Origin of the sequence: Erwinia psidii (assembly GCF_003846135.1) — a bacterium.
Classification (GTDB): Bacteria; Pseudomonadota; Gammaproteobacteria; order Enterobacterales; family Enterobacteriaceae; genus Erwinia; species Erwinia psidii.
Genome location: NZ_RHHM01000001.1, coordinates 501,893 through 559,563, shown reverse-complemented (window position 1 = coordinate 559,563; position 57,671 = coordinate 501,893). Strand labels below are relative to the sequence as shown.

Below are 57,671 nucleotides of genomic sequence, written 5' to 3'. Positions count from 1 at the left end.
CGGTGGATAACATTGACGCGATTACGGCGACTGACGGGGTGGACGGGATTTTCGTTGGGCCGGGCGATCTCTCGGCGGCGCTCGGCTACCTGGGCCAGCCGGCACACCCGGAGGTATTGAAAGTGATTCAGTCTGTTTTCGAACGGGCGAAAGCGGCGGGCAAGCCCAGCGGCATCCTTGCCCCGGTTGAAGCCGATGCCCGACGTTATCTGGAATGGGGGGCCAGTTTCGTGGCGGTAGGCAGCGATGTGGGTGTCTTCCGTGCCGCAACCCAGGCTCTGTGCGATCGTTTCAAAAAATAATCCACCCTTCAGGAGAAATAAAATGAAAATTGGCTTTATTGGTCTGGGCATTATGGGGAAACCCATGAGTAAAAATCTGCTGAAAGCGGGTTACAGTCTGGTTGTCCGGGATAACAACCGGGAAAATGAAGCAGAGCTGGTGAGCCTGGGGGCTACGGTTGCCGCATCTGCCAAAGCGGTGGCAGAACAGTGTGAAGTTATCATCACCATGCTGCCCAATTCCCCCCAGGTGAAAGAGGTGGTTCTGGGGGAAGAGAGCATTATCCAGGGCGCTAAAGCGGGCACGGTTATCATTGATATGAGTTCGATTGCGCCGCTGGCCAGCCAGGAGATCCATGCTGAACTGGCAAAGAAAGGTATCGCTTTACTGGATGCGCCGGTCAGCGGTGGTGAGCCAAAAGCGATTGAGGGCACCTTGTCGGTAATGGTGGGTGGCGATAAAGCGCTGTTCAACAAATGCCATGACATTATGAAGGCGATGGCCGGATCGGTAGTGCATACCGGAGATATTGGTGCGGGGAATGTCACCAAGCTGGCTAATCAGGTGATCGTGGCGCTTAACATTGCGGCGATGTCTGAAGCACTGACCCTCGCGACCAAAGCCGGTGTTAATCCGAACCTGGTGTACCAGGCGATTCGCGGTGGGCTGGCTGGCAGTACCGTGCTGGATGCCAAAGCGCCGATGGTCATGGACCGCAATTTTAAACCGGGTTTTCGTATCGATCTGCATATCAAAGATCTGGCCAATGCGCTGGATACGTCGCATGAGGTGGGGGCACAGTTGCCGTTAACCGCGGCGGTGATGGAAATGATGCAGGCGCTGCGGGCGGATGGACTGGGATCTGCCGATCACAGCGCCCTGGCCTGCTACTATGAAAAATTAGCCAAAGTTGAAATAAGCCAATAGCAGTGTGATCCGGCCTGACCGCGGCCGGAATCCGTTCCCGCTTGCCGGGGGTCGTTCAACAGCGCACGGATAACGTATGAAAATAGTAATCGCACCGGATTCATATAAAGAGAGTCTGACCGCCCAACAGGTTGCCACGCAAATTGAGCTGGGATTTCGGGACATTTTTCCCGATGCAGACTACGTTAGAATACCGGTGGCAGACGGCGGAGAAGGCACCGTGCAGGCGATGGTGGCGGCGACCAGTGGTAGTCTGATCCGTCTTCGTGTTACCGGCCCGCTGGGCGAACCGGTAGACGCTTTTTACGGCCTCTCCGGGGATAAACGTTGCGCCTATATTGAGATGGCTGCGGCCAGCGGACTTGAACTGGTTCCAACGGCGCGCCGCGATCCGCTGATCACTACCTCCTGGGGGACCGGAGAGCTAATCCGTGATGCACTTGATAAAGGAGTGGCGCATTTTATTATTGGCATAGGTGGCAGTGCGACTAACGACGGCGGTGCCGGAATGGTGCAGGCGTTGGGGGCTAAACTGCTGGACCAGCAGGGCCAACAGATTGGCTGCGGCGGTGGTCAGCTTGCGCATCTGGCCACCATTGATATGGGTGATTTTGATCCGCGCATTAAAAACTGTCGTTTTGAGATTGCCTGTGATGTGACCAACCCGTTACTGGGAGAGAAGGGCGCATCGGCGGTGTTTGGCCCACAGAAAGGCGCCACGCCGGAGGTGGTTAAACAGCTGGACCGCGCTCTGACACATTATGCGGAGGTGATTCATCGTGAACTGGATATTGATGTATTTTCACTGGTGGGTGGTGGTGCTGCAGGGGGGATGGGGGCGGGATTGTACGCTTTCTGCCACGCACAATTGCGCCGTGGTGTGGAGATTGTGACCGAAGCGCTTGGGCTGGAGCGGCTGGTGAAGGATGCCACGCTGGTGATCACCGGGGAAGGTCGCATAGACAGCCAGACCATTCATGGCAAAGTGCCCATTGGAGTGGCGAAGATTGCCAAGCGCTATAACAAGCCGGTCATCGGGATTGCGGGAAGTTTGACATCTGACGTGTCCGTGGTCCATCAGCATGGGCTGGATGCGGTTTTCAGCGTGATTTACAGGATTTGTACGCTGGAAGATGCGCTGGCAGGCGCGGCAGAAAATGTGCAAAGGGCCGCGCGTAATATTGCAGCTGCCATTGCCATTGGGCAAACTATTAGCACGAAATAATCTGACCGGCGAGCGGGCGCTATTCCGCTCCGGCCGACTGTTTAATCAGCTAATGCCAACCTCTCTTTTGCCAACCTTGCGACATTCTCTGTTTCATCCAGCAGTTCAAGCAACTCCGGCTCGACCGCGTTAATATCGTTGTTTAACCGCAGGTTCTGCTCAAGCTGCTGGCAAAGCTTTTTCAGCCTGGGGACACCGCTGTAGCTGGCACTGCCATGCAGTTTGTGAATAATATTGCGCAGCGCTTCAGGATTGTTTTCTTTCATATAGCGTCCGACCGAACTTTGAACATCCGGTAAAAAATCGACCAGCATTTGTAACAGTTCAAGGGCCAGATCGGGTTTATTTGCCGCCTGACGCAGCGCCAGATGCCAGTCCAGTGAGGCGGGTATATCGGGCACCTTTATCGCTTTGGTTCCCGGCGAGTACCGGGCTAACAAATGGCTCAGTTTGACCTCATCAATGGGTTTGGCCAGGTAATCAATCATGCCGGCCTTAAACAGCGCTTCCTGTTCGCCATTCAACGCGTGGGCGGTGACGGCGACAATCGGGGTGGAAGCGTGTTGCGGCAGTTGGCGGATTAGCTCGCTGGTGCGGATACCGTCAATTTCTGGCATCTGAATATCCATCAGAATAATATCAAGCGCCTGCTTTTGTGCTTCCTTGATGGCGGTGATACCACTCTCACAGAGAACAATATGTTCCACCTGTTCCTCCAGCAGTGCGCCGATCAACTTCAGGTTGGCAGGATTATCATCCACCGCCATTACCGTCAGCGGCAGGCGACGCCTTTCTGGTCGGTATTCTGCTTCGCGCATGTGATGGTCAAGCAAAACCGGCAGCAGACGCGAAAGCGACACAGGTTTAATCAGGCAGGCGCTGACGCCGCGCGCTTTTAAGTCTTCAGCGTAGGTTTGCATCTGGCAGGGGAGCGCCATAATCACGTTATCGGCTCGCTGCAATGCCGGTAACAGCTCATGATTAGCGATCTCGTGCCCATGTTCCCTTGTCACCGACAGCCCAATTAACAGGACGTCATAGTGGCCGTGGGGAAGCCCTTCCAGCGTGGTACTGTAGCTGACTTTCATTCTGGTTGCGGCCAGCAGATCCTGGGTCGCCTGAGCGGCAGCCGCATTAGCCTCAACATAGGCCAGTCGCTTGCCCTGCAAGCACTCTACGGCACGCGGATCGCTCGCGGCATTCGGATTAAGCGCCAGGTTGACATGGAACCAGAAGGTCGATCCCTGATTGAGACGACTGTGAAACGAGATCTCTCCCCCCATTTCGTTGACCAGCTTTTGGGTGATCACCAATCCCAGACCGGTTCCCCCATGACGCCTGGATATACTGGCATCCGCCTGCCGGAACGCCTGAAACAATTGCGACTGCTGCTTCTCGGAAAGGCCAATCCCGGTGTCGTGGATTTGTACCTCCAGATCGACGCGGTTATTAATTATTAAACGTTTTTCCACGCGAATGCTGATGTGACCCTGCTCGGTAAATTTGATGGCGTTGCCCAGCAGATTAACAATGATTTGTTGCAGGCGTAGCGGATCGCCAATGGCATTGTCCGGTACGTCATGTTGGATATTCAGCGTCAGTTCAAGCCCTTTCTCATGGGCGGATTGCGCCAACAGAACCACTACCTCATCCAGCGTTGCCCGTAAGGGAAAAGGAATGTTTTCCAGCACCAGCTTACCGACTTCCAGCTTGGAGAAGTCCAGCACGTCGTTAATGATGCTCAGCAGATTATTGGCGGAGCGCTCAATGGTATGCAGATAGTCGCGTTGGGTGGAGTTCAGCGCGGTTTTTAGCGTCTGACGGGTAAAGCCAATAACCCCGTTCAGCGGCGTTCGCAGCTCATGGGACATATTGGCGAGGAATTCCGATTTGATACGAGCTGCTTCCTGCGCGCGCTTTTTCGCCAGATCCAACTCCACATTCTGGATTTCCATCTGTTCAAGCGTTTCACGCAGATCGGAGGTGGCCTGATCGATATTTTGCAGCATCTCTTCATGGTAAGCCGTCAGCGACATCGCCATAGAGTTAATGCCGTTTTTCAGCATATCCAGCTCACCCAGCATATGTCCTGTCACCCGGCTGTCGAGTTGCCCACGACGGATACGGTCAACGGTGTTGACCATATTACGAATGGGGCCGGTGACATCGCGCATCAGACGGTAGGCAAACAGCATCGCCAGACAGAGACAGAACAGCAGCAGCAGGGTGGAGACAAAAACTTCCTTATATTGCTGTAGCCTGACCGACTGTAAATCCAGTTCAATGGCGACATAACCCAGAGGATTACCGCTGGGTTTGGCATTGTCCTCCGGCGACTCATCCGGGTAATAGCTTTCTGACAGGATTGGCGTGCGTAAGATTATTGAGTTTCCCAGGCGTTGAATGCCAATGTCAGAAGGTAACCTTGTCCCTTCCTGTATCCGCAGTTTTTCAACATTCAGATGATAATTAGAGGTGGCAAACAGTTGATTCTGTGCGTCAAATACGGTGATGACACGAACGATATTTGAATGACGACGGTGCAGCAGGCTAACCAGCTGTCGCACAGAGGTTTTGCTGTGGAAGGTCATGCCGTATTCGCTGGCGGTAGCCAGCGGTTCAATAATATTTGCCCCCGCATCCACCAGCTGATGTTGTAATTCGTTGTAGCGATGCACAATAAAAAAAGTGCTTAACAGAAGCCCTATCATCAGTGTGGGGGCCAAAATCAAAATTATCATACGCGCCCGCAGGCTGTATTTGGTCATAATCATCCTGTGATACGGTGTGGAGAAGGGGGCGGCGCAGGTCGAATTTTTTTGATCGCTGGTGTAGGCTACGCACGCTTTTTCGCTAACAATCTTTCGGATAAAAATCAATAATGGCGCAATTCTACTCTGCAAAACGGCGCGTGACGACCCGTCAGATCATAACAGTGACAGTTAATGAAATGGACGTATCGGGACAGGGCGTGGGGCGAATTGATGGTAAAGCGCTGTTCATCAGCGGTGCATTACCTGGCGAGCGGGCAGAGGTAGAAATAACCCAGCAGAAAAATTCATGGGCACGGGGAAAAACAATCCGCATTCTCTCTGCCAGCCCTGAACGGGTTACGCCACCCTGCCCGCATTTTACTCTCTGTGGTGGATGCCAGTTGCAACATGCCTCACCCGCGCTGCAACAGCAGAGTAAAGCCAGTGCCCTTGCGCGTCTGCTCAGTCAGCAAAATGGCCAGCCGGTCGCGGTGGACAATATTATTTCAGGGGAACCTTATGGCTATCGTCGACGGGCAAGGCTGAGTCTGCATTACGATAAACGCAGTCAGACAGTGCAAATGGGATTTCGTCAGGCTGCCTCCCGTGAACTGGTTGCCATCTCGCAATGTCCTGTTTTGAAGCCCGAGCTTAATGCATTAATCCAGCCGTTGCATCAGATGTTGAACAGTTTACAGGCGGCAAGGCGATTGGGACATATTGAACTGGTGCTGGCGGATAACGGCCCACTGCTGGTTCTGCGGCATCTTGATACCCTGAGTGGGACGGATCGGGAAAAACTGGAACAGTTTTCGCATAATCATCACGTTGCCCTGTTTCTGGCACCCGACAGCGATACACTGGTGCAGGTTAACGGCGCAATGCCTTTTTATCGCATTGATGATCTGACGCTCGCTTTTAGTCCGCGCGATTTTATCCAGATCAATGGTGAACTTAATCAGCAGATGGTTAATCAGGCACTAAACTGGCTGGATCTCCAACCGCAGGATCGGCTGTTGGATCTGTTTTGCGGCATGGGAAATTTTACGTTGCCGGCAGGAAAACAGGTAGAACATGCAACGGGTGTGGAAGGGGTAGCAACATTGGTGGGGCAGGCTGCACGCAATGCTGCACGGAATAATCTGAATAATGTGGATTTCTTCCAACACAATCTGGAAGAGGATGTCGTGAAACAGGCCTGGGCTGCAAAAGGATTTAACAAAGTTCTGTTAGACCCGGCCCGTGCCGGGGCGGCGGCGGTGATGTCTCATATCATTAAACTTGCCCCGCAAAAGGTGGTCTACGTATCCTGTAATCCGACTACACTTGCCCAGGATAGTCAGAATCTTCTGGCATCCGGTTATCAATTGGAAAGGGTTTCGCTGCTTGATATGTTTCCGCATACCGGGCATGTGGAATCCATGGTGTTATTTAGCCGAAAACAGGCTCCCGCGTGGGAGTAAGCCAGGAGAGGTTATGGTTGCGGTAAGAAGTGCACATTTGAATACGGCTGGCGAGTTTGCGCTCGATCAATGGATCACCAGTTTGGGGATTTCCAACCAGCAGTCATGTGAGCGACTGGCCGATACCTGGCGTTATTGTCAGGAAGCAACACAACAGCATACGGATGCTGCGCTTTTGCTCTGGCGTGGCGTGGAGATGGTGGAAATCCTTTCCATGCTCAGTATGGACAGCGAAAGTTTGCGTGCCGCACTCCTGTTTCCTCTGGCGGACGCGGACGTGGTATCCGAGGCGGTGCTGGAAGAAAAGTTTGGCAAAGCGATTGTCTCGCTGGTTCACGGTGTTCGTGATATGGACGCCATCCGCCAGCTTAAGGCGGCCCACAATGACTCAATGGCCCCGGAACAGGTTGATAATGTCCGACGTATGCTGCTGGCAATGGTGGAAGATTTCCGCTGCGTGGTTATCAAGCTTGCCGAACGCGTTGCGCATCTGCGCGAGGTGAAAGACGCGCCGGAAGATGAGCGAGTCCTGGCGGCCAAGGAGTGCACCAATATTTACGCGCCGCTGGCTAACCGTCTGGGTATCGGCCAGCTTAAATGGGAACTGGAAGATTTCTGTTTCCGCTATCTGCACCCGGATGAATATAAGCGTATTGCAAAACTGTTGCATGAGCGACGTATCGATCGTGAACAGTACATTGACACTTTTGTTCAATCGCTGCGCACTGAGATTGTGAAAGAAGGCGTTAAAGCGGAAGTCTACGGCCGACCTAAACATATCTACAGCATCTGGCGAAAAATGCAGAAGAAATCGCTGGCGTTTGATGAACTCTTTGATGTACGGGCGGTGAGAATTGTGGCGGAGCGCCTACAGGATTGCTATGGCGCGCTGGGCATTGTTCACACGCTGTACCGCCATCTGCCCAGTGAGTTCGACGATTATGTCGCTAATCCTAAGCCCAACGGCTATCAGTCAATTCATACCGTTGTTCTGGGGCCGAAAGGCAAAACGGTGGAAATCCAGATCCGTACCCGGCAGATGCATGAAGATGCCGAGCTGGGAGTGGCGGCACACTGGAAATATAAAGAAGGCGGTTCCACGGGCAGCGCCCGCGGTGCTTCCGGTCATGAGGAGCGAATTGCCTGGCTGCGTAAGCTGATCGCCTGGCAGGAAGAGATGTCTGATTCCGGTGAAATGCTGGATGAGGTGCGGAGCCAGGTCTTTGACGATCGCGTTTATGTGTTTACGCCGAAAGGCGATGTGGTGGACTTGCCCGCAGGCTCCACGCCATTAGATTTTGCTTATCATATCCACAGTGATATAGGCCACCGCTGCATTGGTGCCAAAATCAGTGGTCGTATTGTGCCTTTCTCCTACCAGCTACAGATGGGCGATCAGATTGATATCATCACCCAGAAGCAGCCTAATCCAAGTCGTGACTGGCTTAATCCAAATCTTGGCTATATTACCACCAGTCGTGGACGTTCGAAGATCCATGCCTGGTTTCGTAAGCAGGATCGTGACAAGAATATCGTTGCCGGTCGGCAGATCCTTGACAGTGAGTTGGATCATCTGGATATCAGCCTGAAAGAGGCGGAGAAACTGCTGCTGCCGCGTTATAACTTTAATACGCTGGATGAACTGCTGGCGGCCATTGGCGGTGGTGATATTCGCCTGAATCAGATGGCCAATTTCCTGCAATCCAGGCTCAATAAGCCGAGTGCAGAAGAAGAAGATCGTGAGGCGTTGCGCCAGCTGACGCAGAAGTCGACCGCACCGCGTAGCAAAGAGAGCGGCAGGGTGGTGGTTGAGGGCGTTGGTAACCTGATGCACCACATCGCACGTTGCTGTCAGCCGATCCCCGGCGATGAAATCGTGGGCTTTATCACTCAGGGACGGGGTATATCCATTCATCGTGCGGACTGTGACCAGCTGAGTGAACTGATGTCCCACGCGCCTGAGCGTATTGTTGATGCGGTTTGGGGGGAGAGCTACTCAAGCGGCTATTCACTGGTGGTTCGCGTGACCGCCAACGACCGCAGTGGCCTGCTTCGCGATATCACCACCATTTTGGCTAATGAAAAGGTCAATGTGCTTGGTGTTGCCAGCAGAAGTGATACCAAAAAGCAGCTGGCAACCATCGATATGGATATTGAAATTTATAATCAGCAGGTGCTGGGGCGGGTACTGGCAAGGCTTAATCAGGTGCCGGATATTATCGATGCGAAGAGACTACACTGATCTTCAAGGCAGTGGCTGTACTGCCGTTTTTCCTTCGGGCGGTGCTCATTATGGGGCATCTGCTCAGGTGGAGCCTGTACTGGCAAAGCACAACGTGGCTATGTCAGTAACGTCACGATACTCAGCGCCATAAACGCCAACGCCGCTTTATTTCTGATCCTCGCCAGCCTTCTTCAGCCCGTTATAAGGGGGAATTTATTCGCCCTGTGACATACAATCTCTTTTTGTCTTCATCACACTATGGAAAAGATTATGACTGCACTCGATCGCCTGCTGGGCATAATGAAAACCTTGCGCGATCCCCAACAAGGCTGTCCCTGGGACCGTGAACAGACTTATGCCACCATCGCGCCGTACACCCTCGAAGAGACCTATGAACTGCTTGATGCCATAAGCCGTGAAAATTTCGACGATCTGAAAAGCGAACTGGGCGATTTGCTGTTTCAGGTGGTGTTTTATGCCCGTATAGCTGATGAAGAGGGGCGTTTTAATTTCGATGATATCTGTAACGCCATCAGCGATAAACTGCAGCGCCGCCATCCGCACATTTTTGGCCAGACGGCGGTCAGCGACAGTCAAGACGTACTTTCCAACTGGGAACGAATCAAAAGCGTTGAGCGCGCCGAAAAGGAACAACACTCGGCACTGGATGATATTCCACGCACGCTGCCCGCCCTCATGCGTGCATATAAGATCCAGAAACGTTGCAGTAACGTCGGTTTTGACTGGCACACTCTGGCTCCGGTGCTGGATAAAGTGTATGAAGAAATTGACGAAGTGATGCATGAAGTGCGGCAACCCGAAGTGGATCAACAGAAGCTGGAAGAAGAGATAGGCGACCTGCTGTTTGCCACCGTTAACTTTTCCCGTCATCTTGGCAGCAAAGCGGAAATGGTGTTACAGAAAGCCAATGATAAGTTTGAGCGCCGGTTCCGCCAGGTAGAAGAAATTATCACCGCGCAAGGAATGCAGATGCAGGATGCCTCGCTGGAACAAATGGAAGCAGCATGGCAACAGGTTAAAGCGAGAGAATAGCTTCCCGGATGCCGCCTTGAGGAATAATCAGCTGACTCGATTCAACAAAAATGTGACCTGAATCAACCTCTGGTGCGGCATGATCGGGTAATCTCCTGCCAGTCTGTGCGATGGTTTGCTGATAACCAAAAACGATCAATTGTGGCAACGCGGTGATTCCGGTATACTGCTTTCCCGTCCTGGTTATTCCATCGTCTTTAAACCTACTTTCTCAGGTTCAGCATGACAACGAACTATATTTTTGTGACCGGCGGGGTCGTTTCCTCTCTGGGTAAAGGCATTGCCGCAGCCTCCCTGGCCGCCATTCTTGAAGCGCGTGGTCTTAATGTGACCATCATGAAGCTGGACCCCTATATTAACGTGGATCCCGGTACCATGAGTCCTACTCAACACGGCGAAGTGTTCGTCACCGATGACGGCGCCGAAACCGATTTGGATCTGGGCCATTATGAGCGCTTTATCCGTACCAAAATGAGCCGCCGTAACAACTTCACCACTGGCCGTATTTACTCAGAAGTCCTGCGCAAAGAGCGTCGTGGCGACTATCTGGGCGCGACCATTCAGGTGATCCCCCATATTACCAATGCCATCAAAGAGCGCATTATTGAAGGTGGTGAAGGCCACGATGTTGTGCTGGTAGAGATTGGCGGCACGGTAGGGGATATCGAATCTCTGCCTTTCCTCGAAGCTATCCGTCAGATGGCGGTGGATGTGGGTCGTGAACACACCATGTATATGCACCTGACGCTGGTGCCCTATATGGCCGCTGCCGGTGAAGTGAAAACCAAACCTACCCAGCATTCCGTCAAGGAATTACTCTCTATCGGTATTCAGCCTGACGTGCTGATATGCCGTTCGGATCGTGCCGTACCGGCTAATGAACGTGCCAAAATTGCGCTGTTCTGTAACGTGCCGGAAAAGGCAGTGATATCTCTGAAAGACGTTGATTCCATATACAAAATTCCCGGCATGTTGAAATCACAGGGGCTGGATGATTATATTTGCAAACGCTTCAGCCTGAATGCACCGGAAGCGAACCTGGCGGAATGGGAACAGGTGATTTACGAAGAAGCCAATCCGGGCGCTGAAGTGACTATCGGCATGGTCGGCAAGTACGTTGAACTGCCCGACGCCTATAAGTCAGTGATTGAAGCACTGAAGCACGGTGGTCTGAAAAACCGTGTCACGGTAAATATCAGGCTGATTGACTCACAGGATGTCGAGAGCCGTGGCGTTGAATTGCTAAAAAATCTGGACGCTATTCTGATCCCCGGTGGCTTCGGCTATCGTGGTGTCGAAGGTAAGCTGATGACAGCGCGATATGCGCGTGAAAACAACGTTCCTTACCTTGGCATTTGTCTGGGAATGCAGGTTGCGCTGATGGAGTTTGCCCGCAACGTAGCTGGTATGGAAGGCGCAAACTCAACCGAGTTTGTACCAGACTGCAAGTATCCGGTCGTGGCATTGATTACCGAATGGCGTGATGAAGAAGGCAATGTGGAAGTGCGCAGCGAACAGAGCGATCTGGGTGGCACCATGCGTTTGGGCAGCCAGCAATGCCAGGTGACGAAAGATAGCCTGGTGCACCAGCTGTACGGTTCTGACACCATCGTTGAGCGCCATCGTCATCGTTATGAAGTTAACAATCTGCTGTTGAAGCCAATTGAGGCGGCCGGATTACGTGTGGCTGGCCGGTCCGGGGATGACCAGTTGGTGGAAATCATCGAAATTCCCGGACATCCGTGGTTTGTTGCGTGTCAGTTCCACCCTGAATTTACCTCGACACCCCGTGATGGCCACCCACTGTTTGCTGGTTTCGTGAAAGCGGCCAGTGAGTATCAGAAGCGTTTGGCAAAATAAGTATTTTCATAACAACGCGGGAATAACACCCCGCGTTGTTTGTCTGAGTTTAAGTTAACTTGTACTGAGGAAAAACTAATGTCCAAAATCGTTAAAGTCATCGGTCGCGAAATCATCGACTCTCGTGGTAACCCGACCGTTGAAGCAGAAGTGCATCTGGAAGGCGGTTTCGTCGGTATGGCTGCCGCGCCATCAGGCGCGTCTACAGGTTCACGTGAGGCACTGGAACTGCGTGATGGCGATAAATCCCGTTTCCTGGGCAAAGGGGTAACCAAAGCCGTTGCCGCCGTTAATGGCCTAATTGCAGACGCGGTAACCGGTAAAGATGCAAAAGATCAGGCTAACATCGATAAAATCATGATCGAGCTTGATGGCACTGAGAACAAATCCAGGTTCGGCGCCAACGCCATCCTGGCGGTTTCTCTGGCTGCGGCTAAAGCCGCTGCTGCTGCGAAAGGCATGCCGCTGTATGAGCACATCGCTGAACTGAACGGTACCCCGGGCAAATTCTCTATGCCGCTGCCAATGATGAACATCATCAACGGTGGTGAGCACGCCGACAACAACGTCGACATCCAGGAGTTCATGATCCAGCCAGTGGGCGCAAAAACCCTGAAAGAAGCCATCCGTATGGGTTCTGAAGTGTTCCATACCCTGGCAAAAGTGCTGAAGTCTAAAGGCATGGGCACTGCAGTGGGTGATGAAGGTGGCTATGCGCCAAACCTGGGTTCCAATGCCGAAGCGCTGGCTGTTATTGCTGAAGCGGTAAAAGCAGCAGGCTACGAGCTGGGCAAAGACATCACTCTGGCGATGGACTGTGCAGCGTCTGAATTCTACAAAGACGGCAAATACGTGCTGGCTGGCGAAGGCAACAAAGCCTTTACCTCTGAAGAGTTCACGCACTTCCTGGAAGATCTGACTAAACAGTACCCAATCGTTTCTATCGAAGACGGTCTGGACGAGTCTGACTGGGCGGGCTTCGCTTATCAGACCAAAGTACTGGGCGACAAAATCCAGCTGGTTGGCGACGATCTGTTTGTCACCAACACCAAGATCCTGAAAGAAGGTATCGATAAAGGCATCGCTAACTCCATCCTGATCAAATTCAACCAGATCGGTTCTCTGACCGAAACTCTGGCTGCGATCAAAATGGCGAAAGATGCTGGCTATACCGCAGTGATCTCTCACCGTTCAGGTGAAACCGAAGATGCAACTATCGCTGACCTGGCGGTAGGTACTGCTGCGGGCCAGATCAAAACTGGTTCTATGAGCCGTTCTGACCGTGTTGCCAAGTACAACCAGCTGATCCGTATCGAAGAGGCGCTGGGCAGCCGTGCGCCATTCAACGGTCTGAAAGAAGTTAAGGGTCAGTAAGTTACTGAAATCCGGGTGCAGAGCCCGGAGTTAACTTGTTGGACCAGAAAGCCCGGACTTCCGTCCGGGCTTTTTTTTGCGCTTTTTGCACGCTGCCAGAGACCAGTGTGCCCTGATGGAAGGTGCCCTGCACCTCCGGTACGCGGACAACCGCCCCGGCTGAACAGCTTGCTGCAACCAGCATCCTCTCTGCCGCAACATTGATCGCAGGCCAGCGGCGCTGACCAGACTCATCCAGCGGCAAACTGAGAGTGTTTTTCAGCATACCAACGGCTCATTGCCGCCGGGAAACAGGTAGAGATAAAAAATGCGTTCCGCAGCAGAAACGAAACAAATTCATCGTTTGCAGCAATAAATGGGGGTGAGGAAAATCTGAAAAGGCGCGCTTCATACCGTCAGATTAGCGGGTTTAACTCAATTTAATCATCAGGTTAGAAATTTTTTGCTGGTGTTACGGATTGCTCTGATTTGCGTTATACTCGCAGAATTATCAGTTCATTTTATGTAAATTCCCGGTAACTAAATGTAATCAGGACCACGTAATAATGAAATATCGGGCAGATGTGGATGGGTTGAGGGCGCTGGCGGTATTGCCAGTGATTGCTTATCACATGGGGATCGGCGGCATACCCGGAGGATTCACCGGGGTGGATATTTTTTTTGTCATATCAGGATATCTGATCTGCGGCATTATTTATTCTGGTGCTGTTCAGAACACTTTCTCTTATCTGGATTTCTATAAGCGGCGCTGCCTGCGTATTCTTCCTCCACTGTTTGTGGTTCTACTGGCGACGCTGACCTTTGGCTATTACCACCTGTTGCCTATGCAGTTCAACGATCTCAGCAACAGCTCGCTGGCCGCGCTGCTCTTCTCTTCCAATATTTTCTTCTGGAAAACCACCGGCTACTTCGCCGGGCCGGCTGAGCTGAAACCGTTGTTGCACACCTGGTCGCTGGCGGTGGAAGAGCAGTTCTATATTGTATTTCCGGTGATCCTGCTGTTTGTGGTACGTTTTTTTCGTCAGCGGGCGGTACAGGTGATGCTGTTAATTATCGGTGTTTCGCTGCTTCTCAGCATTTATGCGGTAACGCGCAAGCCGACCTTCACCTTCTATATGTTGCCAACGCGGGCGTGGGAGCTGGCGTTGGGGGGGCTGATTGCCGTGGGCGGCCTTGAAGCGAAGATGGTGAAGCTTTCCGGGCGGGTAAAACATCTGATGAGTCTTACCGGGCTGGCCCTGATCCTGTTTGGTTTTCTGTGGCTGGATACCAGTAAACCTTTCCCGGCGTGGAACGCGCTCTGGCCGTGTCTGGGAAGCTTTCTGATTATCCTCGCAGGACAGCAGGCGGTGGTTTCCCGTGTGCTGGCACAAAAGCCGGTGGTTTACATCGGCATGATTTCATACTGTCTCTATTTATGGCACTGGCCTGTTATTGTTTACAGCCGGATGTTCTTTAACTTTGCTCCGGGATTACGTGAGGGGATCATTGTGGCCCTGACACTCGGCCTCGCCGTGATCTCCCGCTATCTGATTGAGATCCCGTTTCGCTACAGGCTGTCGGTGTTACCGTCAGCCAGGATTGTCACGGCATCGGTCATCGCACTGGTGATGATGGTTTCCGGTACGTTCTACAAAGGGCACGTAAGCAACAATGCCGGGCAGTTTTCCGCTGAAGCGCTGGCGCTGGCGAACTATTCCCAGTACAAAGATATGCCTGAGTTCAGCTACCAGTACCGTCCCGGACGCTGTTTTGTTGATGGCAAGAGCCAGGAGGATAAGCCTTTCGATCGCGATTTCTGTCTGAAAATGTCCGCCACCGCGAAGAACTATGTGCTGATCGGCGACAGTCATGCTGCTCATATCTGGCGGGCGCTCAGCCTGGCAGCGGGCGAGGGGATAAATGTTATTCAGGCAACGTCGGCCGGTTGTAAACCGCTTTATCATCAGGCGCTGCGAAACCCCTGCGCCGAGCTGGTAGATGACCTGTATGAAACCTGGATACCCAATCATAAAATTGATGGTGTGATTATCTCTGCCCGCTGGTTGCCGGAAGATATTGCGCCGCTAAAAGCGACGCTGAAACATCTGAAAACGGTGTCTGATAACATTATCGTTATGGGGCCGACCATTGAGTATTCGGAGGCACTGCCAGATTTGCTGGCCTACCAGACTGACGGCAGGAAGGATCTGGTGGCCTCTTCTATCGATCGCAGCATAAAAGTGACCGATCAAATGATGAAGCAGGCAATGCAGGATATGCAGGTGCCTTATATTTCGGTCTACTCGATTATTTGCTCTGGCGATGTTTGCCGTGGACTGGCCTCAGATGGCCATCCTATCTCCAATGATTATGGTCATCTGACGCTGAGTGGCGCGAAGGATGTTGTGGGGCAGGCAATACAGGAGATGCATCAGGACAACTTTATGTAAATCTGCTGCGGGTGGACAGAGGCTGGGCGCCTGCTGCACTGTTCATCTGTGGGGAAAAGGCGCTTTGCACCTCCGGCCCTCAAACTGAGCCTGAGTCAGGCATAATGCCTGACTCAGGTAGCGAAAGACGCTCAGTATTAGCGATAAAGCCTGTCCGGTGTAGCCTTTTCCCGTTTTTTAATGGCCATAAACTGATGCGAACTCCATCAATACGGTGATGTGACGATCCGACGTGGCGGATAACTACCAGCCTGTACAGGCGGAAGGTGACAGCAAATGATGCTCTCCCAGATATGTCCAGTGCGAGTTACTCTGTTTTCCTGAAGGATTGGGTTCTTGCCATGAATCGTTAGTCTTTGCCTCAAAATAACGTACATTTGCTGGCGCGGTTCTGTTCCAGCCGTGGCTTACTTTCCATACTTTATACTGGTTAAACATTTCGTAGCCCGGATTGGTATATAAAAGGCTGCCATTGCCATCCAGAACCCGATTTGTGGCACGGTTTACCAGCAGCATTTCTCCCCGTTCCGTTTTGACGGGACGCCACTGCTGGTAATAATTCTCTTTAGTGGCATAGTTTGTATAGACTGAACCTGTTGCGTTACTGTCAAGCACTCTTCCTGTTTTAAGCTGACGTATCAAATACCATGAATTAAATTCTGGCGTATCATTACCATGCGCTTTTTCAAAGCCCCAAATCTGATAAGGGTTGCCCTCATTTCAGTAACGCATATAGGCTTTCCCCGCCGTGTTGGCATCAGCGTTTTTTTGGATCTTAACACCTGGTTAAGATTCCATTGTGGTTTATCAGGCATAAATGTACTCATATAAATTTCGCCGCGCTACCTGAAGTGCCGGGTAGTTTACATATTGGCGTTAGTTTCTGGCTGGTTTCGGTATACGTTTTTAATAATCTGGGAGTACCGGTGATGACATCCATTTCTTTAACGATCAGTTTACCCGCATTGTAATTTACCTGATGGTATTTTCCATCAAAGGCCGCCCGGTGGTGTAAACCGTGGTGTTGCCATAAAAGCTGTCATTGGTGTGTGTCCTGCGTAAAAAATAATGTGTGTGACCGACAAAGACAGCTAACGGTTTGTAGGTCAGCATAATTGCCTGAAACTGCTGCCTGGCGTAAGCGTTGGAGGATCTGGTGAAATGATCGCGATACTCATGCATATTAAGAATAATGTTCTTAATACCACGCAGGCGTGCTTTTCTTAACTCATCGGAAAGCCATGTGAGGGATGGAATAATATCATAACAGGTGTTGCCCCCTGTTCCGTTCAGTCTGACCTGATAATTTGGGTGATTTTGTAGCTGAACGAAATGAACGCCGCCATAACCCCATGAGTAGGCCATACTGCCACGCCCATCGGTCCAGTCAGCAGAGAAGTTTTTCAATTTTATATTGTTTTTATAGTGATAAAACTGCCGTACCATATTAGATACTGAGCGTATAGCACAACCATCTATGGTCATATAGTTCGAGTCAAAACAGTTTGCGGCATTGCTCTGATAGTCGTGATTTCCCAGCCCGAAAAGGTAACTAAAATTCATATTATTATATATTCTGAAAAAGGCCTTCCATGAGTTTGCTCGTCCAAATTCAGTAATATCACCATTAATAATACCAAAGGCTAATTTTGTGGTTGCGTTGCTGGTATTTAATGAACGGACTAAATTAGTGTTGATTCGTTTCCCTTCCTCGCCATTCGCACTTTCGCTGTTAGGATCGCCTCCTGACATCAGACGAAAACCCTGAGGGTCGGCGAGCACCGCATAATCAAATGAACTGGCGTCACCCGCCTTGATAATGACAGGTACACAGGGTGTAGGTCCATCTGTAAGTAAACTGGAGACATCGACTTCAGGTTGATTGTCGTCCCCTGAACTCAGGGAGACAGTAGCTGAATCAACAGTGTCATTGCTGGTTGAATCACTAACCCTGTCCGTTGCTGAACCTTTTGCTATAACGGGCATCAATAATGAGATAAGTATAAACGTTGACAACGTGGTTTCCTTATTTTTTTCATGGTGCTTTTATTTTTTCTAAGATTTGTAATCATAATTATCTGCGCGTGGGGTTTATCAGATACGTTGAAATTTTTTGCAATGGTAATTATTTTATAAATTAATGCTGCATTATTTCCCTTATCCTGAATCGGATAGTGTTATTTTTTATCTCGTAAATATTTTGAAATAAAAATATATTTCGTAATAAAAACATAATTTTATTCTAAAAGGTAAGGTGATGTTGTTTTTTTATTATGCAGGCTAATTTATGATATTAAGTAAGGGATGAAAGGCATAGTTAACTTGAGTCAAGAAAGATTGCTTCCATGCAAGAAAGTGTAGATATCTTAACGTCTGTACTCTGGCACCCTGGCATATGAGTCTACCACCACACGATGCCGTTTGGTTATAAGATGGCTTTCTGGCATACTCCCAGCCCCTGTTTTCCAACGGCAATTGATAACGTGATGCAGTACCCGATTAATGAGATGTTCCAGACATTACAGGGCGAAGGTTTTTATACCGGCGTCCCGGCCATTTTTATCCGTCTGCAAGGATGCCCGGTAGGTTGCAGCTGGTGCGATACCAAACACACCTGGGATAAGCAGGCCAACCGGGAAACGGATTTAGGCGATATTCTGCAAAAGACCGTCGAGTCTGATGCATGGGGCGCGGCGAACGCGGAGGCTTTGCTGGCAGTGATAACGCAGCAGGGGTGGACTGCACAGCATGTGGTGATCACCGGGGGGGAACCCTGCATTTATGATCTGGTGCCGCTGACAGACTATCTTGAACAGCACGGCTTCAGTTGCCAGATTGAAACCAGCGGCACGCATCCGGTGCGTTGCAGTGCTGCAACCTGGGTTACCGTTTCGCCAAAGGTAAATATGCGGGGTGGTTATGACGTGCTTAACCAGGCGCTGGTACGTGCTGATGAAGTGAAACACCCGGTGGCGCGACAGCGCGATGTGGACGCGTTGGATTTGCTGTTGTCAACCCTGCATGATGACAAGAACCGCATTGTGGCACTGCAACCCATCAGCCTGAAAGAAGATGCCACCCGGCTGTGCATCGAAACCTGTATTGCACGTAACTGGCGTTTGTCGATGCAGACCCATAAATACCTGAACATCGCCTGATAACCATCCGGCGGTTTTTCGCCAGACGGTGATTATCCTTTGTAAACGCAGCCCGCCGTACAGGTTTCTTTAATCATAACCGCACTAAGGAGCGGCAGCGTGGGCTTCATTTGCTCCCAGATCCACTTCGCCAATACCTCACTGGTCGGATTGGACAGCCCCGGAATTTCATTCAGATAGTAGTGGTCCAGACGATCATAAACAGGTTTAAACGCTGCTTTCAGTTCGGCAAAATCCATCACCCAGCCGGTGTGCTCATCCACTTCGCCGGTGATTTCCAGCCGCACCAGAAAAGAGTGTCCGTGCAAACGCCCGCATTTATGCCCGGCGGGAACATTAGGCAGGTGGTGAGCCGCCTCGAATTGAAAATCTTTAAACAGCGTAGTAGCCATAGAACAGTCCCGGTTATTTCCTGAAAAAAACCGGCGAAGTCTAACGGAAAAACGCTTTTTTCGCACCCGTTTCGCAGCTTTTTCCACCTTAAGACAGAACCGGGAAATATCACTTAAGATAAGCCACTGATATATAGAAAATTAGCTAATTTGTTTTACCGCTATCCTTTACTGGAAAAAGCGTTTAGTCATTTTGGTTATTTATTATTACCAACCCTTATTTAAGGGTTATTATGCCAGTCGTTACCCTTATGCCATCTCACTGACTCTACGGCCTCGCGCCGCTCACTGGAACACGCGACTTCATGACGACACAGGCACCTCCGGGACCTCTGCTCCCGCTCAGCCCTGAACAACTCGCCCGCCTTCAGGCGGCGACGGGTGATTTTTCCACCACCCAACTGGCGTGGCTTTCTGGTTATTTCTGGGGCATGGTCAGTCAGCCTCAGCATCCGCTGGCGAGTGGTGCACCGGCGCCGCGTGAAATGCCCGGCGTGACAATACTTTCTGCCTCACAAACCGGCAATGCCCGTCGTCTGGCGGAGCAACTACGCGATGATTTGTTGGCAGCCAAACTCAGTGTCAATCTGGTCAACGCTGGTGACTATAAATTCAAACAGATTGCTCAGGAAAAGTTACTGATTGTCGTCACCTCCACGCAGGGCGAAGGGGAGCCACCGGAAGAAGCCGTGGCGCTGCATAAATTCCTGATGTCGAAAAAAGCGCCAAAGCTCAACAACACGGCGTTTGCCGTATTTGGTCTGGGTGATACTTCCTATGCGTTTTTCAGCCAGGCGGGGAAAGACTTCGACGCCAGACTGCAGGAATTGGGCGGTGAGTGCCTGCTGGCGCGCGTGGATGCCGATGTGGAATATGCCGCTGAAGCTGAACAGTGGCGTAGCCAGCTGGTGACGATACTAAAAAGCCGCGTGCCAGCTGACTCGCCGTCTCAGGCTGTCGCTCATGCAGCGGGTTCCGTCAATGAAATCTCCTCCAGCCCGTGGCACAAAGATGCGCCGTTGACGGCAAGCCTGGCGGTGAATCAGAAAATCACCGGGCGAAACTCAGATAAAGACGTGCGCCATATTGAAATCGATCTGGGTGACTCCGGGCTACGCTATCAGCCCGGTGATGCACTGGGCGTATGGTATGAGAACGATCCTGCCCTGGTAAATGAATTACTGGCACTGCTGGAGCTTAAGGGTGACGAAACGGTTGTGCTGGATGGCAAGTCCTGGCCACTGGCAGAGGCGTTGCAAAAATATTTCGAGCTGACAGTCAATACGCCGCACATTGTTGAACAGTACGGCAAACTGGCAGGTGATGAAAAACTGCTGGCGCTGTCCGCCAACAGGAGCGGGTTACAACATTACGCCCAGACCATGCCCGTTGTGGAGATGGTGCGCCAGGCGCCTGTGTCATTGCATTCCGAACAACTTATCGCGCTGCTACGTCCACTGACGCCGCGTCTGTACTCGATTGCGTCGTCGCAGGCTGAAAATGAGAGCGAAGTGCATATTACCGTCGGGGTTGTGCGCTACGAAATCGAAGGGCGTGCCCGTGCTGGTGGCGCATCCAGCTTCCTCGCCGATCGCCTGGAAGAAGAGGGTGAAGTTCGCGTATTTATTGAACACAATGATAACTTCCGTTTACCGGCAAATCCGCAAACGCCAGTGATTATGATTGGCCCCGGTACCGGGATTGCGCCTTTCCGGGCTTTCCTGCAACAGCGCGACAGTGACGGCGCGGAAGGAAAAAACTGGCTGTTCTTTGGTAATCCCCATTTCACCGAAGATTTTCTCTATCAGGTGGAATGGCAGCGCTATGTGAAAGATGGCCTGCTGACCAATATCGATCTTGCCTGGTCCCGCGACCAGCAACACAAGGTATATGTGCAGGATAAAATCCGCGCCAGGGGCGACGAGGTATGGCGCTGGATCGAGCAGGGCGCCCATATTTATGTTTGCGGCGACGCGAATCGCATGGCGAAGGATGTTGAACAGGCATTACTGGATGTGGTGGCCGAACACGGCGGGATGGACCCGGAAACCGCCGATGAATTTTTAAGTGAGCTGCGCATTGAGCGCCGTTATCAGCGAGACGTTTACTAATGAGCAATGACAAACATCCGGGGCCGCTGGTGGTTGAAGGTAAACTGACCGATGCTGAGCGCCTGAAAAAACAGAGCAACTACCTGCGTGGCACCATTGCCGATGATTTGCAGAATGGTCTGACCGGGGGATTTACCGGTGACAACTTTCTGCTGATCCGTTTTCACGGCATGTATCAACAGGACGACCGGGATATTCGCGCCGAACGTGCCGAACAGAAGCTGGAGCCACGTCACGCCATGATGCTGCGCTGCCGTCTGCCGGGCGGCATTATTACACCGCAGCAGTGGCTGGCCATTGATAAATTTGCTGAAGAAAACACCCTTTATGGCAGCATTCGCCTGACCAATCGCCAGACTTTTCAGTTTCACGGCATTCTGAAAGGTAATGTTAAGCCTGTACATCAGATGCTGCACGAAGTGGGGCTGGATGCGCTGGCAACGGCAAATGACGTTAACCGTAACGTACTGTGCAGTTCAAACCCGGTGGAGTCTGAACTGCATCAGGAAGCTTACGAGTGGGCGAAGAAGATCTCTGAACATCTGTTGCCACAAACCCGCGCCTATGCGGAGATCTGGCTGGATCAGGAAAAGGTGGCCACCACCGATAAGGAGCCGATCCTCGGCGAAACCTATCTGCCACGTAAGTTCAAAACCACCGTAGTGGTGCCGCCACACAATGATGTCGACCTGCACGCTAACGATCTGAACTTTATCGCCATTGCTGAAGAGGGCAAGCTGGTCGGTTTTAATCTGCTGGTTGGCGGTGGTCTGTCCATCGATCACGGCAACAAAGCTACCTATGCCCGTACCGCCAGCGAGTTTGGCTATCTGCCGCTGGATAAAACCCTGGCGGTTGCAGAAGCGGTGGTGACGACCCAGCGTGACTGGGGTAACCGCACCGATCGTAAAAACGCCAAGACCAAATACACGCTGGAGCGGGTGGGCGTGGAGACATTTAAAGCGGAGGTTGAGCGCCGCGCCGGGATCGTTTTTGCGCCGATCCGCCCTTACGAATTTACCACCCGTGGCGATCGTTTTGGCTGGGTGAAGGGAATTGATGATCAGTGGCATCTGACGCTGTTTATTGAAAATGGCCGTCTGCTCGACTATCCGGGGCGTCCGTTGAAAACCGGCGTGGCGGAAATTGCCAGAGAGCATAAGGGTGATTTCCGTCTGACGGCAAATCAGAACCTGATTGTGGCGGGCGTGCCTGAAACAGATAAAGCACGGATAGAGCAGCTGGCGCGGGATCACGGTCTGATGGAAAGTGTCAGTACCCAGCGTGAAAACTCAATGGCCTGCGTATCTTTTCCCACCTGCCCCTTGGCGATGGCGGAAGCCGAGCGTTTCCTGCCGGAATTTGTTACCCGTGTGGAAGGCATCATGAGCACATACGGCGTTGGTGAAGAGCATATTGTGCTGCGTGTAACTGGCTGCCCGAACGGCTGTGGTCGTGCGCTGCTGGCGGAGATCGGCCTGGTAGGTAAGGCGCCCGGCCGCTACAACCTGCATCTGGGAGGAAATCGCACTGGCACGCGCATTCCGCGGATGTACCGTGAGAACATTACCGAAGATGAAATTTTGTCTACCCTTGATGAACTGGTGGCACGCTGGTCAGCAGAGCGTGAAGGTGAAGAAGGCTTTGGTGATTTCACCGTGCGGGTGGGCATTGTGAAACCGGTTGTCGACCCTGCCCGTGATTTCTGGCAATAACGGAGGCGTGTTATGGCTGTACTCGATCTCGCTGCACTGAACGGGCTGCCAAAGGTGGAGCGGGTAATGGCGCTGGCAGAAATAAATAACCGGCTGGATAAACTGTCGGCGTGTGAGAGGGTGTCGTGGGCGCTGGAAAATCTGCCTGGGGAAGCGGTGCTTAGCTCAAGCTTTGGTATCCAGGCGGCGGTCAGCCTGCACCTGGTCAGCCGGGTTAAGCCTGACATTCCGGTTATTCTCACCGACACCGGCTATCTGTTTCCTGAAACCTATCAGTTTATCGACCGTCTGACAGACCAGCTGCATCTTAACCTGAAGGTTTTTCGCGCTGAACAGAGCGCGGCCTGGCAGGAGGCCCGCTACGGCAAGCTGTGGGAACAGGGAGTGGCAGGGATTGAGCGCTATAACCACATCAACAAAGTCGAACCGATGAACCGCGCGATGACAGCGCTTAATGCACAGACCTGGTTTGCCGGGCTGCGGCGTGAGCAGTCCGGCAGTCGGGCGAATCTGCCAGTACTGGCTATCCGGCGTGGCGTGTTCAAGGTATTGCCGATCATTGACTGGGATAATAAGCAAATTTATCAGTATATTAAAGATAATGGCCTTGATTATCATCCGCTATGGGATCAGGGATACCTGTCGGTGGGAGATACCCACACCACGCGCAAATGGGAGCCGGGGATGGCAGAAGAAGAAACCCGCTTTTTTGGCCTTAAACGGGAATGTGGGCTGCACGAGTAATGTTGCTGCTGTGCGTCTGAACCTCTGCCTTCATTGACGTCTCTGACGTCAATATTTCAGTCCGCGACACACTGTCAGGCTGGTATAAACGGACCCGGAAGGCAGACTGCTTTCCGGGTTTTCTTTTTTAATACTCACTAAAAACCACATCCTGTTGGCGTGGTTAACAACAGGTTTTGGCTTTGCCATGTTATCTCAGGGGCTAAATCTGGTAGCACAGGCAGAGGCCTCTTTGTCGGGTTTTGAGTACGTCCCTGCGGGGCGCGATCAAAGCCGCCTTCCATAAAGGCGGTTTTTACTCTCCCGCCGGCGGGGATCAGCGCACCATCAATCCCGCCACTTCATCGTTTGCACGGGTTACATTGACTTTTATCACCTCATAGCTGGCCACGGCCTGAAAGGCATCTTCTGCCAGAATCGCATCCAGCCGGTCACGGTCGATATCGCTGGCGATAATCACACCGCCCGTACGAGGATCTTTACGTCCTGCGGCAATGAACGCGCCTGCATCAAAATAGCGATCCAGCCAGCTAATGTGTGCATCCAGTAAGGCCTCGACTTCTGCCATGGGACGGGTGTAACTCAGGCTGATGATATACATCTTTATGGCTCCTTAAACCTGTGATGATGAAATATGTCAGTCGCTCAACGGCTGGTGACATGCATGACCGGTGAAGTTTATCAAGTGACCATTGGGTTGCCACCGACGGGAAAAATTTTCTTCTTGAACGCAAAGTATGATCGCCGTGGCAAAATTTGATTTATGCATAATGGCCTGAATATACACCGTTAAGCACATTTTTTTCTTAGCTTAGCCATATTGTTATTCCATTCGGTAACTACTCATTCCAATTAGTAATTTCAAAAGCCTTCTGTCAGAGCCGTATAGTCTCGTGAACTTTTTGTTATATACGACAGGGCTTACGTGGATTATCTCCCGATTTTTGCCGACATCCGTGATAAACCGGTGCTGATTGTTGGCGGCGGCGATGTGGCCGCACGCAAAATTGAATTGTTGCGTCGCGCGGGCGCACGGGCGCAAATCGTTGCACGTGAGCTGGGGGCAGAGCTGACTGCATTGCATGACAGCGGTGCCGTTGACTGGCTGGCAACAGAATATCAGTGCAGCCAGCTGGATCATGTCTGGATGGTGATTGCCGCAACGGATAATGGTGAGCTTAACAGCCGTGTTTATGCAGATGCAGGTGAACGCCGTCTCTTCGCCAATGTGGTAGACGATCAGCCGAAATGCTCTTTTATCTTTCCTTCTATTGTCGACCGTTCCCCGCTGGTGGTGGCGATTTCTTCCAGCGGTACGGCCCCTGTGCTGGCCCGTTTGTTACGTGAGAAGCTGGAAGCACTGTTGCCCGGTAATCTTGGTCAGATGGCGGAAATCGCCGGACAGTGGCGGGATAAAGTTAAACAACGTTTCAGCAAGATGTCCCAGCGCCGTCGCTTCTGGGAGACTGCTTTTAATGGCCTGTTTGCCAGCCAGATAGCCTCTGGCAATGTCTCCGGTGCGAAGCGTACGCTTGACCAGCAGCTGGATAATCCTGATACCAGCCAGGGAGAGATCATCCTTGTGGGGGCGGGGCCTGGGGATGCCGGACTGCTGACGCTGCGTGGCTTGCAGGTTATGCAGCTGGCAGATGTTGTGCTCTACGATCATCTGGTCAGTGATGAGGTACTGGATTTGGTCCGTCGTGATGCCGATCGTATTTGCGTGGGTAAACGCGCCAGTGCTCACAGCGTGCCGCAGGAGGAAACCAACCGGCTGTTGGTGGAACTGGCGAAAAAAGGCAAACGGGTGGTACGTCTGAAAGGCGGCGACCCTTTTATCTTCGGGCGCGGCGGCGAGGAGTTACAGGCTGCCGTCGCGGCAGGAATTCCTTTTCAGGTGGTACCGGGCGTGACGGCCGCGGCCGGTGCCACGGCTTATGCCGGGATCCCGCTTACCCACCGCGATCATGCCCAGAGCGCCCTGTTTATTACCGGTCATTGCCGTGCCGGTGGCGAAGAGATGGACTGGCCTTCACTGGCCAGAGCCAGACAGACGCTGGCTATCTATATGGGTACGGTAAAAGCGGCAGAAATTGCAGCCCAACTGATTGCGCATGGCCGGGATGCCCAAACGCCGGTGGCGGTAATTGGTCGTGGTACCCGTCAGGATCAGCAGGTGCTGACCGGCACGCTGGAAGCACTCGATGAACTCGCGCAACGCGCACCCACGCCAGCACTGATAGTAATTGGTGAAGTGGTCAATCTGCATCAGCAACTGGCGTGGTTTCAACATTCAGCACAGCAGGCCGGGCGTGAGTCCGCCGTTGTCAATCTGGCTTGAGGAAAGAGTATGGATCAAAAACGACTTACCCATCTGCGTCAACTGGAAGCGGAAAGTATCCATATCATCCGTGAAGTGGCAGCAGAATTCAGTAATCCGGTGATGATGTATTCCATCGGGAAAGACTCTTCGGTGATGCTGCACCTGGCGCGTAAGGCGTTCTGGCCAGGCACGTTGCCTTTCCCGCTGTTACACGTTGATACCGGCTGGAAATTCAAGGAAATGTATGAATTCCGCGACCGCACGGTGAAGCAGATCGGTGCCGAACTGCTGGTGCATCGCAATCCTGAAGGCGTGGCGATGGGGATCAATCCCTTTGTGCATGGCAGTGCCAAACATACCGACATCATGAAAACGGAAGGGCTGAAGCAGGCGCTGAACAAATACGGTTTTGATGCCGCTTTTGGCGGTGCCCGTCGTGATGAAGAAAAATCCCGCGCCAAAGAGCGGATCTACTCCTTTCGCGATCGTTTTCACCGTTGGGACCCAAAAAACCAGCGTCCTGAGCTGTGGCACAACTACAATGGCCAGATCAACAAAGGTGAAAGCATCCGGGTTTTTCCGCTGTCAAACTGGACCGAACTGGATATCTGGCAGTACATCTTTCTTGAAAACATTGAGATCGTTCCCCTGTACCTGGCTGCCAGCCGTCCGGTGCTGGAGCGCGATGGTATGCTGATGATGATCGATGATGAGCGGATTGACTTACAGCCCGGCGAAGAGATTAAACAGCGGATGGTACGTTTTCGCACCCTGGGCTGCTGGCCGCTTACCGGCGCGGTGGAATCTCAGGCGCAGACCTTGCCTGAAATTATTGAAGAGATGCTGGTTTCCACCACCAGTGAACGTCAGGGCCGGGTGATCGATCGCGATCAGTCCGGTTCGATGGAGCTGAAAAAACGCCAGGGTTATTTCTGAGGAGCCAACATGAATAACGTCATTGCACAACAAATTGCCGATCAGGGCGGCGTGGAAGCCTGGCTACATGCTCAGCAACATAAAAGTCTGTTGCGCTTTCTCACCTGTGGCAGCGTCGACGATGGTAAGAGCACGCTGATTGGGCGGCTGTTGCACGACACACGACAGATTTACGAAGATCAGCTTTCATCGTTACAGAGCGACAGCAAGCGTCACGGCACGCAGGGCGAAAAGCTGGATTTGGCGCTGTTGGTGGATGGTCTTCAGGCGGAGCGTGAGCAGGGTATTACCATCGATGTGGCCTACCGCTACTTTTCTACCGAAAAGCGTAAGTTCATTATTGCCGACACACCGGGGCACGAGCAGTACACTCGTAACATGGCGACCGGCGCGTCTACCTGCGATCTGGCTATCCTGTTAATCGACGCCCGTAAAGGCGTGCTGGACCAAACCCGCCGTCACAGCTTTATCTCCACCTTACTGGGCATCAGGCATCTGATCGTCGCGGTTAACAAAATGGATCTTGTTGAATACAGCGAAGAACGTTTTGAGCAGATCAGGCAGGACTATCTGGATTTTGCCAGCCAGCTGCCCGGCGATCTGGACATCCGCTTTGTGCCGATTTCCGCGCTGGAAGGAGAAAACGTCGCCAGTCAGAGCGACGTAATGGGCTGGTATAACGGTCCGACATTGCTTGACGTATTGGAAACGGTTGAAGTCACCGGCGGCGTCGGGCAGCAGCCAATGCGCTTCCCGGTACAGTATGTCAACCGCCCGGACCTGGATTTTCGTGGCTATGCCGGTACGCTGGCTTCAGGCGTTGTGCAGGTTGGGCAGCGGGTAAAAGTATTGCCATCGGGTGTGGAATCATCCATTGCCCGCATCGTGACTTTTGATGGTGATTTGCATCAGGCACAGGCGGGTGAAGCGATTACGCTAGTGCTGAAAGATGAGATCGATATCAGCCGGGGCGATCTGCTGGTGGAGAGTGATGCACAGCTGAAACCGGTGCAGGCAGCCAGTGTCGATGTGGTATGGATGGCGGAACAGCCCCTGCTCCCGGGACAGCGCTTCGACATCAAAATTGCCGGGAAAAAGACCCGCGCCAGGGTGGAAAAAATTCAGTATCAGGTGGAGATCAACAGCCTGAAACAGCGTAGCGCGGAGAGCCTGCCGCTGAACGGTATTGGCCTGGTGGATCTGGTTTTTGATGAGCCAATGGTATTGGACAGCTACCAGCAAAACCCGGTGACCGGCGGCATGATCTTTATCGATTGTATGACTAATGTCACGGTCGGGGCCGGGATGATCCATGAACCACAGCACGACGTGGTGCAGGGGGCAGGAGATTACAGCGCTTTTGAACTGGAATTTAATGCGCTGGTGCGTCGCCACTTCCCTCACTGGGGTGCCCGCGATATTTCAGGCGGTCAGTAATGGCGCAGCATGATGAAAATGTTGTCTGGCACAGCCATACAGTAACGCGGGCCGAACGTGAGCAGATCCACGGTCATCAGGGGGTGGTGTTGTGGTTTACCGGACTTTCCGGTTCAGGTAAATCCACCCTGGCAGGCGTTCTGGAACAGGCACTCCATCAACTGGGTGTCAGCACCTATCTGCTGGACGGTGATAATGTGCGCCACGGTTTATGCCGCGATCTGGGGTTTAGCGACGATGATCGTAAAGAGAATATCCGCCGGGTTGGGGAGGTCGCTAAGCTGATGGTTGACGCCGGGCTGGTGGTACTGAGTGCTTTTATTTCACCCCATCGGGAAGAGCGCCAGATGGTGCGGGATATGTTGGGGAAGGGGCGTTTTATCGAAGTCTTTGTTGATACGCCCCTTGCTACCTGCGAAATGCGCGATCCCAAGGGACTGTATAAAAAAGCCCGTGCCGGCGAACTGCGTAATTTTACCGGAATAGACGCCGTTTATGAGGTGCCGCACGCTGCGGAACTGCATCTTGATGGTGAACAATTGGTAACAAAATTGCTGGTTCAAGTGTTAGATCTGCTGCGTGAGCACGATATTATCAGGCCCTGAGATAGCCATAATGAACCGCCTCCGGGTGGAACGTTTTCGCGTCAACAGGATACTTATGCACAATGTTACGCCCATGCTGGCCCGCAAAGACGATCATAACCAGGAGGATATCTCCTGGTCCTTTCCCGGTGGAATGGTTGGTTTCGCTTCTTACTGGTTCGCCCTCGCCATCCCGTTCCTGCTTTATGGTTCCAATACCCTGTTTTTCTTTCTTTATACCTGGCCCTTTTTTCTTGCGCTACTTCCGGCCTCTGTCCTGATTGGCATTGCCACCGGCGCATTGCTGCGTGGTCATCTTATCTGGACGTTGCTGCTCACGGTGCTACTGGTGGTCGCTCTTTTCTGGCTACTTTTCATGCTGCTCAGCAACTGGTAAGTGAAAAACGGCCATTACCTCGCCCGAAACTGATGTCGGATTACTTACTCCGGTTACAAAATCTTGCCAGACAGTGCTCGCCTGGCTGGTAATTGTTCCGTGGTTCGCCACTTTGCGGCTATTTAACCGGCGTAGTGGAGTCGGATGGAAAGTTATGGGATGATTAGGCCGTTTTTCGGGAGGCGGGATGGGAAAACTGACGCTGCTGTTACTTGCTTTACTTTGCTGGCTGCAATATTCGCTCTGGCTGGGCAAGAACGGCATACATGACTATACACGCGTGAATGAAGATGTTGCGGCGCAACAGAGCATAAACGCCAAGCTTAAAGCGCGAAACGATCGGTTGTTTGCAGAAATCGACGACCTTAACGGCGGTTCTGAAGCAATTGAGGAGCGCGCACGTAATGAACTGGGAATGATTAAACCCGGTGAGACTTTCTATCGCCTGGTGCCGGATCAGAACAAACGAAACGTGCAGCAGGGTAATCTGAACAGCCAGCAACGGTAATTAATGAATATCGCAGGTTTATTTCCGGGCATCATTGCCGTCGTCCCCGCCGCTGGGATTGGCAGCCGTATGCGGTCAGAGCATCCCAAGCAATATCTGACCATCAGGGGCAAAACCCTTCTTGAGTACGCCATCGACAGCCTGCTGGTCCATCCGGCCATCAGTCGTATCATTGTCGCCATTAACCCCATCGACCCCTACTTTGCGGGCCTGCCCATCGCATCCGATCCACGTATTACCGTAGTGACAGGCGGTAAAGAACGTGCCGACTCTGTTCTTGCGGGGTTGCAGGTGGCTTCTGACGCCCGCTGGGTGCTGGTGCATGACGCCGCACGCCCCTGCCTGCATCCCGATGACCTGACGCGCCTGTTGGCAATCACCGCAACCTGCGATGTGGGCGGAATACTTGCCGCCCCGGTGTGCGATACCATGAAACGTGCGGCACAGGGTAAACCGGTGATTGCCCACACGGTGGATCGCGAGGCGCTGTGGCACGCGCTGACGCCACAGCTTTTTCCGTTGGAACTGCTGCGTGATTGTCTGCAAAAAGCCCTCCGTGAGGGCGCGAGAATTACCGATGAAGCTTCCGCACTGGAGTATTGTGGCTATCAGCCACAGCTGGTGGCCGGTCGCAGCGACAATATTAAGGTCACTCGGCCGGAAGACCTGGCGCTGGCGGCGTTTTACCTGACCCAATTAAACAATAAGGAGAGCGCATGATGCGTATCGGCCACGGTTTTGATGTTCATGCATTTGGTGGTGAAGGCCCGCTGATTATTGGCGGTGTACGCATCCCTTATCCACAGGGGCTACTGGCTCATTCAGACGGTGATGTGGCCCTGCACGCACTGACCGATGCATTGCTGGGTGCGGCGGCGCTGGGCGATATTGGAAAACTCTTCCCGGATACCGATGCGGCTTATAAAGGTGCCGACAGCCGGATACTGCTGCGTGAAGCACTGCATCAGATCGGGAAAAAAGGGTACCGCGTGGGTAATGTTGACATCACCATTATTGCCCAGGCACCCAAAATGCTACCGCATGTGCCACAGATGCGCGTAAATATTGCAGAAGATCTGGCTATCCATATGGATGCAGTGAATGTCAAGGCTACTACCACGGAGAAACTGGGCTTTACCGGTCGCGGTGAAGGCATTGCCTGTGAGGCGGTTGCGATGCTGTTCAGGGTGGAAAAGTAATGGATTTTACCGATCTGCGCTGGCTGCATGGACAGCCTGTTGCCACGGGCGTGGTGAAGGCAAATCCTGAAGATTTTATCGTTATCGAAGATCTTGGCTACCGCCCGGATGGAGAGGGTGAGCAGGTGCTGGTGCGCATGCGTAAGATCGGTTGTAACACCCGCTTTGTGGCTGAAGCTCTGGCAAAGTTTGCCGGTGTTCATCCCCGCGATGTCAGCTTTGCGGGGATGAAAGATCGCCATGCGGTAACGGAACAGTGGTTCTGCCTGCGTATACCGGGCAAAGAGACGCCTGATTTCTCCACTTTTCAGCTTGATGGTTGTGAGGTGCTGGAAAGTGCCCGCCACCGGCGTAAACTCCGCACCGGTGCGCTGCAGGGCAATGCTTTTCGACTTGTGCTCCGCCAGATTTCGCATCGTAATGAGGTTGAAAAACGGCTGCAACAGATTGTGGCCGCCGGGGTGCCAAATTATTTTGGTATGCAGCGTTTTGGACATAATGGCAATAACCTGTTGATGGCGACACGCTGGGCAGCGAACGACATCGCGGTCCGTGAGCGTAACAAGCGTAGCTTTTTGCTCTCGGCGGCCCGAAGCGCATTGTTCAATCAGATTGTTAGCGAGCGTCTGATGCAACAGAACTCGCTGTGTACGCTGATGGCCGGCGATGCGCTACAGCTGACTGGCCGTGGCAGCTGGTTTGTGGCGCAACAGGACGACATGGCAGCGCTGCAAACGCGGATCAACGACAACGAGCTGCGGATCACCGCGCCTTTACCTGGCAAGGGAGCATGGGGAAGCGAGGATGCTGCACTGGCGTTTGAACAACATTGCCTGAGCGATGATCTCCTGCTGAGGGGGTTGCTGGAGCGTGAAGGCGTGGAGGCTGCCCGTCGTGCGATGCTGTTGATACCTCGCGATTTACGCTGGTGCTGGCAGGATGATGCTAACGTTGAGCTGGCGTTTTGGTTACCCGCTGGCAGTTTTGCCACCAGCGTGTTGCGCGAAGTTTTGCAGCAAAAAGACGGCGATGCGGCGGTCGATGAATAGCGTTGCTAACGGGCTGAACATGATAACGGACTGTCTGTCAGCTCAATGGTCATTCTGAGTTCCTGCCTGCAATCTGCTTTTGTAAACGCAAGCCTTTCCTTTATTACCGTTCTTATCTGCATAATTAACGTTAGTTGCGCACCGTCTGAATGCATTCAGCTTCTTATTCATAATGTTATAACATTTTTCCTGACTGGCGGTGAGCAATACAACGGCACTGTGGTTATTATCCGTTTAACGTTATAAAAAACAGCAAGGGGTATTTCCGCTGTTTGTTGCTCCTACCACTGAGCGCGTCCACGCGATAGAATATCCGACCAGCGCCCGGAATTTGCCCTTTGTCTTACTACAGCGGCAGCGGTTTTGTTAACCCGGCAGGATTGCGGTAGCGTATTTCGGCGTTAGAAAAGAATAAATCAAGAGGTTGAGTTTCAGATGCGAATATTGCTCAGTAATGATGATGGCATTCATGCGCCGGGCATTCAGGTGTTGGCAGAGGCGTTACGGGAATTTGCTGACGTGCAGGTCGTGGCTCCCGATCGCAATCGCAGTGGGGCATCCAACTCTTTGACGCTGGAAACCCCGCTTCGTGCCTTCAACTATCCTAACGGCGATATCGCCGTTCAGATGGGCACGCCAACTGACTGCGTATGGCTTGGCGTCAATACGCTGATGAACCCGAAACCAGATATTGTGGTATCCGGGATTAACGCCGGGCCTAATCTTGGAGATGACGTGATCTACTCCGGCACGGTCGCGGCTGCCATGGAGGGGCGTCATCTTGGGTTGCCCGCGCTCGCCGTCTCCCTTAATGGTCATCAACACTACGAAACGGCGGCGGCGGTGACCTGTTCTCTTCTGCGAGCCTTACAGCGTGAGCCACTGCGAACCGGTCGCATTCTCAATATCAATGTGCCTGACCTGCCTCTTACCGAGCTTAAAGGTATCCGGGTGACGCGCTGTGGTAGCCGTCATCCCAGCGATCGGGCGATCCCTCAGCTTGACCCACGTGGCAATACGTTTTACTGGATTGGGCCTCCGGGGGAAAAACTGGACGCCGGGCCGGACACCGATTTTGCTGCCATTGACCAGGGCTATGTCTCTGTTACCGCGCTGCATGTTGATTTAACTGCTCACAGCGCACAGGATGTAGTCGCTGGCTGGCTGGCGCATGTGGAGATCGGTGGCAAATGGTGAGCCGGCGCATCGAAACGCTACTGTTACAGTTGCGTCAGCAGGGCATAGACGACGAGCGGCTGTTAAAGGCGATTGAGGACGTGCCGCGTGAGCGTTTTATTGATGAAGCGTTTGAGCACAAGGCCTGGGAGAACACTGCATTACCCATTGGTTCCGGGCAAACTATCTCCCAGCCTTATATGGTCGCTAAAATGACCTCGCTGCTGGGTTTAACGCCAACGTCACGGGTGTTGGAGATAGGTACCGGTTCGGGCTATCAAACCGCTATTCTGGCTCATCTGGTGGAGCACGTCTTTTCTGTTGAACGCATTAAAGGCCTACAGTGGCAGGCCCGGCGTCGTTTAAAACAACTCGATCTGCATAATGTGTCTACCCGCCACGGTGATGGCTGGCTGGGTTGGGCGGCTCGTGGCCCTTTTGATGCCATTATTGTGACTGCCGCGCCACCGGAAATCCCCAGGGATCTTATGTCGCAGCTGAATGAGGGCGGGGTTATGGTACTGCCCGTCGGTGAAGAGCAGCAGCAACTTAAGCGTGTTATCCGTAAGGCCAACGAGTTTGCAGTGGAAATTATAGAACCAGTCAGATTTGTACCTCTGGTAAAAGGCGATCTGGCCTGACCATTAGCAATTGTATACATCTGTGAATTGGCACCCTGCCTGCGATGTTGTTACTATCTCGTAAGTTGAGGTTTTTATTACTACTGACGCGGGGCAGAGTGTCACCTGTGCTGCCAGTTAACACTGTATTGCCGTATTGGGGGATGTAGATGAGCACGGGAAGCCCGGGATTTAAATTGCGCCATATTGTGGCTATTTCGCTGGTTAGTTTTTGGTTGGCTGGTTGTTCCGGTAACGGCACACAGGCTCCTATCAGTTCCGTTGGTGGTGACAACGGTGGTGGTATGAGCAACAGCACTGATATGGGCAGCAATTCAGGGAGCATTGGTGGCGGTAGCGGCGGTGGACTGATTTCTCCCCCTCCATCAATTTCCGTTAATCAACCCAGCATGGTTAACACGGCGGTAACACCCACCGCCGCCTCAAATGAAAACGTGGTTACTCAAAATGGACGAATTGTCTATAACCGTGCCTACGGCAACATTCCAAAAGGCAGTTACAGTGGACAGAGTTATACGGTTAAACATGGAGACACGCTGTTTTACATTGCCTGGATTACTGGCAATGACTTCCGCGATTTAGCCCAGCGTAATAATATTCCCGCACCATATAGCCTGAATGTTGGTCAGCAGTTGCAGGTCAGCAATGGTTCCGGTGGAACGCTGACCGGCGGTAATGCCATTACCGCCGCCGATGATAAAGCCAGCGGTCTGGTGACTAAAACTTCTCCAGGACAAATCGGAGGAGCAACGGTTGCACATCAGCCTGTTATTACGTATTCTGAAGATTCAGGTAAACCAAATGAAGGCAAAATGTTACCTTCATCCGGCACAAATACTGTTGCAACGACGACAGCGCCGGTTACTGCACCGACCGTCAGCAGTACAACGAACAGCACAACTCCTGTGGGAAGCTGGCGTTGGCCAACCGATGGTAAGATTATCGATAACTTCTCTGCTTCTGAGGGCGGCAATAAAGGCATCGATATCGCGGGATCGCGAGGACAACCCGTCCTGTCAACCGCTTCAGGGCGTGTTGTGTATGCCGGGAATGCGCTGCGCGGTTACGGTAATTTGATTATCATCAAACATAATGATGATTACCTGAGTGCCTATGCTCATAACGATACAATGCTGGTTCGCGAACAGCAGGAAGTAAAAGCGGGTCAGAAGATTGCGACTATGGGTAGTACAGGCACCAGTTCTGTTAGATTACACTTTGAAATACGTTACAAGGGGAAATCCGTAAACCCGTTGCGTTATTTACCGCAGCGATAATCCGGCAGAACCTTGGTGTTCTGCCCTGACATCACGGGTAGGAGCCGCTTATGAGCCAGAATACGCTAAAAGTACATGATTTAAATGAAGATGCGGAATTCGACGAAAACGGAGCTGAAGTTTTTGATGAGAAGGCTCTTGTCGGAAATGATCCTGCTGACAACGACATAGCAGAGGAAGAGCTGTTGCAGCAAGGCGCAACACAGCGCGTACTTGATGCCACGCAGCTCTATCTTGGTGAGATTGGTTATTCTCCACTGCTTACGGCTGAAGAAGAGGTATTCTTCGCTCGTCGTGCTTTACGTGGTGACATCCCTTCCCGTCGCCGTATGATTGAAAGTAACTTACGTCTGGTCGTAAAGATCGCCCGTCGTTACAGTAATCGTGGTCTGGCTTTGCTGGATCTGATCGAGGAAGGTAATCTTGGGTTAATCCGCGCGGTTGAGAAATTTGACCCTGAAAGAGGGTTCCGTTTCTCAACCTATGCGACCTGGTGGATCCGCCAGACTATCGAACGGGCTATTATGAACCAGACCCGAACGATCCGTCTGCCGATCCATATTGTTAAAGAGCTGAACGTTTATCTGCGCACGGCGCGTGAGCTGGCCCATAAACTGGACCATGAACCAAGTGCAGAAGAGATTGCTGAACAGCTCGATAAACCCGTTGACGATGTTAGCCGTATGCTGCGCCTCAACGAACGCATCACTTCAGTTGACACGCCGCTGGGTGGGGATTCTGATAAAGCGCTGTTGGATATCCTGGCCGACGAAAAAGATAATGGCCCGGAAGACTGCACTCAGGACGATGACATGAAACAAAGCATCGTTAAATGGCTTTTCGAACTGAATGCCAAGCAGCGCGAAGTGTTGGCACGTCGTTTTGGCCTGTTAGGCTATGAGGCGGCGACATTAGAGGATGTGGGTAGCGAAATAGGTCTGACACGCGAACGTGTCCGACAGATTCAGGTGGAAGGTCTCCGTCGGCTGCGTGAAATATTGCAGGGTCAGGGACTGAGCATCGAGGCTCTGTTTCGCGAATAAACAGACACGGCATTTTTTTAATGCGCAAAAGGTGACCAACGGGTCGCCTTTTTTATTGTCGTCCCTAACCCACCTGTTGAAGAAGTGGTGACTGATCCTGTAAGGCTTTAGTCTGAATAATGCCCATGCCGCAATATCACCACAGGTAAAAGGAGACAAACCGACATGGGGTTTTACAGGCGTTCATAAGATGTATATTGGCGTTGTAAATACCACACAGTCTGGACGGCAAAGTACCGCTTCAGGATCCTGAAAGATGTGACCTTACAGGAGAATCTGGATTCTCTGTGGGATAAAAAATGGTGAGGTTTGGCAGCTGAATGTTCAGCCAGATCACGAACATCCTGCTGTAACAGTTCCACCGAAAATCCCGATATCAACTCTGATAGGGCATCTGAAAGGCCGCAGCGCAATCAGGCTCTACAATCGTTTCCCACACAAACGAAAGACCTTATGGCGCAACCACTTTTGGTCACGTGGCTGGTTTGTAGATAATGTCGGGGGGGAACGGGGAAATGATCAGACGGTATGTGAGGCATCAGGAGAAAACGGAACAAACAGATGCGTAGCAAATGGAATGGTTAGAGTGGTAATCGAAAATTGACAATAGCGCCCCTTTCAGTGGGCATTCTCAAAAGCCACCTTCTGAGACGGTGGCCCTTTACTTCTTACTGAAACCCACGTCCTGGGGCATTGCCAGTATTACTTTGCTTATCCATCTCCATAATACTCATCGGCGCGCTGTACCAGCAGAAACGCAGACGCAGCGGGTAACTGAAGATCGAAGTGATGACACTAAATGCCCACCTGGACCAGGGGCATCAAAGCAGCCGCCCTCCATAAAGGCGGCTTTTGACTGTCAGCATAGGACTGCATCAGAGATTATGGCCCTGTATTTTACGCTTACAGGAAAGGGGATGATCACTTCTTGCAACCCTTTTACTCTCAGTCAAACCAACGATTTAAGGCGATAAATCCACTCCAACGCCTGACGCGGAGAAAGAGAGTCGGGATCCAGTGCTTCCAGTGCCTCAACGGCCGGAGAGGTATCTTCCACCAGTAATGGCAATTGTGAACCATCCACTCTGGTTGCGGCGCTGTTACCGGAGAGCGCTTCCAGCTCTTTCAGCTTCTGCCTTGCGCGTTTAATCACTTCTTTCGGTACGCCAGCCAGTGCGGCGACGGATAAGCCATAGCTTTTACTGGCAGCGCCTTCCTGCACACTGTGCATAAAGGCGATGGTATCGCCATGCTCTACCGCGTCCAGATGCACATTTACCACACCTTCCATTTTTTCCGGCAGGGTTGTCAGTTCAAAGTAATGGGTAGCGAACAGCGTCATTGCCTTATTGCGGTTAGCCAGACTTTCCGCACAGGCCCAGGCGAGCGACAAACCATCATAGGTGGATGTGCCGCGACCAATTTCATCCATCAGCACCAGACTCCATTCCGTGGCGTTATGCAGGATATTAGCGGTTTCGGTCATTTCCACCATAAACGTGGAACGGCCAGAGGCCAGATCGTCAGCGGCGCCCACACGGGTAAAAATGCGGTCGACAGGGCCAATTTCCGCTTCGTCGGCGGGCACATAGCTGCCGATGCAGGCCATCAGTGTGATAAGTGCCGCCTGACGCATATAGGTGCTTTTACCACCCATATTCGGCCCGGTGATCACCAGCATTCTGCGTTGTGGCGACAGCGAAAGTGGATTAGCAATAAAAGGTTCCTTCAGCACCTGCTCAACTACCGGGTGGCGGCCACCGGTTAGTTTTATGCCCGGTCTGTCGGTGAGAAGAGGACAGGTATAGTTCAACGTCCATGCCCGCTCGGCCAGATTTGACAGTACGTCCAGTTCAGCCAGCGACGCAGCGCTGAGTTGCAAAGCTTCCAGGTGCGGCAGTAGCAAATCAAATAACGCTTCATACAGGGCTTTTTCCAGCGACAGCGCTTTTCCTTTGGAGGTAAGCACTTTGTCTTCGTACTCTTTCAACTCAGGTATGATATAGCGTTCGGCATTTTTCAGCGTCTGGCGGCGCACATAATGGATTGGCACCAGATGGCTCTGTCCACGGCTGACCTGAATATAGTAGCCATGAATAGCATTAAAGCCGACCTTGAGCGTATCCAGCCCCAGTTTTTCCCTTTCACGAATTTCCAGACGATCCAGATAATCGGTCGCCCCATCCGCCAGCGCACGCCATTCGTCCAGTTCAGCGTTATACCCCGGCGCAATCACGCCACCATCACGAACCAGTACCGGGGGCGTCTCAATGATTGCATTTTCAAGCAGCTGCCGCAGCTCGGCAAATTGTCCCATCCGCTGGCGTAGCGTTTGCAGGTGAGGCGTGCTGCTATTGCGCAGGATTTCATCCAGCTGTGGTAACTGTTGGAAGGCATGGCGCATTCTGGCCAGATCGCGCGGACGGGCAGTGCGTAACGCCAGCCTGGCCAGGATACGCTCCAGATCGCCCACCTGACGCAGAAGAGGGGACAGCTCATCACTGAGATCCTGGAGAGCACCAATACTTTGCTGGCGATTGATAAGCGTGTTTACGTCCCTGACGGGCATATGTAGCCAGCGTTTCAGCATGCGGCTGCCCATCGGCGTTGCTGTCTTGTCCAGTACGGCAGCAAGGGTGTTTTCAGTGCCGCCAGAAAGGTTTTGGGTGATTTCAAGGTTACGACGGGTAGCGGCATCCATAATGATGCCGTCCTCCTGACGTTCCATGGTCAGTGAGCGAATATGCGGCAGGGAGGTGCGCTGGGTATCCTTGACGTATTGCAAGAGGCAGCCGGCCGCCCGCAGAGCAAGGTGAGCCTGTTCCACGCCGAATCCGCTCAGGTCGCGGGTGCCAAATTGCAAATTTAGCTGTTGGCGAGCGGTGTCGATTTCATACTCCCACAGCGGTCGGCGGCGTAACCCGCGGCGATTTTCGATCAGTGCCATGGCGGCCAGATCCTCCGGGTAGAGCAACTCAGCGGGATTGGTGCGCTGTAGCTCTGCCGCCATGGTTTCCGCATCAGAGGGTTCCGCCAGACGAAAACGGCCGGAGCTGATATCCAGTGTGGCATAGCCAAATCCCCTGGCATCCTGCCACACGGCTGCCAGCAGATTGTCCTGACGCTCCTGCAACAGCGCTTCATCGCTAATTGTGCCAGGAGTGACGATACGCACCACTTTGCGTTCCACCGGGCCTTTGCTTAATGCCGGGTCACCGATCTGCTCACAGATCGCCACGGATTCCCCTAACTGCACCAGTTTGGCGAGATAGTTCTCCACCGCATGATAAGGGACACCGGCCATGGGAATGGGCTGACCGGCTGAGGCACCACGTTTGGTAAGCGAGATATCTAATAACTGGGCGGCACGTTTGGCGTCATCATAAAACAGCTCGTAAAAATCCCCCATACGGTAGAACAGCAGGATTTCCGGGTGCTCCGCTTTCAGGCGGAGATACTGCTGCATCATTGGGGTATGGGTGGAAAAGTCCTTGTCTGTAGACTCTTTCATATTGATTTTTCTCATTTTTTAAGTCTTTCAAGTGCTTATATGGCCCCAGGTGAAACCCCTTTAAACCCACATAAACCCATAAATTTGTAGCTCACTTGTAGCCCAGGACGTATAGATTGGTTTTGCACCTCTCTGGGCTACAAATGGTGGTGATACTTTGAAAGCCACTCTTTACCATGCTTTTATTATCAGTAAGTTAAGCATTGGTGTGAAGCCTGCTCTTAACCATGTTGGAAAAGTCGTTTTCGAAGCTAGCCCGGATCAAGAACCTTACCTGGTTTTTGACGATCACCGGGATTCACCAGTTGAAGGTCAGTTTGACCAAAAACACCTGTGTAATCCAGCGTAGAGTCGCCTCGCCAGATCGTAATATCAGTGAGGGCAAGAGGCCAGGCGCTGTGCTGAAAGTAAAAGCTGGAAATGTTTCTGATTTTCCTGATATTGACCAGGCAAGGCAAGTCGTCAGGCAATTAGTTCAGACCATGATCGCAACAAAGAAGAGACCCGGCAATATCAAGCGAGTACCCGATCTGGCTGAATTGACGGTGAGTGAAGCTTTTACCCCAAGACCGAAGCCATTTGAAGGGGCGATCTAAACCAGCCAAACCCGATACACTGACAGTGTTGGATAAAGCAGAAAACAGGCTTTCAGAATGGTCTGGTCTACGAGTGAAAGCTTTAACAGGTAATGAAATCCCCCGTAAGTTTGACGTGATCGCCAGTCGTACAAGGACAGCAGCAGAGCGGGCATTCAGGTGGGTAGGAGCAGATGGCTTGGGAGGATGTTGATCTGAAAAAAGGTACCATTCATCTGCGGGAAACCAAGACAGGGGTTGAACGCTACGTCCAGTTATCCATTCATGCGATCGATTTTCTCAAGGTTCTACGCCTTACCTCTGACAAATATCTCTTCCCTTCGCAGGCTAGCAGCAAGCCAATCCAGCAGAAGTATCTAACTGAAAACTCATGGCGTTTATGCGAAGGCGGTCAAATGCTTGATATACCTCATTGGACGCCCCATGATCTGCGTCGTACTGTGCGGACAGGGCTATCCCGTTTACAATGCCGTTTACAATGTCCAAACGAGGTAGCAGAAGCTGTGCTGGGTCATACGCGTGGCGGTGTCGAAGGGATTTATAATCTGTATTAGTATGATGCTGAGTGTCGGAAGTGATTGCAGGTGTGGGTGGATTATATGGAGAAGCTCGTTTAGCATATTCTTATGGAAATGGCAATTAGTGATTAGGGCTTCGTGTTTCGAGCATAATTCCTAAAAATATATCTCCTGTTTAGTTTCTTTTATACAGGATTTATCATTTGCTCATTACGATAATGTTGTGTTTTTAACGGAGGATTACTTATGGAAACGGAAAATTCTTTACGCCTCTTAACATTAGGGGAAAAAAATTTAGCTCAGACAGTTTTCGGTAGTTCAATTCAATGGAATAAAGTATGGGTTCATTGTGAGAGTTATCTACCATTTGGTTTGCAAGGCAAATTTGTTGGAATGACACCAAATGGTGAAATATATTTCAGAAAATAAACATATCTTAAGGACTTCTCTTTATCTTCAAAATCTAACCAACATTTTTTTATGCATGAAATGACACATGTCTGGCAACATCAGCACGGAATGTGGGTTAGAATAAGGGGTGTATTTAGCTGGGTATCAACTTACAAATATGTCATCGATCCGAATAAAAATTTAAGTAAATACAGTATGGAGCAACAAGCTCAGATTATTGCCGATTACTTCTTATTAAAAAAATATGGTGTAAGTGGTCTGAAAAGCGAAATTGGGCGTCAGGCTGGTTTTCAGGGAGTATTAGATAATAATACTATTTCGCTATATAGGAAAATATTGCCAGCATTAATTTTATAAGAGAGCGATATGATGAAAAGTATAAGTGTATTTATTCCTGTTTTATTTATAACATCCTGCCACATAAATGATACTCGCCCAGAAAATCATCGGGCTAATGTAAGTGTAGTAGGTGATAGTATTTGTGTTACATTGCCTGATACTAAAAACGAAAGTATATCCTTATTAAGTATAAATGAAATTGGTAATGGCGAAAATGTGGTGGAAAAAAAATTCGCTATTGGGAATGCACCTAAGTTATATTCAAATAAATGTCTCTCTAATTTCGCTTTTGCCTTTGAATCCGGTAAATCATATGTGTTTTCTATTAATGCAATACGGATAAAAGAAGATCACACTATAGAAAATGGGAATAGTTATAGTGTGACTTTTTCCGTTTGGGTAGATAAAGGAGAGTTAAAAGTGAAAGATATAAACTAACTATATCCGTGAGCATTGAATATGCTTGATTTTTAGGTGTCAGAGGATCACGCTGTCGCCCATGAAAATACCCTCTCAGGGATTTCGGGTTCTACCTGACGGTATTGGGACTATGCTTACGGATAAGTGTGGCGAAATCAAATATGTTTCACAGTGATAAATACCTTATCTGCCACTGCGAACAGTTTAGGGGTAATTAGTAAACTGTATATAATTGTACCCTGCACGCTACGATGGGAGTATTCCGTTCGGTATCGACAGTTGTTGGTATTGTACTGACTCTACACGTTCAAGGCCGGTTGGATTTAATAATGAAGGTAGCATTAGCAGGAGAGGCTTTTTCTGGTTCAGGTGTATTGTGTGTAATGGTCAACAAAAACTGGCCACGGTTTTAGCGTTTTTCCAGAACAATCGCTCTGATTCATTCGGCGTCAAGCCACCATTATATTGATGGGGTCTGAGCTGGCTGTAATATCCCGTAATGTAGTTCGTTATCGCTGCGCTGGCTTCGCTAAAATTTACGTATCCATTATCCGGCATCCACTCTGTTTCCAGGCTTCTGAAAAACCGTTCCATTGGGCTATTATCCCAGCAATTTACCCGACGACTCAGGCTTTGCTTTAGCTGATATCTCCACAGTAACTGTCTGAAATTTCTGCTGGTATAGTGGCTACCTTGATCCGGGTGATACCGTAAATCAGTCGGTTTTCCACGTGCTTCCCAGGCCATGGACAGCGCTTTGCCTGTCAGTGCTGAATCAGGGAGAAATGATATCGCCCAGCCAACCGGTTTACGGGAAAAAAATCGAGTACAACAGCCAGATAAGCCCGGCGTTTTCCCGTCCAGATATAAGTCACATCACCGTACCAGGCCTGATTAGGCCCGGTAACAGCAAACTGGCGATCCAGATAATTAGGAATCTCAATGTGTTCCTCAGACGCCTTCTTATAACGATAACCACGTTACTGACAGCTGATGAGATTAAGTTCTTTCATCAGCTTTGTTGCCCGCCAGCGACTCAGTTTTACGCCTTTAGTGGTGACCATCGCGGCAATGCTTCGCGCCTCTGCTGAGCCGTTACTTTCGCGATAAACTTCACGCACAAGGCTCAGTAATGCCACTCTCGTGACGTCATGCTTTCTGGGCTGGCGCCAGTATTTATAACTGCTGCGATGAGCCCCAAACACGTTGCACACAACGGCAACAGGAAACCGCGCCCTGAATTTATCAACTAATGAGAACTGTTCAGGGAGTCTGACATCAGGAGCGCGGTAGCCTTTTTTAATATATCTCTTTTTTATTTCAACGCGTTGAAGATTTTTCTTCAACTCACGTATCTCGATCTGCTCAGGTGTCATGGGCGAGGCCCAGAAGGATTGTTTTTTTTCATCTATCGTTCCTTCATTAATTAACGCTACTGTTTATTTCTTATTAAACAGACCGTCCATTGCACCCGTTGCAGACGCCCGCAGTATCCTTCGCAGCCGCGAGTCATTACGCGGGTAGGATCAGTATTACCCGGATACGGTGGGTAAGCCTGGCGGGGACATAAAACACCCGCTGTAACAGGATAAGCAGGGAAAGCGGTCGATCCGGGCAACCCGTCAAGAGGATATTAAGTCATCCATAGATGCCAATATCAGATTGCAGTGCGCCTGTCGGGGCGCGACCGAAAAGAGAGTCTTACTGGTGAATAAGAAAAACCTCCGGCTGTGCCGGAGGATAATTATTGTATGCGGTTGAACGGAAATATCCGTCTGACTTACCGGGCCTGTTTTTCGCGAGCATTATTGGTTTTTGCACCGATATTTGCACAGGCCAGTAAAATCAGCGTGCTAAAAACGACAACATATTCTACCGACGTCAGAAGGACATCCGTTATACCATATAGCAAAGCGGATAATACTACCAAAGATACGGGGTTACTGAGGAAACCCACAAGGCTATTATCAAAAAGCAGCCTCCCGTAGAAGAACAAAAGTGCAATTACACCAAAAATGCCAAAAAGTGAAGCATATTGAATGAATTCATTATGCAAATGAACATCAATATAATCGAGGGCGAAGGAGTTTGCATTGTGGGATGAATTAAGCCATTGTCGGATAATGTTATTTCTGGTTATTTGCGTTTCACCGAAGGGATGTTTTGTAATGGCAACCATCCCTGATTTCCACATGGTAAACCGTGAGCCAAGTGATGTATGGTCATCGCCTTCGTTGAATCTGGAAATTTCCTGTTTTGTGGTATCAAAGCGGGACTCAACGATGTTTTTACCTAATATTGCAATCACAACGAAAGATAAAATGATGGCAATAACGGGAAATATTCTAAACGATTTGCTTTGCCACAGTGCATTGATGGTAAGTATTAAACCAAGCATGATATGAATAAACATTGCCGAGCGGGTTTCGGTCAGGAATATTATATATACTGAAAGCAGATAGGTTAATATTATGGCGACATGTCTGATGGGTACATAGCGAATCTGACTCAGCATGGTCATCAGCGAAAGTGCCATCGCACTGTATGCATAGGCTGTCATCGTTGCCCGGTTAATGCCCAGAGTAATTCTGTCAATATGATTAATATGTTGCCAGATGCCTTCGGCGCTTGAAAACAGGAAAGCGGCTGACAGTGAAGACCATGTTAATATATAAAGCCATTTTTTGCTGATAATTCCCTGGCGGATACCCCACAGAATAAACATGGAAATAAGGGTGGCAAGAAACCAGCGCTTAGCCGGTGTGAACAGCAGCCCATTATCAACGCCGGGAATGGCATGGTGTTTAGCTATCACTGACCAGATAAAATACATTGCGGAAAGCACAAAAAATGGAGTGACTATTTTTGATGATGTGATTATTGATTTTATTTTTCGACTGTTGATTAAAATGCCAAATATGCTTAAGTAGCTGCAAAAGTAAAAAATGATACGGCCGGATTTTTCATTAATAAAACTGAGCGGAAGCGTCAGAAGCAGTAATAAAAAAGAAATAATGAATAGTGAACGGGTGAGGCACTCATGTCTGGAATGATTTCTGAACGCGCTAAGATAAGACATTATAGTGTTTCCTGATACAAAGCATTATAATTACATGCGGTTACTGTCTTTTTTATGCCAACCTCAGTTATCATTAATGCTTGTCATAAAATATTCTCTGTATATTCTGAAATAAAGCAATAATCATAATTGCCCGGTACTGATGACGCCTGTTTATAGCTTATACACAACAAAAAATCAAAAAAAAAGCCTGCACATACCCTGCATGGGATCCTCAGAGAAAAACCTCCAGGCCGCTGCCTGTTTTTTGTGACGGGGTATAACGGTAAACGACCCTGAGCCATCAATGACCTTGCCGTATCAGTCAGTAATGACTGGCCTTTATCAAACCAGCTTTTTCACCAGCGCTTCGTTATGGCGGATATGGCCTGAGGCCCGCTCCGGGTCGCGCTGTACCAGTGCCATAAACAGTAAATCAGTCAGCGTCAGCTGTGCCGCCGTTGACGAAATAGCCGCGCTGCGGGTGGTTTGCTCTTCAGCGACGGTATACAGACAGTGAGTGGCCGCCTGCTGTAGTGTATTCGGCGTAAAGCCGGTAAAGGCCAGTACGTTGGCACCAACGCGTTGCGCCTCCTGGGCTGCCAGATTTATTTCACGTCGCTCGCCGGTGTAGGAAATCGCCAGCAGTACATCATTAACGCTCAGCGCCTGCACGCTGGCCAGTAACGCATGCATATCATTCTCCGCCACGGCATTGATGCCAATTTTCATCAGTTTCCAGGAGAAATCCTTTGCCACCAGACCCGACGTGCCAATGCCCACCAGCACGATGCGCCTGGCTTCTTTTAACAACCGCAGCGTCTCCAGCAGCATCTCTTCACTGTTAATGTTCAGGGTTGCTCTGATGGCAGATACTTTTTCTGCCAGCAGTTTTTCACCAACGGCTTTCAGCGGATCGTCACTGAGGATCAGATTGTGCACGGTGATAGCATCTTTTGCCGCCAGAGAGTCACTGAGTGCCAGTTTGAGTGCCGGAAAGCCTTTGTAGCCCAGCTTTTGTGCAAATTTCACTACGCTCGACTGGCTGACGCCCGATTCTTCCGCCAGCTTTTGTGAACTAAGATGGCGTGCCCGTTCTGGCTGTGACAGCAGAAAGTCAGCCAGACGACGCTCATTTTGCGCCAGCGTCGAATAGAGCTGACGAATACGCAGCAGTGAACTCATCAATTAATCTCTCCGGCAAGGGTCATCACTACACTGAAATTGCATGGCCGCGGGTGAATTGTTGCCGAAAGCGATCCCCAGCCGCAGCGGGCAATACAGTCGCTCCAATTATTGTCGGGCAATTGATCCGCGCTTATGAATATAATATTCAAAAATTTATCTGCTTTAAGAATTAAAAATTCAGTTGAGGATAGCATGAATCTTGCCGCACTGGTTTCTGAAACACGTAATGTCGATACCATGGATCTCGACTGTCTCTCCACGCTGGAGATGGTGACTAAATTCAACCAACAGGATGCTACCGTGGCGGCGGCGGTGAGCAAAACCTTACCGGAGGTTGCACGTGCCGTTGACGCCGCTGCGCTGTCACTGAGCGCAGGGGGAAGGTTGATTTATGTTGGCGCAGGAACCAGCGGTCGGCTTGGCGTACTTGATGCCTCTGAATGTCCACCTACCTTTGGTGTGCCGCACGGCGTGGTTGTCGGGCTGATTGCCGGGGGGCCTGGCGCATTGCTGAAAGCGGTGGAAGGGGCGGAAGATGATCCCCGTTTGGGCGCCAGCGATCTCTCTGCGATCGCTCTGACGCCTCAGGATATGGTGGTAGGTATTGCTGCCTCCGGGCGGACACCGTATGTGATAGGTGCATTGCGTTTTGCCCGCCAGCTCGGTTGCTGCACCGCAGCTCTCTCCTGCAATCCCGACTCGCCCATTGCTCAGGAAGCGGATATCGCCATTTCTCCGGTGGTTGGCCCTGAGGCTCTGACTGGATCCACCCGCCTGAAATCGGGCACCGCACAGAAGCTGGTGCTGAACATGCTTTCCACCGGGGCGATGGTGAAAACCGGCAAGGTATATCAGAACCTGATGGTGGACATGCAGGCCACTAACATTAAACTGGTGGATCGTGCCAGCCGTATGGTCTGTCAGGCTACTGGCTGTCCGGTTGAGCAGGCGGTTGCGGCGCTTGAGGGATCGCAATATGCGGTGAAAACGGCCATCTTGATGATACTTGGCGATCTGACGGCCCGACAGGCTGAAGCGTTACTGCTAAAACACGATGGCTTTCTTCGTGCGGCGCTTCAGGCGCGGGAATGACCGGGCAGATCGAATATTAAGCCCTCTCGCGCAGCGTCCCGCTGGCAGAGCGGATTTAGCCGTTTCTCACGGTGTGAATGACTACACTGCCAGGTGCCATGCCCTATAATTGTGATGATACAGGCCAGTTGACTGACATAGGCATTCTGCCAGGCTGCTCTGCGGGACAGATTTGGCGATAACAGTGGTCATTTCTGTCGAGGCAGCGTGGCATCCGGTGCCACTTTGACGCTTTTAGATTTACCAGACTGATGGGGTTTTATTACCCTGAGGAGTTATGTTTGAGCACAGCTCAGGAACGGCGTGTGGTATTTTTTGATCTCGACGGCACGTTACATCAGCAGGACATGTTCGGCACATATATGCGTTATCTGCTCTGGCGTCAGCCACTGAATCTGCTGCTGGTTATTCCCCTGTTGCCAGTGGTTGGCGTGTGGCTGCTGATTAAAGGTCGCGCATCACGTGGGCCGTTCAGCCTGTTGTTGTGGGCGATCACCTTTGGTTACAGCGAAGCAAACCTCAGGTGCAAAGAAAGGCAGTTTGCACAATGTTTTCGTCAACGGGTGATCGCATTCCCTGTGGTACAGCAGCGGTTGACGGACTATCTCAACAGTGCGGATGCTGACGTCTGGCTGATTACAGGCTCACCGCAGTCATTGGTGGAACAGGTCTATTTTGACGCGCCATTCTTGCCGAAGGTTAAATTGATCGGCAGTCAGATGAGCCGCCGTTATGGTGGGCGGGTGATGGCAATGCGTTGCCTGGGCCATGAGAAAGTGGCGCAACTGGAGAAGCAACTGGGAACGCCGTTGCAACTTTACAGTGGCTACAGTGACAGCAAGCAGGACAATCCGCTGTTGTTTTTCTGCCAGCATCGCTGGCGCGTCACGCCCCGAGGGGAACTGCAACAGCTTGAGTAAACGGGTATACTGCCCGGCGTTTTTGGCTGGAGACGCAGGTAAGCATGACCGCAAATGATGAATTCTGGATGCGCCACGCGCTGACGTTGGCCCGTCGTGCCTGGGATGAAGGTGAAGTGCCGGTAGGTGCGGTACTGGTGCACGGCGATCGGGCGATCGGTGAAGGCTGGAACCGGCCTATCGGCCATCACGATCCCACGGCGCATGCGGAAATGATGGCCTTGCGTCAGGGTGGACAGATCCTCAGGAATTATCGACTGTCAGACACCACCTTATATGTGACGCTGGAACCCTGCGTAATGTGCGCCGGGGCGATGGTTCACGGTCGGATCTCACGATTGGTGTATGGCGCCAATGACGGGAAAACCGGCGCGGCAGGATCGTTGCTTGATGTGCTGGGGCATCCCGGTATGAACCATCAGATTAAGGTCGGGCATGGCGTGCTGGCTGAAGAGTGTGCCGCGATACTGAGTGCGTTTTTCCGTCAGCGACGGGCTGAGAAGAAAGCGCTGCGTGACGCACTGCGTTCAGGCGCCGTGAAGCCGGAATAAAAGTGTTTTATCAGTTAAGCGCCGTCTCCGGCCCGACCGCCGGATAGCCTGCGCCCAGCTCTGCTTCTTTGGCCGCCTGTTGCGCGATCTTCCGTTCCTGATCCTGTAAATAGCCTACCAGGCTTGACTGATAGATGCGGATATTCTCCACGTAGTTATAGGCTTCCTGGCCACGAGCGTAGCCGTAGGTGGTCTGGGTGTAATAGCGTTTCTGGCTAAGCATTGGCAGACGGAGTTTCACCTCAGCCCAGCTGTCCGGGTTACCCTGCTGTTTTTCCGTCAGTTTGCGCGCATCCAGCATATGCGCGTAGCCAATATTGTAAGCGGCCAGCGCAAACCAAATCCGCTCATCCTCAGGAACACCGGGTGGTACTTTCGCCATCATCCGAATCAGATATTCATTGCCACCACGGATACTCTGTTCAGGATCGGTGCGATCGTTGACGTTGAGACTTTGTGCCGTATTGTGAGTTAACATCATCATCCCACGAACGCCGGTAGGAGAAGTGGCCTGTGGGTTCCAGTGCGATTCCTGCCATGAGATGGCAGCCAGCAGGCGCCAGTCGATCTCACTGGCATATTTCTGAAACAGTGGTTTGATGGTGGGCAAGGTACTGTCAATGGCACGGAGGAAAGTGCTGGTATCGACATAATCAAAGGTGCCAACGTGACCAAGATATTTCTCGTCCAGTCGCGCCATCGCCCCTTCTTCATTCATGCGGTTAAAATAGTCGAGCATGGCGGCGTCGAAGCTGTCATCATCCTGAGCCCGTGGCATATACCAGGTGACGGGTTCTTCATCGGTAATATCAAATGCCACGGTAAGCTGTGGATGAATGCGCTGTAACAGCGCAATGGAGACGGAATCTCCCACCGTATAGTCAATTTTGCCTTCTGCGACAGCTTCCAGAAGGGCGTTGGGGCTTTGGTCAGTGGAAATTGCCCAGTCCAGATCGGGGTACTGGTTTTGCCTGATATTACGCAGCGTGGACAGATAGGCCGAATCTGAGGCAACGGTCAGCCGTCCTTTCAGGGTCCCAAGGCTCTGTGGACGCACTTTACCCAGTCGGTAAACCAGTTGCTGGGAGACGGAATAATAAGTTGGTCCGGTACGAAAATGCGACAACCTGTCGCTGTTGTAAATCAGCCCGGCGGCCAGCATATCGGCTTTACCGTCGTTCAGATCGTCAAACAGTTCACCAAGGTTCTGGCGGACGGTCATTTGCAGTTTGACATTGAGATAATCAGCAAAGCGTTTTGCCAGCTCATATTCCATTCCGGCTGGCGCGTGATTGACGGTGTAGTAGGTCAGCGGTGAGGCCAGGGTACTGACGCGCAGCACTCCCCGTGACTTTATCTGTTCTACCCGGTTCTGAACTCCCCCATACCATGGAATTGACGGCCAGAGCGCCAGCGCGAGCAGCAGGGTGATCAGCCCGATAAAAAGATAGTTAATTTTGAGGCGTTTCAAATGGTTATCTCTCGATTTCTCTCAGGCTTCTGTCTGTACCGGCAGTATTTGTAGTCTGTCTGCGTCCTGATCGTGGGGCATTTTGCGCAACTCAATTGCGCCACGCAACAGAATTCATCCATAATTGTGCACTTTTCAGGCAATTCCCTGTGCCGATAAATCATGCGCAAACGGTTTCGTAACGGATGGGGATTCTTTATAATACCGCCCGTTTTCCCTGTTGCGCCCAAAGAAGCGTCGTCCGGCGCTTCGAAGACGAGAGATCTTTGATGATGGAAATACTGCGTGGTTCGCCCGCTTTGTCGGCATTTCGTATTAATAAACTGCTGACCCGCTTTCAGGATGCTCACCTGCCGGTGAGTGACATTTACGCTGAGTACGTCCATTTTGCCGATGTCAGTGCGCCGCTTTCCGCTGATGAAAAAGCGCGTTTACAGCGCCTGCTGAAATACGGTCCTTCTCTTGCCGGACACGCGCCGGAAGGCCGCCTGTTACTTGTTACGCCTCGCCCTGGAACGATTTCCCCATGGTCTTCCAAAGCGACCGATATTGCCCATAACTGTGACTTGCCTCAGGTGCTGCGTCTTGAACGCGGACTGGCTTTCTATGTGCAAGCCCCGCAGTTGAGCGAAACGCAGTGGACTGCACTGACATCCCTGCTACATGACCGCATGATGGAAGTGGTGCTGAGTGAACTGTCCCAGGCGGAGCAATTATTTGCCCATCATCAGCCAGCCCCTTTACAAAGCGTTGATGTGCTGGGTGAAGGTCGCGGTGCGCTGGAACAGGCCAACCGCAGGCTGGGGCTGGCCCTGGCCAGTGATGAAATTGATTATCTGCTGGCGGCTTTTGAAACCCTTGGGCGCAACCCGAATGATATTGAACTCTATATGTTTGCCCAGGCTAACTCAGAACACTGTCGCCATAAGATCTTTAACGCCGACTGGATAATCGACGGCAAAGCACAGCCGAAGTCGCTGTTCAAAATGATCAAAAATACTTTTGAACATACGCCGGATCACGTTCTGTCAGCATACAAAGACAATGCGGCAGTGATGGAAGGCTCTGAAGTGGGGCGTTTCTATGCCACCAGCACCGGACAGTATGATTTCCATCAGGAACAGACGCATATTCTGATGAAGGTGGAAACCCATAACCACCCAACAGCCATTTCTCCGTGGCCGGGTGCCGCGACGGGTTCCGGTGGTGAAATCCGCGATGAAGGCGCCACCGGTCGGGGTGCCAAACCAAAGGCGGGCCTGGTGGGCTTTTCCGTATCCAATTTGCGCATTCCTGGCTTTGAACAACCCTGGGAAGAAGATTTTGGCAAGCCGGAGCGTATTGTTACCGCACTGGATATCATGACCGAAGGTCCGCTGGGCGGAGCGGCTTTTAACAATGAGTTTGGCCGTCCGGCGCTGAATGGCTATTTCCGTACTTATGAAGAGCGGGTAAACAGCCACAACGGGATGGAGCTGCGTGGTTATCACAAGCCGATCATGCTGGCGGGCGGCGTCGGTAATATCCGTGCCGATCACGTCAGGAAAGGTGAGATCGGCGTGGGTGCCAAACTGATCGTGCTCGGCGGTCCGGCAATGAACATCGGTCTTGGCGGTGGTGCCGCTTCCTCGATGGCTTCTGGCCAGTCTGATGCTGACCTGGATTTTGCATCCGTTCAGCGTGACAACCCGGAAATGGAACGTCGTTGTCAGGAGGTGATTGACCGCTGCTGGCAACGGGGTGCGGATAACCCGATCCTGTTTATCCATGATGTGGGAGCAGGAGGCCTTTCTAATGCCATGCCAGAGCTGGTCAGCGATGGCGAACGCGGTGGACGCTTCAGTCTGCGTGATATTCTCAGCGATGAGCCAGGCATGAGCCCGCTTGAGATCTGGTGTAATGAATCGCAGGAACGCTATGTTCTGGCTGTGGCACCGGAAAAACTGGCGGAATTTGATGCGCTGTGTAAGCGTGAGCGTGCGCCTTACGCGGTGATTGGTGAAGCAACTGAAGAGATGCATCTGTCACTGTCTGACAGCCACTTCGACAATAAACCGATTGATATGCCCCTGGACGTCCTGCTGGGCAAAACGCCAAAAATGACCCGTGATGTCACCACGCTGAAAGCTAAAGGTGCACCGCTGTCCCGCGAAGCGATCGTCCTGGCGGAAGCGGTTAAACGGGTTCTGCATCTGCCCGCCGTGGCAGAAAAAACCTTTCTGGTGACCATTGGCGATCGTTCGGTGACCGGCATGGTGGCCCGCGACCAGATGGTTGGGCCGTGGCAGATCCCGGTAGCCAACTGTGCGGTCACTACTGCCAGTCTCGACAGCTACCACGGTGAAGCGATGGCGCTGGGCGAACGTGCGCCTGTCGCGCTGCTGGACTTCGCCGCTTCCGGGCGTCTGGCGGTGGGTGAAGCCATTACCAACATTGCCGCTACGCAGATTGGCTCGCTGAAACGCATCAAGCTCTCTGCCAACTGGATGGCGGCTGCCGGTCATCCAGGGGAAGATGCCGGGTTGTATGAGGCGGTAAAAGCCGTAGGTGAGGAGCTTTGCCCGGCGCTTGGCATCACGGTTCCGGTGGGTAAAGATTCGATGTCGATGAAAACCCGCTGGCAGCAGGGCAGCGAACAACGTGAGATGACCTCGCCTCTGTCACTGGTGATCACCGCTTTTGCTCGCGTCGAAGATGTTCGCCGCACCGTGACCCCACAGTTGCAGCCACAGCAGGATAATGCGCTGCTGCTGATTGACCTGGGGCAGGGAGTGAATGCGCTGGGCGCGACGGCGTTATCGCAGGTTTACCGCCAGCTGGGTGATAAACCCGCTGATGTGCGCGATGTACAACAGCTGGCGGGCTTCTTTAACGCCATCCAGGCTCTGGTGGCTGACGGGCGACTGCTGGCCTACCACGATCGTTCGGATGGTGGCCTGCTGGTTACTCTGGCGGAGATGGCCTTCACCGGTCATTGCGGCCTGACAGCGGATATCACTGCGTTGGGCAGTGATGCCCTGGCCGCGCTGTTTAATGAAGAGCTGGGTGCGGTGATTCAGGTGGCTGTCAGCGAACGTGCGGCGGTGGAGCAACTGTTAGCTGACCACGGTCTGTCGGGCTGTGTTCACTACCTGGGCAGTGCTCAGCCAGGCGATCGCTTTGTGGTAACCGCTGACGGTTCGACACTGTACAGTGAAAGCCGGACCACCCTGCGCACCTGGTGGGCAGAAACCACCTGGCAGATGCAGCGATTACGCGATAACCCACAGTGCGCCGATCAGGAACATGACGCGAAGAAAAACGATGCCGATCCTGGCCTGAATGTCGCGCTGACCTTCCAGCCACAGGAAGATATTGCCGCACCATTCATTGCCACCGGTGCGCGTCCCAAAGTTGCCATCCTGCGAGAGCAGGGCGTCAACTCCCATGTTGAAATGGCGGCCGCCTTCCACCGTGCCGGTTTTGATGCCATCGATGTTCATATGAGCGATCTGTTGGCAGGACGTCTTGGCCTGGATCAATTCCAGACGCTGGTGGCCTGTGGTGGTTTCTCCTATGGCGATGTGCTGGGTGCCGGGGAGGGTTGGGCAAAATCGATCCTGTTTAACAACCGTGTCCGCGATGAGTTTGAAACCTTTTTCCATCGTTCGCAGACGCTGGCACTGGGCGTTTGCAACGGCTGTCAGATGATGTCCAACCTGCGCGAGCTGATCCCCGGTAGCGAAGCCTGGCCGCGATTTGTGCGTAATCAGTCTGAACGTTTCGAAGCCCGCTTCAGCCTTGTGGAAGTGGCCGCAAGTCCTTCATTGCTGTTCGATGGCATGGTCGGGTCACGAATGCCGATTGCGGTTTCTCATGGCGAAGGTTTTGTCGAGGTCCGGGATGACGCGCACCTGGCGACACTGGAACAGAAAGGGCTGGTGGCTCTGCGCTTTGTCGATAACTTCGGTAAGGTGACGCAGGCGTATCCGGCAAACCCGAACGGCTCGCCAAACGGCATCACTGCCGTCAGCAATGAAAGCGGTCGCGTCACCATTATGATGCCGCATCCTGAACGTGTCTTCCGCACAGTAAGTCACTCCTGGCATCCGGCAGAGTGGGGGGAGGACAGCCCGTGGATGCGGATTTTCCGTAATGCCCGCAGGCAACTGGGTTGATAGTGCTTTTAAATTTGGCGGAATGAAAGTTATTATCAGGCAGTCATTATGGCTGCCTTTTTTTATGGCGCTAATTTGTACGTGATGACGGTGAAAGTAGAACACTCCTCTCAGTATTGATATCAGGCAATACTGAGTAGTTTATTATTTTCTTTGCGGTCAACTCAGTTATCCCATTACCACAGGTAATATTTATCTCTACATCGTCGTGAGATGGGTATTGATCAGGGTTGACTAACATTAATTAACGTAAGTATAAGTGTTTTTTTATGGTTTTATTAAAATCAGAGGTGTATTAATTCAGGGGGAAAAGTCATGAAACTAACCTGAGGATATTTTATGCTTGAAAAATTGAGTACCCCATCTGCTGTGGAATTTATCTCTGCACAGCCATCCACTTCAACTGATGAAGATGAAGAAGTTTTATGGTTTGATGCGATCGATTATGTTGATATGGAAGATAAGCACTTTAATTTTACAGAATATGGCGAGGATGAATGGTTTGATGCGGATGATAATCTGTCTGCGGAAAATAAGTCTCCTTCTGAAGTGGCGGATGAGAGAGTTGCATGGACGGAAGATAGCGCGCGTTGTGCCAGACAATTTATCCTGGCTATAAGCAACATTCAGCAAAATAGACTCATTACTGCTATTTTAACAAAGATATTTCCAGACTTAGATTACGATAAAATGCTGGCAGTTAACAGCTTATATACTGCTGTTACACAAAAAAAAGATATCGACCTGGCAATATTAAATATATTGGGTTTTTCTGTTTCAAACTATTTGGCTCACGGCAACGCTTTCTCGTTACTGGCTGATTTTATCAGGAAGACTATTTCTGAATATACAGGATGGGGACTTGATAAGCAGTCGCTTAATCAGGGAGATGCCCAGCCTTATGATTACCTACATTTAGGGCTGGGTATTCTGGCCGTGGTTGTCGGAAATTGTATAACGGGAAATAGTTCTCCTCAACGGAAGCTTCTACGTTTGCCAGCTTATTTTGCAAATTTCCTTGTTCGGGTTAATTGCTATTGGGAACAACTCGGCCGTATGGCACGGTTTGCCACACCATTATCGAATATAAGCCCGGCTTTTGCTGTCGATACTTCTGTGGAAATTACGAAAAATATAAATAATAACCAATCTGGCGAACCTGAATTGTCGGCTTTCTCTTCAAATTCAACTGCTTATTCTGAATTATTCAGGGCGCCGACGTTAAAAATCACTTCGGAGAGTGTGGTTGAAGGAAAAAAAAATATTCCAGAGATACTGCATGCTCATGCTATTGAACGATTTAAAGAGTTCAATGATATTGCTGTGTTATTAAATTGCAAAACTACAAAAATGGAAAAAAATCAGGTCAGTTTCCACCTTAATATAACCAACACACATTTAAATACCAGATGTGATGCTGTGTCATATCCTTACACATCAGAAACAATAAAAACAGAAAAAAGTAGCATTCCACTTTCTTTAACATCGACGAACTCTCCTGAAATGAAGGAGCAGGTAAGCTCAACATCAGCGACTCACTCTGGCGGATATGTCGCTTTGCCGCTGGCTATGGGGGCGGCGGCTGTTGCCCCGATTGCAGATAGGGGATTTGGTGAAAAAATAGGTATTGCGACAGCAGCGGGAGCCGCTTTAACGGCGGGAGCGTTCCTGGCGAAAAATATATATGATCGCTATTTCCCAACACAGAATGCCAACGATAAAATGTCCGGGAAATCTTATTATCCTGATGAAAATAAATCTGAGGAATATGAAGTTGATGTTACAGATATACCCTCTGTTTCCGTTTTTTCGGGTAATACGCCAAAAACGGAGGTTGAAAATACCACATCCGAAACCGATGTAATCAATGTAATTAGTGAAGCCGAATATGAAAGAGATTTGGAGATAATCAGGAATCTAAACGTTACCGATCTCGACTCCATCTTGAGTAATATTAGTGGTAGTGAGCCATCAGTGAGGATGAGAAAAATCCTTAATGCAGGCTCATTTGATATCAGATTTTTGGGATTTTATTTGATGCGTATTTTCTCAATCGGGGAAAATAACCAGTACGTAAGAAAAGAATTAGAGGAAATTTACTGGGTTGCAAAAGAATCCCCGGACGTAAATCAACCCATCTCAGCGGAGAGAAAAAATCTTAGACATTTATTAAAATGCGTAGAACTACTTGACGCCTTTGTGGAGAAAAAGCGTTCTGATGGCGAAAATATTAGTCCATACTCACTATTCGAAGAAGTCAGAACTGAGCTTTGGAATATTGCAATAAATCTGAGCGATGCTTACAGTAAAGAAGCTCTGAAACAATTCGAAATATCACAACGTGACCGCGTATCGTTTTCAGGTGTGTCAGAACCTCATGTGGCAGCACTGGAATCATCTTATCCCGATTCTCCACTCGATACGAAAGATTTATTGGGAATTATGGTATGGGTTCGTAGTGTCCAATGCTTACAGAAGAGAGGTTTAACAAATAAACAGCGCCAGGAGATCGTGAAATTTAAAAATTTCGACATTGAAGCTAAAGAAATATTTTTCCATGGTCATCGTTTAAATGGTGTTTTCATGATACCAGTAGGAACGGCTGGTGGTATTGTTTTAAGTGTGGACGATGAGGCTGAATTTTATTTTGAGGATTTATCTCATCGTTATATTTTTGGTGATGAATCCAAGGTGGAAGTTATTACTAAATTTCCATCAACGGGAGCATTTAAAAAATGGGTTTACAGCAAACTCCCTGCTTCTGTCTATGAAGATTATAAAGACGATAGTGGAGCATTTGAATATTATGAACTCAGAGAAGCTAGTTATCCACCAGTCTATGGTAAAATCACAACGAGACCTTTCACATTCGGTAATACAGACAGTCATGAAGAGCTTGTAGATAAATTATATGACGGTTTGTCAAATCAACATTCTGATATGCAAAGTATTACAAATAAATATTACGCTCAGACTGTATCCTGGTTTGATAAAAGAATTAAACTTCAAGCTGAACAAAGAGCTAAGGCAGAAGCTAAAGCTAATGCAGAAGCTAAAGCTAAGGCGGAAGCTAAAGCTAATGCAGAAGCTAAAGCTAATGCAGAAGCTAAAGCTAAGGCGGAAGCTAAAGCTAATGCAGAAGCTAAAGCTAAGGCA

General features: G+C 51.1%; 45 protein-coding genes and 4 pseudogenes (1 of these 49 cut by a window edge). 37 read left to right on the top strand and 12 right to left on the bottom strand.

The window, feature by feature from the left end:
- The 3 genes from garL to EB241_RS02370 all read left to right on the top strand — a co-directional run.
- A protein-coding gene (gene garL, locus EB241_RS02380) for a 2-dehydro-3-deoxyglucarate aldolase (protein WP_124231603.1) crosses the window boundary here: on the top strand, positions 1–302 show its end. The gene continues 469 nt to the left of window position 1, outside the view; 302 of the gene's 771 nt are visible here — the last part of the coding sequence; the start codon falls outside the window, past its left edge; the stop codon is at positions 300–302.
- A gap of 22 nt (positions 303–324) precedes the next feature.
- Positions 325–1,209: a 2-hydroxy-3-oxopropionate reductase gene (garR, locus tag EB241_RS02375; RefSeq protein ID WP_124231602.1), complete on the top strand. Its 885-nt coding sequence runs from the start codon at positions 325–327 to the stop codon at positions 1,207–1,209.
- A gap of 76 nt (positions 1,210–1,285) precedes the next feature.
- Entirely contained in the window at positions 1,286–2,434 is a 1,149-nt protein-coding gene (locus tag EB241_RS02370; protein WP_124231601.1) for a glycerate kinase, read from the top strand.
- Between the two features lie 41 nt (positions 2,435–2,475).
- On the opposite strand, the gene barA is transcribed toward EB241_RS02370, so the two are convergent.
- Positions 2,476–5,202, bottom strand: a complete 2,727-nt coding sequence (barA, locus tag EB241_RS02365) for a two-component sensor histidine kinase BarA (RefSeq protein ID WP_124231600.1) — start codon at positions 5,200–5,202, stop codon at positions 2,476–2,478.
- A gap of 113 nt (positions 5,203–5,315) precedes the next feature.
- Between barA and rlmD the strand changes: the two genes are divergently transcribed.
- The 3 genes from rlmD to mazG all read left to right on the top strand — a co-directional run bounded on the left by rlmD (position 5,316) and on the right by mazG (position 9,927).
- Positions 5,316–6,650, top strand: a complete 1,335-nt coding sequence (rlmD, locus tag EB241_RS02360; RefSeq protein ID WP_124231599.1) for a 23S rRNA (uracil(1939)-C(5))-methyltransferase RlmD — start codon at positions 5,316–5,318, stop codon at positions 6,648–6,650.
- Between the two features lie 13 nt (positions 6,651–6,663).
- On the top strand, positions 6,664–8,892 hold the full coding sequence (gene relA, locus EB241_RS02355) for a GTP diphosphokinase (protein ID WP_124231598.1): 2,229 nt from the start codon (positions 6,664–6,666) through the stop codon (positions 8,890–8,892).
- A gap of 252 nt (positions 8,893–9,144) precedes the next feature.
- Positions 9,145–9,927: a nucleoside triphosphate pyrophosphohydrolase gene (mazG, locus tag EB241_RS02350; protein WP_124231597.1), complete on the top strand. Its 783-nt coding sequence runs from the start codon at positions 9,145–9,147 to the stop codon at positions 9,925–9,927.
- Here mazG and EB241_RS20795 read toward each other — a convergent pair.
- Complete coding sequence (locus EB241_RS20795) at positions 9,911–10,075, bottom strand: hypothetical protein (RefSeq protein WP_158612368.1); 165 nt, start codon at positions 10,073–10,075, stop codon at positions 9,911–9,913. The two genes, mazG and EB241_RS20795, sit on opposite strands and share 17 nt — an antisense overlap.
- 74 nt (positions 10,076–10,149) lie before the next feature.
- Between EB241_RS20795 and pyrG the strand changes: the two genes are divergently transcribed.
- Positions 10,150–11,787 carry a glutamine hydrolyzing CTP synthase gene (pyrG, locus tag EB241_RS02345; protein ID WP_124231596.1) on the top strand — a complete coding sequence of 546 codons (1,638 nt, stop codon included), beginning with the start codon at positions 10,150–10,152 and terminating at the stop codon, positions 11,785–11,787.
- 78 nt (positions 11,788–11,865) lie between these two features.
- Positions 11,866–13,161, top strand: coding sequence for a phosphopyruvate hydratase (eno, locus tag EB241_RS02340; protein ID WP_124231595.1), 1,296 nt, complete (start codon positions 11,866–11,868; stop codon positions 13,159–13,161).
- A 1-nt stretch (position 13,162) separates the two neighbouring features.
- Here the strand turns inward: eno and EB241_RS02335 are convergent, their stop codons facing one another.
- Entirely contained in the window at positions 13,163–13,426 is a 264-nt protein-coding gene (locus EB241_RS02335) for a hypothetical protein (protein ID WP_124231594.1), read from the bottom strand.
- A 280-nt stretch (positions 13,427–13,706) separates the two neighbouring features.
- Between EB241_RS02335 and EB241_RS02330 the strand changes: the two genes are divergently transcribed.
- A complete protein-coding gene (locus EB241_RS02330; protein ID WP_124231593.1) occupies positions 13,707–15,593 on the top strand; it encodes an acyltransferase family protein in 1,887 nt (628 codons plus the stop codon).
- A gap of 243 nt (positions 15,594–15,836) precedes the next feature.
- Here EB241_RS02330 and EB241_RS02325 read toward each other — a convergent pair whose 3' ends face one another.
- Positions 15,837–16,292 (bottom strand): RICIN domain-containing protein, encoded by a 456-nt coding sequence (locus EB241_RS02325; protein WP_124231592.1) that lies wholly within the window; start codon positions 16,290–16,292, stop codon positions 15,837–15,839.
- Between the two features lie 273 nt (positions 16,293–16,565).
- Complete coding sequence (locus tag EB241_RS02320) at positions 16,566–17,609, bottom strand: metallophosphoesterase (RefSeq protein WP_124231591.1); 1,044 nt, start codon at positions 17,607–17,609, stop codon at positions 16,566–16,568.
- A 470-nt stretch (positions 17,610–18,079) separates the two neighbouring features.
- Between EB241_RS02320 and queE the strand changes: the two genes are divergently transcribed.
- The gene (gene queE, locus EB241_RS02315) at positions 18,080–18,751 is read left to right on the top strand and encodes a 7-carboxy-7-deazaguanine synthase QueE (RefSeq protein ID WP_124231677.1); all 672 of its coding nucleotides are present in this window, start codon (positions 18,080–18,082) and stop codon (positions 18,749–18,751) included.
- Between the two features lie 32 nt (positions 18,752–18,783).
- Here the strand turns inward: queE and queD are convergent, their stop codons facing one another.
- Positions 18,784–19,143 carry a 6-carboxytetrahydropterin synthase QueD gene (queD, locus tag EB241_RS02310; protein WP_124231590.1) on the bottom strand — a complete coding sequence of 120 codons (360 nt, stop codon included), beginning with the start codon at positions 19,141–19,143 and terminating at the stop codon, positions 18,784–18,786.
- A gap of 305 nt (positions 19,144–19,448) precedes the next feature.
- Between queD and cysJ the strand changes: the two genes are divergently transcribed.
- The 3 genes from cysJ to cysH are packed head-to-tail and all read left to right on the top strand — an operon-like array spanning position 19,449 to position 23,713.
- Positions 19,449–21,254 (top strand): NADPH-dependent assimilatory sulfite reductase flavoprotein subunit, encoded by a 1,806-nt coding sequence (cysJ, locus tag EB241_RS02305; RefSeq protein WP_124231589.1) that lies wholly within the window; start codon positions 19,449–19,451, stop codon positions 21,252–21,254.
- Entirely contained in the window at positions 21,254–22,969 is a 1,716-nt protein-coding gene (gene cysI, locus EB241_RS02300) for an assimilatory sulfite reductase (NADPH) hemoprotein subunit (RefSeq protein ID WP_124231588.1), read from the top strand. The genes cysJ and cysI overlap by 1 nt, the downstream gene beginning before the upstream one ends.
- 12 nt (positions 22,970–22,981) lie before the next feature.
- On the top strand, positions 22,982–23,713 hold the full coding sequence (gene cysH / locus EB241_RS02295; protein ID WP_124231587.1) for a phosphoadenosine phosphosulfate reductase: 732 nt from the start codon (positions 22,982–22,984) through the stop codon (positions 23,711–23,713).
- Positions 23,714–24,029: 316 nt separating this feature from the next.
- Here the strand turns inward: cysH and EB241_RS02290 are convergent, their stop codons facing one another.
- Complete coding sequence (locus EB241_RS02290; protein ID WP_124231586.1) at positions 24,030–24,314, bottom strand: YciI family protein; 285 nt, start codon at positions 24,312–24,314, stop codon at positions 24,030–24,032.
- A 324-nt stretch (positions 24,315–24,638) separates the two neighbouring features.
- On the opposite strand from EB241_RS02290, the gene cysG reads away from it, so the two are divergent.
- The 14 genes and pseudogenes from cysG to tnpA all read left to right on the top strand — a co-directional run bounded on the left by cysG (position 24,639) and on the right by tnpA (position 36,852).
- Positions 24,639–26,054: a siroheme synthase CysG gene (gene cysG, locus EB241_RS02285; RefSeq protein ID WP_124231585.1), complete on the top strand. Its 1,416-nt coding sequence runs from the start codon at positions 24,639–24,641 to the stop codon at positions 26,052–26,054.
- Between the two features lie 9 nt (positions 26,055–26,063).
- A complete protein-coding gene (gene cysD, locus EB241_RS02280) occupies positions 26,064–26,972 on the top strand; it encodes a sulfate adenylyltransferase subunit CysD (RefSeq protein ID WP_124231584.1) in 909 nt (302 codons plus the stop codon).
- 9 nt (positions 26,973–26,981) lie between these two features.
- On the top strand, positions 26,982–28,409 hold the full coding sequence (cysN, locus tag EB241_RS02275) for a sulfate adenylyltransferase subunit CysN (protein WP_124231583.1): 1,428 nt from the start codon (positions 26,982–26,984) through the stop codon (positions 28,407–28,409).
- Positions 28,409–29,014 (top strand): adenylyl-sulfate kinase, encoded by a 606-nt coding sequence (cysC, locus tag EB241_RS02270; protein WP_124231582.1) that lies wholly within the window; start codon positions 28,409–28,411, stop codon positions 29,012–29,014. Before cysN ends, cysC begins: the two co-directional genes overlap by 1 nt.
- A 55-nt stretch (positions 29,015–29,069) precedes the next feature.
- Positions 29,070–29,390: a DUF3561 family protein gene (locus EB241_RS02265; protein WP_124231581.1), complete on the top strand. Its 321-nt coding sequence runs from the start codon at positions 29,070–29,072 to the stop codon at positions 29,388–29,390.
- Positions 29,391–29,577: 187 nt separating this feature from the next.
- On the top strand, positions 29,578–29,898 hold the full coding sequence (gene ftsB, locus EB241_RS02260; protein WP_124231580.1) for a cell division protein FtsB: 321 nt from the start codon (positions 29,578–29,580) through the stop codon (positions 29,896–29,898).
- A 3-nt stretch (positions 29,899–29,901) separates the two neighbouring features.
- A complete protein-coding gene (ispD, locus tag EB241_RS02255; protein ID WP_124231579.1) occupies positions 29,902–30,618 on the top strand; it encodes a 2-C-methyl-D-erythritol 4-phosphate cytidylyltransferase in 717 nt (238 codons plus the stop codon).
- Positions 30,618–31,097, top strand: a complete 480-nt coding sequence (gene ispF, locus EB241_RS02250) for a 2-C-methyl-D-erythritol 2,4-cyclodiphosphate synthase (RefSeq protein WP_124231676.1) — start codon at positions 30,618–30,620, stop codon at positions 31,095–31,097. The genes ispD and ispF overlap by 1 nt, the downstream gene beginning before the upstream one ends.
- On the top strand, positions 31,097–32,146 hold the full coding sequence (truD, locus tag EB241_RS02245) for a tRNA pseudouridine(13) synthase TruD (RefSeq protein WP_124231578.1): 1,050 nt from the start codon (positions 31,097–31,099) through the stop codon (positions 32,144–32,146). The genes ispF and truD overlap by 1 nt, the downstream gene beginning before the upstream one ends.
- Before the next feature lie 435 nt (positions 32,147–32,581).
- Positions 32,582–33,343 (top strand): 5'/3'-nucleotidase SurE, encoded by a 762-nt coding sequence (gene surE, locus EB241_RS02240; RefSeq protein ID WP_124231577.1) that lies wholly within the window; start codon positions 32,582–32,584, stop codon positions 33,341–33,343.
- Positions 33,337–33,963 (top strand): protein-L-isoaspartate(D-aspartate) O-methyltransferase, encoded by a 627-nt coding sequence (locus EB241_RS02235; RefSeq protein ID WP_124231576.1) that lies wholly within the window; start codon positions 33,337–33,339, stop codon positions 33,961–33,963. The genes surE and EB241_RS02235 overlap by 7 nt, the downstream gene beginning before the upstream one ends.
- A 149-nt stretch (positions 33,964–34,112) precedes the next feature.
- Positions 34,113–35,240: a murein hydrolase activator NlpD gene (gene nlpD / locus EB241_RS02230; protein WP_124231575.1), complete on the top strand. Its 1,128-nt coding sequence runs from the start codon at positions 34,113–34,115 to the stop codon at positions 35,238–35,240.
- 50 nt (positions 35,241–35,290) lie between these two features.
- On the top strand, positions 35,291–36,283 hold the full coding sequence (gene rpoS, locus EB241_RS02225; RefSeq protein WP_124231574.1) for an RNA polymerase sigma factor RpoS: 993 nt from the start codon (positions 35,291–35,293) through the stop codon (positions 36,281–36,283).
- A 165-nt stretch (positions 36,284–36,448) separates the two neighbouring features.
- Positions 36,449–36,852, top strand: a pseudogene (gene tnpA, locus EB241_RS02220) (IS200/IS605 family transposase).
- 380 nt (positions 36,853–37,232) lie between these two features.
- Here the strand turns inward: tnpA and mutS are convergent.
- The gene (gene mutS / locus EB241_RS02215) at positions 37,233–39,794 is read right to left on the bottom strand and encodes a DNA mismatch repair protein MutS (protein WP_124231573.1); all 2,562 of its coding nucleotides are present in this window, start codon (positions 39,792–39,794) and stop codon (positions 37,233–37,235) included.
- A gap of 157 nt (positions 39,795–39,951) precedes the next feature.
- On the opposite strand from mutS, the pseudogene EB241_RS02210 reads away from it, so the two are divergent.
- The 5 genes and pseudogenes from EB241_RS02210 to EB241_RS02195 form a co-directional block, all read left to right on the top strand.
- Positions 39,952–40,553, top strand: a pseudogene (locus EB241_RS02210) (integrase); the annotation flags it as partial.
- Positions 40,554–40,563: 10 nt separating this feature from the next.
- A pseudogene (locus EB241_RS02205) lies at positions 40,564–40,968 on the top strand (tyrosine-type recombinase/integrase); the annotation flags it as partial.
- Between the two features lie 186 nt (positions 40,969–41,154).
- Positions 41,155–41,337 carry a hypothetical protein gene (locus EB241_RS21265; RefSeq protein WP_233592514.1) on the top strand — a complete coding sequence of 61 codons (183 nt, stop codon included), beginning with the start codon at positions 41,155–41,157 and terminating at the stop codon, positions 41,335–41,337.
- Between the two features lie 51 nt (positions 41,338–41,388).
- Positions 41,389–41,676 (top strand): hypothetical protein, encoded by a 288-nt coding sequence (locus EB241_RS21260; protein WP_233592513.1) that lies wholly within the window; start codon positions 41,389–41,391, stop codon positions 41,674–41,676.
- 9 nt (positions 41,677–41,685) lie between these two features.
- Positions 41,686–42,096, top strand: a complete 411-nt coding sequence (locus EB241_RS02195) for a putative T6SS immunity periplasmic lipoprotein (RefSeq protein ID WP_124231572.1) — start codon at positions 41,686–41,688, stop codon at positions 42,094–42,096.
- Between the two features lie 369 nt (positions 42,097–42,465).
- On the opposite strand, the pseudogene EB241_RS21255 reads toward EB241_RS02195, so the two are convergent.
- The 3 genes and pseudogenes from EB241_RS21255 to EB241_RS02175 form a co-directional block, all read right to left on the bottom strand.
- Positions 42,466–43,463 (bottom strand): annotated as a pseudogene (locus EB241_RS21255) (IS3 family transposase); the annotation flags it as partial.
- Between the two features lie 395 nt (positions 43,464–43,858).
- Entirely contained in the window at positions 43,859–45,157 is a 1,299-nt protein-coding gene (locus tag EB241_RS02180; protein WP_124231571.1) for an O-antigen ligase family protein, read from the bottom strand.
- A gap of 324 nt (positions 45,158–45,481) precedes the next feature.
- Positions 45,482–46,321, bottom strand: coding sequence for a MurR/RpiR family transcriptional regulator (locus tag EB241_RS02175; protein ID WP_124231674.1), 840 nt, complete (start codon positions 46,319–46,321; stop codon positions 45,482–45,484).
- A 195-nt stretch (positions 46,322–46,516) separates the two neighbouring features.
- On the opposite strand from EB241_RS02175, the gene murQ reads away from it, so the two are divergent.
- The 3 genes from murQ to tadA all read left to right on the top strand — a co-directional run bounded on the left by murQ (position 46,517) and on the right by tadA (position 48,887).
- A complete protein-coding gene (murQ, locus tag EB241_RS02170; RefSeq protein ID WP_124231570.1) occupies positions 46,517–47,416 on the top strand; it encodes an N-acetylmuramic acid 6-phosphate etherase in 900 nt (299 codons plus the stop codon).
- Between the two features lie 251 nt (positions 47,417–47,667).
- The gene (gene yfhb / locus EB241_RS02165; RefSeq protein ID WP_124231569.1) at positions 47,668–48,336 is read left to right on the top strand and encodes a phosphatidylglycerophosphatase C; all 669 of its coding nucleotides are present in this window, start codon (positions 47,668–47,670) and stop codon (positions 48,334–48,336) included.
- A 44-nt stretch (positions 48,337–48,380) separates the two neighbouring features.
- Positions 48,381–48,887, top strand: coding sequence for a tRNA adenosine(34) deaminase TadA (gene tadA, locus EB241_RS02160; protein WP_124231568.1), 507 nt, complete (start codon positions 48,381–48,383; stop codon positions 48,885–48,887).
- Positions 48,888–48,897: 10 nt separating this feature from the next.
- On the opposite strand, the gene mltF is transcribed toward tadA, so the two are convergent.
- Positions 48,898–50,358: a membrane-bound lytic murein transglycosylase MltF gene (gene mltF, locus EB241_RS02155; protein ID WP_124231567.1), complete on the bottom strand. Its 1,461-nt coding sequence runs from the start codon at positions 50,356–50,358 to the stop codon at positions 48,898–48,900.
- A gap of 269 nt (positions 50,359–50,627) precedes the next feature.
- Here mltF and purL point away from each other — a divergent pair, with 269 nt between their 5' ends.
- Together purL and EB241_RS21030 are read left to right on the top strand one after the other, a co-directional pair.
- Positions 50,628–54,515, top strand: coding sequence for a phosphoribosylformylglycinamidine synthase (gene purL / locus EB241_RS02150; RefSeq protein ID WP_124231566.1), 3,888 nt, complete (start codon positions 50,628–50,630; stop codon positions 54,513–54,515).
- A gap of 339 nt (positions 54,516–54,854) precedes the next feature.
- A partial coding sequence (locus EB241_RS21030; RefSeq protein WP_199737288.1) for a hypothetical protein occupies positions 54,855–57,671 on the top strand: 2,817 nt, incomplete at its 3' end.

Bases quoted from the DNA above. Each gene is read 5' to 3' on its own strand.
- cysJ (WP_124231589.1), top strand. From the start codon at position 19,449: ATGACGACACAGGCACCTCCGGGACCTCTGCTCCCGCTCAGCCCTGAA.
- cysD (WP_124231584.1), top strand. From the start codon at position 26,064: ATGGATCAAAAACGACTTACCCATCTGCGTCAACTGGAAGCGGAAAGT.
- queD (WP_124231590.1), bottom strand. From the start codon at position 19,143: ATGGCTACTACGCTGTTTAAAGATTTTCAATTCGAGGCGGCTCACCAC.
- purL (WP_124231566.1), top strand. From the start codon at position 50,628: ATGATGGAAATACTGCGTGGTTCGCCCGCTTTGTCGGCATTTCGTATT.
- EB241_RS02370 (WP_124231601.1), top strand. From the start codon at position 1,286: ATGAAAATAGTAATCGCACCGGATTCATATAAAGAGAGTCTGACCGCC.
- EB241_RS02265 (WP_124231581.1), top strand. From the start codon at position 29,070: ATGCACAATGTTACGCCCATGCTGGCCCGCAAAGACGATCATAACCAG.
- mutS (WP_124231573.1), bottom strand. From the start codon at position 39,794: ATGAAAGAGTCTACAGACAAGGACTTTTCCACCCATACCCCAATGATG.
- barA (WP_124231600.1), bottom strand. From the start codon at position 5,202: ATGACCAAATACAGCCTGCGGGCGCGTATGATAATTTTGATTTTGGCC.
- pyrG (WP_124231596.1), top strand. From the start codon at position 10,150: ATGACAACGAACTATATTTTTGTGACCGGCGGGGTCGTTTCCTCTCTG.
- eno (WP_124231595.1), top strand. From the start codon at position 11,866: ATGTCCAAAATCGTTAAAGTCATCGGTCGCGAAATCATCGACTCTCGT.
- EB241_RS21265 (WP_233592514.1), top strand. From the start codon at position 41,155: ATGGAAACGGAAAATTCTTTACGCCTCTTAACATTAGGGGAAAAAAAT.
- ispF (WP_124231676.1), top strand. From the start codon at position 30,618: ATGCGTATCGGCCACGGTTTTGATGTTCATGCATTTGGTGGTGAAGGC.
- truD (WP_124231578.1), top strand. From the start codon at position 31,097: ATGGATTTTACCGATCTGCGCTGGCTGCATGGACAGCCTGTTGCCACG.
- EB241_RS21260 (WP_233592513.1), top strand. From the start codon at position 41,389: ATGCATGAAATGACACATGTCTGGCAACATCAGCACGGAATGTGGGTT.
- yfhb (WP_124231569.1), top strand. From the start codon at position 47,668: ATGGGGTTTTATTACCCTGAGGAGTTATGTTTGAGCACAGCTCAGGAA.
- queE (WP_124231677.1), top strand. From the start codon at position 18,080: ATGCAGTACCCGATTAATGAGATGTTCCAGACATTACAGGGCGAAGGT.
- surE (WP_124231577.1), top strand. From the start codon at position 32,582: ATGCGAATATTGCTCAGTAATGATGATGGCATTCATGCGCCGGGCATT.
- ispD (WP_124231579.1), top strand. From the start codon at position 29,902: ATGAATATCGCAGGTTTATTTCCGGGCATCATTGCCGTCGTCCCCGCC.
- EB241_RS02290 (WP_124231586.1), bottom strand. From the start codon at position 24,314: ATGTATATCATCAGCCTGAGTTACACCCGTCCCATGGCAGAAGTCGAG.
- nlpD (WP_124231575.1), top strand. From the start codon at position 34,113: ATGAGCACGGGAAGCCCGGGATTTAAATTGCGCCATATTGTGGCTATT.
- ftsB (WP_124231580.1), top strand. From the start codon at position 29,578: ATGGGAAAACTGACGCTGCTGTTACTTGCTTTACTTTGCTGGCTGCAA.
- rlmD (WP_124231599.1), top strand. From the start codon at position 5,316: ATGGCGCAATTCTACTCTGCAAAACGGCGCGTGACGACCCGTCAGATC.
- cysH (WP_124231587.1), top strand. From the start codon at position 22,982: ATGGCTGTACTCGATCTCGCTGCACTGAACGGGCTGCCAAAGGTGGAG.
- garR (WP_124231602.1), top strand. From the start codon at position 325: ATGAAAATTGGCTTTATTGGTCTGGGCATTATGGGGAAACCCATGAGT.
- rpoS (WP_124231574.1), top strand. From the start codon at position 35,291: ATGAGCCAGAATACGCTAAAAGTACATGATTTAAATGAAGATGCGGAA.
- cysI (WP_124231588.1), top strand. From the start codon at position 21,254: ATGAGCAATGACAAACATCCGGGGCCGCTGGTGGTTGAAGGTAAACTG.
- EB241_RS02195 (WP_124231572.1), top strand. From the start codon at position 41,686: ATGATGAAAAGTATAAGTGTATTTATTCCTGTTTTATTTATAACATCC.
- mazG (WP_124231597.1), top strand. From the start codon at position 9,145: ATGACTGCACTCGATCGCCTGCTGGGCATAATGAAAACCTTGCGCGAT.
- EB241_RS02335 (WP_124231594.1), bottom strand. From the start codon at position 13,426: ATGCTGAAAAACACTCTCAGTTTGCCGCTGGATGAGTCTGGTCAGCGC.
- tadA (WP_124231568.1), top strand. From the start codon at position 48,381: ATGACCGCAAATGATGAATTCTGGATGCGCCACGCGCTGACGTTGGCC.
- EB241_RS02235 (WP_124231576.1), top strand. From the start codon at position 33,337: ATGGTGAGCCGGCGCATCGAAACGCTACTGTTACAGTTGCGTCAGCAG.
- relA (WP_124231598.1), top strand. From the start codon at position 6,664: ATGGTTGCGGTAAGAAGTGCACATTTGAATACGGCTGGCGAGTTTGCG.
- EB241_RS02330 (WP_124231593.1), top strand. From the start codon at position 13,707: ATGAAATATCGGGCAGATGTGGATGGGTTGAGGGCGCTGGCGGTATTG.
- cysN (WP_124231583.1), top strand. From the start codon at position 26,982: ATGAATAACGTCATTGCACAACAAATTGCCGATCAGGGCGGCGTGGAA.
- cysC (WP_124231582.1), top strand. From the start codon at position 28,409: ATGGCGCAGCATGATGAAAATGTTGTCTGGCACAGCCATACAGTAACG.
- EB241_RS02175 (WP_124231674.1), bottom strand. From the start codon at position 46,321: ATGAGTTCACTGCTGCGTATTCGTCAGCTCTATTCGACGCTGGCGCAA.
- EB241_RS02180 (WP_124231571.1), bottom strand. From the start codon at position 45,157: ATGTCTTATCTTAGCGCGTTCAGAAATCATTCCAGACATGAGTGCCTC.
- murQ (WP_124231570.1), top strand. From the start codon at position 46,517: ATGAATCTTGCCGCACTGGTTTCTGAAACACGTAATGTCGATACCATG.